The sequence below is a fragment of the Pseudomonas sp. FG98 genome (genome assembly GCF_057808595.1).
On the sequence record NZ_JBMDIJ010000001.1, the window covers coordinates 1 to 56914 of the forward strand.

Annotated in this window: 51 protein-coding genes and 1 pseudogene; 21 read left to right on the forward strand and 31 right to left on the reverse strand. The window is 64.3% G+C overall.

Going from position 1 to position 56914, the window contains the following annotated elements; translation table 11 throughout:
* Window positions 1-77, forward strand: a pseudogene (locus tag ACODSK_RS00005) (hydrolase); the annotation flags it as partial.
* Between the two features lie 72 nt (window positions 78-149).
* Here ACODSK_RS00005 and ACODSK_RS00010 read toward each other — a convergent pair.
* Genes ACODSK_RS00010 through ACODSK_RS00025 form a run of 4 tightly spaced genes read right to left on the reverse strand, consistent with a single transcriptional unit; the run spans window position 150 to window position 5844 of the window.
* Window positions 150-905: a DUF6708 domain-containing protein gene (locus ACODSK_RS00010; protein WP_489012951.1), complete on the reverse strand. Its 756-nt coding sequence runs from the start codon at window positions 903-905 to the stop codon at window positions 150-152.
* A gap of 37 nt (window positions 906-942) precedes the next feature.
* Complete coding sequence (locus ACODSK_RS00015; RefSeq protein ID WP_489012952.1) at window positions 943-1698, reverse strand: DUF6708 domain-containing protein; 756 nt, start codon at window positions 1696-1698, stop codon at window positions 943-945.
* Window positions 1685-4870, reverse strand: coding sequence for a T6SS effector BTH_I2691 family protein (locus ACODSK_RS00020; RefSeq protein ID WP_489012953.1), 3186 nt, complete (start codon window positions 4868-4870; stop codon window positions 1685-1687). The genes ACODSK_RS00015 and ACODSK_RS00020 overlap by 14 nt, the downstream gene beginning before the upstream one ends.
* A complete protein-coding gene (locus ACODSK_RS00025; RefSeq protein ID WP_489012954.1) occupies window positions 4867-5844 on the reverse strand; it encodes a hypothetical protein in 978 nt (325 codons plus the stop codon). Before ACODSK_RS00025 ends, ACODSK_RS00020 begins: the two co-directional genes overlap by 4 nt.
* Before the next feature lie 422 nt (window positions 5845-6266).
* Between ACODSK_RS00025 and ycaC the strand changes: the two genes are divergently transcribed.
* A complete protein-coding gene (ycaC, locus tag ACODSK_RS00030) occupies window positions 6267-6893 on the forward strand; it encodes an isochorismate family cysteine hydrolase YcaC (protein ID WP_489012955.1) in 627 nt (208 codons plus the stop codon).
* Window positions 6894-6943: 50 nt separating this feature from the next.
* On the opposite strand, the gene ACODSK_RS00035 is transcribed toward ycaC, so the two are convergent.
* From ACODSK_RS00035 to flgB, 13 genes are all read right to left on the reverse strand, one after another.
* Window positions 6944-7504, reverse strand: coding sequence for an ankyrin repeat domain-containing protein (locus ACODSK_RS00035; protein WP_489012956.1), 561 nt, complete (start codon window positions 7502-7504; stop codon window positions 6944-6946).
* Window positions 7505-7558: 54 nt separating this feature from the next.
* Window positions 7559-9100 (reverse strand): catalase KatB, encoded by a 1542-nt coding sequence (gene katB / locus ACODSK_RS00040; protein ID WP_489012957.1) that lies wholly within the window; start codon window positions 9098-9100, stop codon window positions 7559-7561.
* Between the two features lie 522 nt (window positions 9101-9622).
* On the reverse strand, window positions 9623-10819 hold the full coding sequence (gene flgL, locus ACODSK_RS00045) for a flagellar hook-associated protein FlgL (RefSeq protein WP_489012958.1): 1197 nt from the start codon (window positions 10817-10819) through the stop codon (window positions 9623-9625).
* A 22-nt stretch (window positions 10820-10841) separates the two neighbouring features.
* Entirely contained in the window at window positions 10842-12443 is a 1602-nt protein-coding gene (gene flgK / locus ACODSK_RS00050) for a flagellar hook-associated protein FlgK (RefSeq protein WP_489012959.1), read from the reverse strand.
* Between the two features lie 76 nt (window positions 12444-12519).
* Window positions 12520-13404 carry a flagellar assembly peptidoglycan hydrolase FlgJ gene (gene flgJ / locus ACODSK_RS00055; RefSeq protein WP_489012960.1) on the reverse strand — a complete coding sequence of 295 codons (885 nt, stop codon included), beginning with the start codon at window positions 13402-13404 and terminating at the stop codon, window positions 12520-12522.
* Window positions 13404-14507, reverse strand: coding sequence for a flagellar basal body P-ring protein FlgI (locus ACODSK_RS00060; protein ID WP_489012961.1), 1104 nt, complete (start codon window positions 14505-14507; stop codon window positions 13404-13406). The genes flgJ and ACODSK_RS00060 overlap by 1 nt, the downstream gene beginning before the upstream one ends.
* Before the next feature lie 10 nt (window positions 14508-14517).
* A complete protein-coding gene (locus ACODSK_RS00065) occupies window positions 14518-15186 on the reverse strand; it encodes a flagellar basal body L-ring protein FlgH (protein ID WP_489012962.1) in 669 nt (222 codons plus the stop codon).
* A 5-nt stretch (window positions 15187-15191) separates the two neighbouring features.
* Complete coding sequence (flgG, locus tag ACODSK_RS00070) at window positions 15192-15974, reverse strand: flagellar basal-body rod protein FlgG (RefSeq protein ID WP_489012963.1); 783 nt, start codon at window positions 15972-15974, stop codon at window positions 15192-15194.
* Between the two features lie 19 nt (window positions 15975-15993).
* Complete coding sequence (locus ACODSK_RS00075; protein ID WP_489012964.1) at window positions 15994-16749, reverse strand: flagellar basal body rod protein FlgF; 756 nt, start codon at window positions 16747-16749, stop codon at window positions 15994-15996.
* Window positions 16750-16753: 4 nt separating this feature from the next.
* Entirely contained in the window at window positions 16754-17902 is a 1149-nt protein-coding gene (gene flgE / locus ACODSK_RS00080) for a flagellar hook protein FlgE (protein ID WP_489012966.1), read from the reverse strand.
* A gap of 33 nt (window positions 17903-17935) precedes the next feature.
* The gene (locus tag ACODSK_RS00085; RefSeq protein ID WP_489012967.1) at window positions 17936-18610 is read right to left on the reverse strand and encodes a flagellar hook assembly protein FlgD; all 675 of its coding nucleotides are present in this window, start codon (window positions 18608-18610) and stop codon (window positions 17936-17938) included.
* 2 nt (window positions 18611-18612) lie between these two features.
* A complete protein-coding gene (flgC, locus tag ACODSK_RS00090; protein WP_489012968.1) occupies window positions 18613-19020 on the reverse strand; it encodes a flagellar basal body rod protein FlgC in 408 nt (135 codons plus the stop codon).
* 16 nt (window positions 19021-19036) lie between these two features.
* Window positions 19037-19447: a flagellar basal body rod protein FlgB gene (gene flgB, locus ACODSK_RS00095; protein ID WP_489012969.1), complete on the reverse strand. Its 411-nt coding sequence runs from the start codon at window positions 19445-19447 to the stop codon at window positions 19037-19039.
* 162 nt (window positions 19448-19609) lie between these two features.
* On the opposite strand from flgB, the gene flgA reads away from it, so the two are divergent.
* The 3 genes from flgA to flgN all read left to right on the forward strand — a co-directional run bounded on the left by flgA (window position 19610) and on the right by flgN (window position 21151).
* Complete coding sequence (flgA, locus tag ACODSK_RS00100; protein WP_489012970.1) at window positions 19610-20284, forward strand: flagellar basal body P-ring formation chaperone FlgA; 675 nt, start codon at window positions 19610-19612, stop codon at window positions 20282-20284.
* 87 nt (window positions 20285-20371) lie between these two features.
* Complete coding sequence (gene flgM, locus ACODSK_RS00105; protein WP_489012971.1) at window positions 20372-20668, forward strand: flagellar biosynthesis anti-sigma factor FlgM; 297 nt, start codon at window positions 20372-20374, stop codon at window positions 20666-20668.
* Between the two features lie 39 nt (window positions 20669-20707).
* Window positions 20708-21151 carry a flagellar export chaperone FlgN gene (gene flgN / locus ACODSK_RS00110; protein WP_489012972.1) on the forward strand — a complete coding sequence of 148 codons (444 nt, stop codon included), beginning with the start codon at window positions 20708-20710 and terminating at the stop codon, window positions 21149-21151.
* A 36-nt stretch (window positions 21152-21187) separates the two neighbouring features.
* Here flgN and ACODSK_RS00115 read toward each other — a convergent pair whose 3' ends face one another.
* The 12 genes from ACODSK_RS00115 to ACODSK_RS00170 all read right to left on the reverse strand — a co-directional run bounded on the left by ACODSK_RS00115 (window position 21188) and on the right by ACODSK_RS00170 (window position 31124).
* The gene (locus ACODSK_RS00115) at window positions 21188-21319 is read right to left on the reverse strand and encodes a hypothetical protein (RefSeq protein ID WP_489012973.1); all 132 of its coding nucleotides are present in this window, start codon (window positions 21317-21319) and stop codon (window positions 21188-21190) included.
* 49 nt (window positions 21320-21368) lie between these two features.
* Entirely contained in the window at window positions 21369-21947 is a 579-nt protein-coding gene (locus ACODSK_RS00120; protein WP_489012975.1) for a TerD family protein, read from the reverse strand.
* Window positions 21948-21984: 37 nt separating this feature from the next.
* Complete coding sequence (locus ACODSK_RS00125; RefSeq protein WP_489012976.1) at window positions 21985-22560, reverse strand: TerD family protein; 576 nt, start codon at window positions 22558-22560, stop codon at window positions 21985-21987.
* A gap of 28 nt (window positions 22561-22588) precedes the next feature.
* Window positions 22589-23623, reverse strand: coding sequence for a TerC/Alx family metal homeostasis membrane protein (locus ACODSK_RS00130; protein WP_489012977.1), 1035 nt, complete (start codon window positions 23621-23623; stop codon window positions 22589-22591).
* An 11-nt stretch (window positions 23624-23634) separates the two neighbouring features.
* Window positions 23635-24084, reverse strand: coding sequence for a tellurite resistance TerB family protein (locus ACODSK_RS00135; protein ID WP_489012978.1), 450 nt, complete (start codon window positions 24082-24084; stop codon window positions 23635-23637).
* A gap of 45 nt (window positions 24085-24129) precedes the next feature.
* The gene (locus ACODSK_RS00140; protein WP_489012979.1) at window positions 24130-25296 is read right to left on the reverse strand and encodes a TerD family protein; all 1167 of its coding nucleotides are present in this window, start codon (window positions 25294-25296) and stop codon (window positions 24130-24132) included.
* Complete coding sequence (locus tag ACODSK_RS00145) at window positions 25293-25886, reverse strand: TerD family protein (RefSeq protein WP_489012980.1); 594 nt, start codon at window positions 25884-25886, stop codon at window positions 25293-25295. Before ACODSK_RS00145 ends, ACODSK_RS00140 begins: the two co-directional genes overlap by 4 nt.
* A gap of 145 nt (window positions 25887-26031) precedes the next feature.
* Window positions 26032-26982 (reverse strand): HpcH/HpaI aldolase/citrate lyase family protein, encoded by a 951-nt coding sequence (locus ACODSK_RS00150; RefSeq protein ID WP_489012981.1) that lies wholly within the window; start codon window positions 26980-26982, stop codon window positions 26032-26034.
* Complete coding sequence (locus ACODSK_RS00155; RefSeq protein ID WP_489012982.1) at window positions 26979-28076, reverse strand: cysteine protease StiP family protein; 1098 nt, start codon at window positions 28074-28076, stop codon at window positions 26979-26981. The genes ACODSK_RS00150 and ACODSK_RS00155 overlap by 4 nt, the downstream gene beginning before the upstream one ends.
* The gene (locus ACODSK_RS00160; protein WP_489012983.1) at window positions 28069-28827 is read right to left on the reverse strand and encodes an HAD family hydrolase; all 759 of its coding nucleotides are present in this window, start codon (window positions 28825-28827) and stop codon (window positions 28069-28071) included. Before ACODSK_RS00160 ends, ACODSK_RS00155 begins: the two co-directional genes overlap by 8 nt.
* A complete protein-coding gene (locus ACODSK_RS00165) occupies window positions 28817-29944 on the reverse strand; it encodes a phosphoribosyltransferase domain-containing protein (protein WP_489012984.1) in 1128 nt (375 codons plus the stop codon). The genes ACODSK_RS00160 and ACODSK_RS00165 overlap by 11 nt, the downstream gene beginning before the upstream one ends.
* Before the next feature lie 298 nt (window positions 29945-30242).
* A complete protein-coding gene (locus tag ACODSK_RS00170; RefSeq protein WP_489012986.1) occupies window positions 30243-31124 on the reverse strand; it encodes a helix-turn-helix domain-containing protein in 882 nt (293 codons plus the stop codon).
* Between the two features lie 173 nt (window positions 31125-31297).
* Here ACODSK_RS00170 and pobA point away from each other — a divergent pair, with 173 nt between their 5' ends.
* The 13 genes from pobA (at window position 31298) to ACODSK_RS00235 (ending at window position 50348) form a co-directional block, all read left to right on the forward strand.
* Window positions 31298-32485: a 4-hydroxybenzoate 3-monooxygenase gene (pobA, locus tag ACODSK_RS00175; protein ID WP_489012987.1), complete on the forward strand. Its 1188-nt coding sequence runs from the start codon at window positions 31298-31300 to the stop codon at window positions 32483-32485.
* A 293-nt stretch (window positions 32486-32778) separates the two neighbouring features.
* On the forward strand, window positions 32779-34251 hold the full coding sequence (locus tag ACODSK_RS00180) for an SrfA family protein (RefSeq protein ID WP_489012989.1): 1473 nt from the start codon (window positions 32779-32781) through the stop codon (window positions 34249-34251).
* A gap of 17 nt (window positions 34252-34268) precedes the next feature.
* Window positions 34269-37349: a virulence factor SrfB gene (locus ACODSK_RS00185; RefSeq protein WP_489012991.1), complete on the forward strand. Its 3081-nt coding sequence runs from the start codon at window positions 34269-34271 to the stop codon at window positions 37347-37349.
* The gene (locus ACODSK_RS00190) at window positions 37346-40054 is read left to right on the forward strand and encodes a virulence factor SrfC family protein (RefSeq protein ID WP_489012992.1); all 2709 of its coding nucleotides are present in this window, start codon (window positions 37346-37348) and stop codon (window positions 40052-40054) included. The genes ACODSK_RS00185 and ACODSK_RS00190 overlap by 4 nt, the downstream gene beginning before the upstream one ends.
* Window positions 40054-41076, forward strand: a complete 1023-nt coding sequence (locus ACODSK_RS00195) for a hypothetical protein (RefSeq protein WP_489012993.1) — start codon at window positions 40054-40056, stop codon at window positions 41074-41076. Before ACODSK_RS00190 ends, ACODSK_RS00195 begins: the two co-directional genes overlap by 1 nt.
* Window positions 41073-43025, forward strand: coding sequence for a vWA domain-containing protein (locus tag ACODSK_RS00200; protein ID WP_489012994.1), 1953 nt, complete (start codon window positions 41073-41075; stop codon window positions 43023-43025). Before ACODSK_RS00195 ends, ACODSK_RS00200 begins: the two co-directional genes overlap by 4 nt.
* Before the next feature lie 6 nt (window positions 43026-43031).
* Window positions 43032-43727, forward strand: a complete 696-nt coding sequence (locus tag ACODSK_RS00205; protein WP_489012995.1) for an ABC transporter ATP-binding protein — start codon at window positions 43032-43034, stop codon at window positions 43725-43727.
* Complete coding sequence (locus ACODSK_RS00210) at window positions 43699-44934, forward strand: ABC transporter permease (RefSeq protein ID WP_489012996.1); 1236 nt, start codon at window positions 43699-43701, stop codon at window positions 44932-44934. Before ACODSK_RS00205 ends, ACODSK_RS00210 begins: the two co-directional genes overlap by 29 nt.
* The gene (locus ACODSK_RS00215; RefSeq protein WP_489012997.1) at window positions 44924-46474 is read left to right on the forward strand and encodes a formylglycine-generating enzyme family protein; all 1551 of its coding nucleotides are present in this window, start codon (window positions 44924-44926) and stop codon (window positions 46472-46474) included. The genes ACODSK_RS00210 and ACODSK_RS00215 overlap by 11 nt, the downstream gene beginning before the upstream one ends.
* Window positions 46475-46544: 70 nt before the next feature.
* Window positions 46545-47246 (forward strand): hypothetical protein, encoded by a 702-nt coding sequence (locus tag ACODSK_RS00220; RefSeq protein WP_489013321.1) that lies wholly within the window; start codon window positions 46545-46547, stop codon window positions 47244-47246.
* A 10-nt stretch (window positions 47247-47256) separates the two neighbouring features.
* Window positions 47257-47760, forward strand: coding sequence for a hypothetical protein (locus ACODSK_RS00225; RefSeq protein ID WP_489012998.1), 504 nt, complete (start codon window positions 47257-47259; stop codon window positions 47758-47760).
* 45 nt (window positions 47761-47805) lie between these two features.
* Window positions 47806-49059 carry a VWA domain-containing protein gene (locus ACODSK_RS00230; RefSeq protein WP_489012999.1) on the forward strand — a complete coding sequence of 418 codons (1254 nt, stop codon included), beginning with the start codon at window positions 47806-47808 and terminating at the stop codon, window positions 49057-49059.
* A 2-nt stretch (window positions 49060-49061) separates the two neighbouring features.
* Window positions 49062-50348 carry a VWA domain-containing protein gene (locus ACODSK_RS00235; RefSeq protein ID WP_489013000.1) on the forward strand — a complete coding sequence of 429 codons (1287 nt, stop codon included), beginning with the start codon at window positions 49062-49064 and terminating at the stop codon, window positions 50346-50348.
* 88 nt (window positions 50349-50436) lie between these two features.
* Here ACODSK_RS00235 and ACODSK_RS00240 read toward each other — a convergent pair whose 3' ends face one another.
* On the reverse strand, window positions 50437-51339 hold the full coding sequence (locus ACODSK_RS00240; protein WP_489013001.1) for a hypothetical protein: 903 nt from the start codon (window positions 51337-51339) through the stop codon (window positions 50437-50439).
* A 180-nt stretch (window positions 51340-51519) separates the two neighbouring features.
* Between ACODSK_RS00240 and ACODSK_RS00245 the strand changes: the two genes are divergently transcribed.
* The 3 genes from ACODSK_RS00245 to ACODSK_RS00255 all read left to right on the forward strand — a co-directional run bounded on the left by ACODSK_RS00245 (window position 51520) and on the right by ACODSK_RS00255 (window position 55581).
* Window positions 51520-52041: a sigma-70 family RNA polymerase sigma factor gene (locus ACODSK_RS00245; RefSeq protein WP_489013002.1), complete on the forward strand. Its 522-nt coding sequence runs from the start codon at window positions 51520-51522 to the stop codon at window positions 52039-52041.
* Window positions 52038-53024 (forward strand): FecR domain-containing protein, encoded by a 987-nt coding sequence (locus ACODSK_RS00250; RefSeq protein WP_489013003.1) that lies wholly within the window; start codon window positions 52038-52040, stop codon window positions 53022-53024. The genes ACODSK_RS00245 and ACODSK_RS00250 overlap by 4 nt, the downstream gene beginning before the upstream one ends.
* Before the next feature lie 88 nt (window positions 53025-53112).
* Window positions 53113-55581 carry a TonB-dependent siderophore receptor gene (locus tag ACODSK_RS00255; protein WP_489013005.1) on the forward strand — a complete coding sequence of 823 codons (2469 nt, stop codon included), beginning with the start codon at window positions 53113-53115 and terminating at the stop codon, window positions 55579-55581.
* A 27-nt stretch (window positions 55582-55608) separates the two neighbouring features.
* Here the strand turns inward: ACODSK_RS00255 and tauA are convergent, their stop codons facing one another.
* Window positions 55609-56586: a taurine ABC transporter substrate-binding protein gene (tauA, locus tag ACODSK_RS00260; RefSeq protein WP_489013006.1), complete on the reverse strand. Its 978-nt coding sequence runs from the start codon at window positions 56584-56586 to the stop codon at window positions 55609-55611.
* Between the last annotated feature and the right edge of the window lie 328 nt (window positions 56587-56914).

Sequence of the window (56914 nt, forward strand, 5' to 3'; positions counted from 1 at the left end):
TGGGCAACCTGCTGTCGCAGCGGATTCCCAACTATCGCAACCTGATGAACAGCTATGCAGCCTTCACTGCCAAGTGATCGCTGAATGAACGAAGCCCGCTCGGTCAGAGCGGGCTTCGTCGTTTTCATGCGAGGGGGTTTACTGGTTTCTCAAGGTGCAGTCCTCGATTCCAAATCCATATCGGCTGGCCACTCCACCTTCGGCGCCAGAAGCATCGCGACGTTGGTCCACCACACAAAGTTGTGATCCCACGGCCGGCCGGGTGGAGGCAATGCGTCGGGGCCTTGCTGCATGTAGGTACAGACGTAGGCCCAGGCGTGCTCGTTGGCTCCTCCGGTGGTCAGCGTAAAGCGATCGATGACCTCGTTTGTGCCCGGTTTGACGATGGAAAGCTCCACACCACAGCGGAATGAAGTTCCAGCGCCTACCGACCAACGCTCAGCCCGGACTTGCGACCAGTCGTAGACGACGGGTATCACTCGCCAGCATTCGAAGGGGTTCCACAAGCGGCATTTGAAGTTGTAGGCGTAAATGCGTTGGCGGGCTCGATTAAATCGAAGAGGCATGTCTCGTGGAGGAGATATTTCGAATTTTATGCCAAATAGAATCGTCCATACTCCAGTAACAGACCCAAATATTACTATGGCCCACTCTTCTAAATTCAGCGCTCGCTCAGCCGACAAACTACCCCACAACGCATTGGCCAGTTGAAACCCCATCAACGGCACAAGCCAGATTACCCATCCCCTAGCAAGTGCAAACCCGCGCGGTAGTTCCAAGAAAACTTCATCCTGATGGTTCGGAGTATCGAACCCAAGCGCCGGAGCGACGACTGGCAACTCGTCAGGACCAGGCAGATCCTCCTTCCAACCACGACAAGGCGGTATGAGCTTCGGGCTTTTCATATAGAGAAAACCATCAACCTGATGACGACACCGTTATTCATCGCGCGGTCCTCGACTCCAGGTCCATATCGGCTGGCCACTCCACCTTCGGCGCCAGAAGCATCGCGACGTTGGTCCACCACACAAAGTTGTGATCCCACGGCCGGCCGGGTGGAGGCAAGGCGTCGGGGCCTTGCTGCATGTAGGTACAGACGTAGGCCCAGGCGTGCTCGTTGGCTCCTCCGGTGGTCAGCGTAAAGCGATCGATGACCTCGTTTGTGCCCGGTTTGACGATGGAAAGCTCCACACCGCAGCGGAATGAAGTTCCAGCGCCTACCGACCAACGCTCAGCCCGTACTTGCGACCAGTCGTAGGCGACCGGGACCACTTGCCAGCGTTCAAAGGGGTTCCACAAGCGGTATTTGAAGTTGTAAGCGTAGAGACGTTGACGGGCACGATTGAAACGAAGCGGCATGTCTCGAGGAGGGGAAACATCGTTTCTCCAAGCGAAAGGTATTGCCCAAATCCCAGCGAGAAGTAAGAAAACGAATATGATCCAGTCTTCAATCGTCAAAGTGTATTCGGCTGACAACTGACTCCACACCAAATCCGCCAGCAAAATGCTTATGAAGGGGACGAACCAGATCACCACCCCCCTTACAAGCGCCGACGCACGCGGTAACTCCAGAAAAACCTCATCCTGATGATTTGGCGTATCGAACCCGAGGTCCGGAGCTACGGCTGGATTTTCTTCAGGACCAGGAAGATCTTCCTTCCAGCCAAAACAAGGCGGCATGAGCTTAGGACTTTTCATGAAAAGCCTCTCTCCGCACTCCACCAATTTTGTCTTCCCTCACAATCAACCGAGCAACGCCCGCTTCGTCGCCCTTGTCGGGCCAATAGGACACTTCAAGCTGAAGAGCATGAACCTCAAGGTATCCAAAGAAGCTAATGCTGCCCTCGATCTCAAGCGATCCAGACTCAGCCTTGTGCCGAATAATCGGAGCCGTAGTTTCAGGGAGATATCCTGGGCTCTTCCACGACGCAGGCGGGGGTAACGGCCCATTCGTGCCATCGCTACGACCGCTTGCAATGATTTCTCCCGACGCCTGGCGTGCTCGGTACACCTGCAATGTCCACTCATATCGCGATGTGTCAAAAACATAGCCTGGCAGAACAATGCGGTAGTTCAGGAAGAGTCCGGCAGGAACCGCATCGCCAATCGGGATACCGCCCGCCCCATCAGCACTCACATTGATCGCAGCGTCTGCGGTAACCCCTAACAGAGCGGCATTCAAAACACCAATAGCCGTATCCATGTCCTCAAACGTGGTCCAACGACGATACTTTTCCGGCACGCCCCAGCGGGAGTGACGGGCCCAGAATTCCAAAGGGTCTGACTCCAGCTTTTTCGCGCGGACATACAGGCCATACGCGACAAGACCTAAGACCACAGCGACCCCGAGAGTGAAGAGCGCCACAGTTGCTGAAGCAAACGAGCCGACAGCTCCAGCAGCTGCGGAAAGTGTCGCACTGAGACTTGCGCGCCTGTAATTGGTACTGGCCGCCTGATCACCAGCCTTCCCCGTACGAGTGGCCGCCAACCCGAACTGCACAGCCTCCACCGCAGTTGCCAACGACACAATCGCACTGCCGTACTGCATGATCCGAAACCCCACCCCAACCTCCTGCACCCCACCTGCTGCTCGAGCCATCGCAATGGTCCAGTTGGGACGCGCAATCTGGATGGCACCACCAATGGTCTCCACCCCCGCCCCGATCACCCCGACCGACGCCGACATCACCGCCGCCACCGCCTCGTCATGGCCATCGCCCAGGGTCTTGCGCATGTTTTCGTGGCTTGTGAGCAGGGCTTTCACCTGGAAATACAGGCTGCCCATGGCCAACCCGGCCGGGAATTTCCCGGATCCGGTGCCCTTGCCGACTTTATGCAGGCCGCGTATGCCATCCCTGACCAACAGCCGGGCAGATTCGGCATTGATGTGACGGCTATAGTGAGCCATCGCATCCTTGAGGCCCGTCGGGTCGATACGGACATAGCGCATGACATCCTCGATACCTTCACCCACCCGGGTCCCCAGCTTGTCGAGGCGGGCCTGCAAGTTATCCGCGCTCTCCAGCGTCCAGACCTTGATTTCGATGAGCTTCGAGTGAGCGCTCGCCAGCGCCGGGGTGAACTGCCCTTTCAGCAGCATCGCCCGCACCTTGCGTGCAGCCGGCTTGCGGAATCGTTCGTCGAGCTGCGCAAGCACGCGCTCGGTCCCCTCGTACAGCACCTCGTTGAGCAATGTGAGGTATTCGCCAACCTTGAGCGAAATGGTGAGCTGGGTGACCTGCACACCGCTGTAGCGCAACAGCGCCTGCTGGTGCAGACGGCCTATCAACGCTCTGGCAGGCGCCGATAACCGGTCTCCCAGGGCGTAGCTGGCGGTAGCGCCGGCCGCGAGCAGATCACCGATGGCAGCCTGGATCGGCGCCGTCATCAGTTCCTTGCCTTTCTCGGTGGTGATGAGGGTCTTGATGGCGTGATAGCTCCGGGTCTTCTCACCCTCGGTCAGGTCTTCACCCAGTTGCTCAAGCCAATCCTTGTCCATGCCGGTGATGGCCTTGTAGTAAAGGCTGGGCAGGCGTTCCAGTTCTCTCTTCCAGAACTCCTCCGTATGGCGGTCGGTCACTCCACCTGCCTGGCACGAGCGGGTCATGAGAATCAGGGCCATCACCGACTCATTGGAGGTAACGCTGTAGTCGTGGAGACCCGCCAGTCGAAAGGCAGCACCTTCGTGATGGCTCACATACGGCTCGGCGACTTCCTCGATCAGCCGTTGCCAGGCGGCGAGCGTCTGCCGGTATTCGGCCTCGAAGGTCGCCCGGGCTTTTTCGTCGTAGCGATCCGCAAGCCGCTCGCGGGCATCGTTCTGTTCCTTGGCGATGCTGCGTTGCTTTTGCTCTTCAAGATCCAGATACGGTAGGGGCGTTCTGACGCCGAGGACACTGTCGTTCCACTTGTTACGGTTATTGACCTCAGCCTCCCCCTCCTCGGCCCCCCGCTCTTCCGCTCGTTTCAGTTGCACCTCACGAATCCCAAGCAATGCCTCGGAAGTCAGAAGCTCGAAACTGCGCTGCGGCTCCGCACGCCATTCCTGCATCGCCTGATAGCGCAACAGACGCTGGGCATTCAGCTCCTGGACCACACCGATGGGATCGGGCAGGACCAGGGCCAGCACGCCCTTGGGCAATTGGTAATCCTTGGTCACGGTGCGCACATGCGCGGCCAGGGCACGCAGCCGGTGATTGCGCGGGTAGAAGCCGTGCACGCTGCGGAAATCGTCGGCAATGGGCTGGGCATATTCAAGGACCTGGTGCATCTGCAGGTCGGTTTCGGTCATGGCGATGCCGACGCTGGCGGGGTCGTCGCGGGCGGTCTTGAGGTCGAGCTTGTAGAAGCGGTCGTGAAGGTTCATGCCATCGACCACGCCACCGCGCTGATAGGCGTGCAGTACCGCTTCGGGCCAAGGGTCGTTGGCAATGGCCAGCCAGGCGGTGGAGTACCTGTGGGTGTTGATATTGAGAAAAGCGGCAGGAATGTCGTGGTCATGCCGGATGCAGCGTTTGCTCAGCGGCACCGGCTCTTCGCGCGGGATCTGAAACGCCGGGAACTGACGCAACGCGCCTTCGGGACTGACCTCATAGGCCTGCCAGTACTTGCCGTCGAGCAGCACATAGAGAAAACCGCGGCGCAGGATGCGCGGCTGGTCGAGCACCATGCGCACGGCCTTGACCTCGGAGTCGCGAGACACCGGTAGCGCCTGGGTGTGCCAAGGCTCAGGAGCATAGGCGGCGCGCAGCGGCAGGATGGGCAGCCCCCAGCGCTGGCAGGTCCCGCAGCGTTCGAGGGGAACCGGGTCTGCCGCATCCATGGTTGTGTCCATGTTCAGGGCGAAATTGAAGTTGGTGTCGAAATTCATGAGTAATCCTCCGCTCGGGGCAGCTCGGTAAAGATGCGTTTCCAGAAGGTGTCGCTACAGGTCAGGAAGTGCTCATGCAGGTCGATGGCGCCTTTGCATGCCTGGGCGATGAACTGCTGGATCTCCGGGTGTTGTGGCAGGTCCGGATGCAGGAAGACCTGGTGCAGGCTGAGGGAGATGAGGTCGCGACTGTTTTTGAGCCCGAGGCTGCGGGCATCGCGGATCAGGCGAAAACCGTGCACGCCAGCCTGGGGCGGCAGAACGGAATTACCCTTCCAGCCCCACGGGGCAAATATCGGAGGATTGCGCACCATATGGCGCCAGGCGCCGAGGAACCGTCGGATCACCGGCGCCAGTTGCTGGGTCTCGCGGACCAGTTGGGGAAGTTCCGAATCAGGGAAGTAGTTGGTGCTGCGTATCTGGTTGTAGCCCTCCTCCCAACTGACCGGGAAAAGCCATACGCGGATCGGCCCCAGCAAATCGCCTGCCTGGGGCCCCATCGCGCCGACCAGCAACTCCAACCGCAGGGGCTCGAACCACGGCGAAGGCCAGCCGTCTTCGGAAGCGATGGTCTCGCAGCGGGTCGCGATATGGCGGGCGATGACTTCCAGCGGCTGCTCACTGCCCAGCCAGCCGCAGATATAGCGCCGGTTGTAGCCAAGGTCCCATTCGGCGTATTTGGCGCTGAGCTCAAAGTAGTGCGGCGACACCTCCTCGCCCGGCGCGGCCAGCTGGATCAGCGCAGGGCAAATCCCGGGGGTGTGGCTGAGGTCTGGTCGTAGTACGCGCGTCACAGCGCTGGCGCCCAACGACTCGATCAGCGAAGGCACGCTGAGTGGATGATCCAGCGCACAGTCGGCCTGGCCGTCCACCAGCAGGTAGATGTAGTCATCCGGTGAGCGGTACTGCCCGGCAAAGTTGGTGACGCTTACTCTGGTATCGGGACCGGGTTGGACGGAATGGGCACTGACCATGGGGATTTCCTGGGGAAGAAGTTCCGCGCAGATCCTGAATGTCGGTCAGCGGTTGGGGATATAGGAAAAATCCCAAGCGAAGGGGTGAAACGGCTGAGCGTTGGTTTAGGGGGATGATGGAGTTGCTGCAGGTCGAGAGCAGCATTGCCGCTGCCGGCCTTATCGCTGGCAAGCCAGCTCCCACAGGGACCGTGTCGAGCACAGAAACTGTGGCTAGCCCGGAGCTCTGTGGGAGTCGGCTTGCCGACGATGAGGCCAGCAGTCACATAGATATCTCCCACAGGGTTCACGATCATATTGTCCACTTGTGTAGGACAGTCATACCGTTTCCACCCGATTTATCCCTTTTCGAGAAACCCCTAATCTGGCCACACCTAGCGGCAACCACCCAAACAAACTTCTCGAACAAAAGGATCTTCGCCATGACCAACGCCACCTACAACCGCCTGAACAAAGACGACGCCGTAGTCCTGCTGGTCGACCACCAGACCGGTCTGATTTCCCTGGTGCAGGACTTCTCGCCGAACGAGTTCAAGAACAACGTGCTGGCGCTGGCCGATCTGGCCAAGTTCTTCGACCTGCCGACCATCCTCACCACCAGCTTCGAGCAAGGTCCCAACGGCCCGCTGGTTCCCGAGCTGAAAGAGATGTTCCCGGACGCCCCCTACATCCCGCGTCCAGGCCAGATCAACGCCTGGGACAACGAAGACTTCGTCAAGGCGATCAAGGCCACTGGCCGCAAGCAGTTGATCATCGCCGGTGTGGTGACCGATGTGTGCATAGCCTTCCCGACCCTGTCGGCGCTGGCGGAAGGCTTTGATGTGTTCGTGGTGACCGATGCGTCCGGTACCTTCAACGAGACCGTGCAGCAGGCGGCGTGGAACCGCATGACCCAGGCCGGCGCGCAGATGATGAACTGGTTCTCGGTAGCCTGTGAGCTGCACCGCGACTGGCGCAACGATATCGAAGGGCTGGGCAACCTGCTGTCGCAGCGGATTCCCAACTATCGCAACCTGATGAACAGCTATGCAGCGTTCACTGCCAAGTAAATGAAAAAGGGCCTGCTCTGGTGAGCAGGCCCTTTTTTGTTGTAGCGCTATCAATGTCCTGTTCCAGTACCGTTGAGCTCACCGCGTTTCAAGCTCAACGCGCTATTACCGAGGGCATCTTCAACCTTCAAATCCGCTCCGCGGGCCACCAGGGCATCCAGCAACTCCTGACGCTGGAACAGCGCCGCATACATTGCCGCAGTCTGTCCGCTCGCATTGCGCTGATCGGGGCTGCACCGGGCATCAAGCAGCCGCCTGGCTATGCGCACCTCCCCCTTGAAGATCGCGCCCATCAATGCCGTGTTGCCGCGCTGATCCTGGGCGCAAGGATCGGCCCCTGCCGCCAACAGCAACTCCACCACGTCACGCTGCCCGTGATAGGCAGCGAGAATCAGCCCGGTGTAGCCCTTCTCGTCGCGCACGTTGAGGTCGTAGCCGGCCTGGATGAAGTCTTCGAGCATGGCCTGGTCACCCCGGCGTGCCGCATCGAAGAAATATCCACGCAGGAGTGCTGCGGTGTCGCGACCCGGCTCCGGCGCTGACAGCTGGCTGTCGGCTTGGGCCGTGGCGAGCAGCAAGCCGAATACGGCCGCAACCATCCATCTACCCATGATGTTCACCTCCAAAAACGGAAAGGCGGGCCGCAGGCCCGCCCGTGTTGCTCGTCAGTCCTGCAGCTTCGCCGCCAAGGCCTGGACGCGCTTCAGGTCGGCCTTGGCCACCTTGGCCAAGCCGGAGCCGTAGTCCGCATCCGCCTTGTAGAAGAACGACAACATGATGTAGCGGCTCTCCTCGTCCGCGGTCGCCAGGGCCTGGCCGAGGCTGTTGATCAGGTCGGTCTGATCCTTCTTGCTGTACGAGCGGAACAGCTCGCCGGTCTGCTTGAAGTTCTGCTCGCGCTGGATCTTCGCCTGCTGGGTGGTGCCGCTGAGCGGCGTCTGCGAGTAGCGCGCGCTGGCCTGCTCGTCACGGGGTTGCAGGCGGCTCGGCTGGTAGTTGACGCCGCTGCTGGTGTGGCCGTTGTTCGCCGCGCCGTCCTGGTTGACGGTATTCACCTCGTTGCGCGGACGGTTCACCGGCAGGCCCAGGCCATTGACGCCGATCCGGTACATCTGGGTGTCGGCGTAGGCGAACAGCCGGCCCTGGAGCAGACGATCCTCGGAAGGCTCGATGCCCGGCACCAGGTTCGATGGCGCCATGGCCACCTGCTCGGTTTCCTGGAAGAAGTTGTCGACGTTACGGTCCAGGACCATCTGGCCGATCTTGCGCTCCGGCACATCGGGCCAGATCTTGGTGGCGTCCAGCGGGTCGAAGTCGAAGGTGGCCAGTTGTTCAGGCTTGAGCACCTGGATGTACAGGTCCCATTTCGGGAAGTCGCCCTTGTTGATCGCCGTGACCAGGTCGTGGGTCATGTGGCTGTAGTCGCGGCCCTGGAGCTGCTCGACCTGTTTCGGGTCGAGGTTCTTCTGCCCTTGCAGGCTCTTCCAGTGGAACTTCACGTAGTGCACCTCGCCCCTGGCGTTGACCAGCTTGTAGGCGTGCACGCTGTTGCCGTCCATCTCGCGGTAGCTGGCCGGGGTACCCTCGTTGGAATACAGCAAGGTCAGGGTGCGCGTGGCTTCCGGGACATGGGAGAAGAAGTCGAAGCGGCGCGCGTCGTCATCCAGGTTGGTGCGCGGGTCGGGCTTGAAGGCGTGGACCATGTCCGGGAACTTGATGGCATCGCGAATGAAGAAAGTCGGGAAGTTGTTGCCGACCAGGTCCCAGTTGCCATCGGCGGTATAGAACTTGGTGGCGAAGCCCCGTGGATCGCGCAGGGTTTCCGGCGAATGATTGCCGTGCACCACGGACGAGAAACGCACGAACACCGGGGTCTTCTCGCCGGGGCGGAACACCTTGGCCATGCTCAGCTCGCTGATGTCGGCACTGGCAGTGAACTGGCCATGGACGCCAGTGCCCCGGGCGTGCACCACGCGCTCGGGAATGCGTTCACGGTCGAAGCGCTGCAGCTTTTGCAGCAGTTGCACGTCCTGCAGCAGCACAGAGCCGTTGGGCCCTGCGGTCTGCGAGTTCTGGTTGTCCCCCACCGGCGCACCGTTGTCACGGGTCAGCGTGGCGGCCTGCACCGACAGCGAGAGCAGGCTGGCAGCAAGCGTTGCCGCCACGAGCAGGCGACCGGGTTTAAAGAGGTTCAGTGAATGGCTCATCTATGGACTCCTTATGGCTCTATCAGGCGTTAGCGCGACGAGAATAAGGAGCCTGCGGAAAGCCCTCTAAATTGAACCTGCAGATGCAACCGATAAGTTTTTTTCATCAATGCCCCAAACCCCTGCCCCTGTTGGCCGACACAGGGCAGATCGTTGAGGAATCAGTGGTTTGACGGCCGGGAATGAGCAAAAGCGCGATATTTCAAGACATTACGGTGCGACAAGGATTTCCGTGATGGCCAGTCCCTGGATGCATGGATATCTACACATCCTGGATTGAGTTTCGGTGTCAGGGCCAACGCAGTCCTGGTGGGAGCCCGCCCAGCCTTTCAGGCTGCGCTGTCGCGCAAGTGAAGAAAGGGCCAGCTCTGGTGAGCAGGCCCTTTTTTGTTGTTGCTGATGACGCCATCGCCGGCAACGCCGGCTCCCACAGGGTCTTGTGTCGGCCACAAAAGCCGGGATCGACACATAACCCTGTGGGAGCTGGCATTGCCAGCGATGAGGCCCGTCCTGACAACATCTTTAGATGTACTCAAACAACGACATCTTCTGCACGCTGGCAAAGGTCTGCTGCGCCGCCTGCATCGATACCTGCAAGGTCACGTAGCGGGTGATCGATTCGGTGTAGTCGGCATCCACCAGCCCCGACAACCGCTCGGTGTAGCTCAGCGCCAGGTCATCGCCGATGGCGTCCAGCGTTTCAACCTGGCTCAAGCGCGCCCCCACCGAGGTCATCACGGTCAGCACGTTGTCCTGGGCATTGCTCAATTCGCGGTTGACCGTGGACAGGGTGTTGCTCAACGCCGCCTGGTCCGAGGCGTCTTCGACTGGCGTCTGCAAGGCCGTGATCAGGGTACGCAGGCTGGCGAACAGGTCCGGGTCGGCATCGGCGGCGGCGCTGACGGTGAGAGTGTCGCCGTCCGCCGGGGTGCCGTTGAGGGTCAGGCTGAGGCCATTGATTTCCAGCACGTCGCCGTCGGTGTAGGCCACCGGGTCGGCACCGTCGACGCTGTATTGCAGGCTGCCGTCATCCGCCGTGCTGAACGACAGGGTAAAGCCGCTGCCATACCCCGCCGCCGTGGTGTCGGCGATATCCGGGCCGTCGAAGGTCAGGGTGCCGCTGTTGTCCCCCGCTTCGGCGATGAAGCCGGCCGAACTGCTGACCGAGAGAAAGATGCTCGCGCCGTTGTCGCCGCTGGCCATGCTCTGGGTGGCGCTGACCTGCTGGCTGACCACATTGCTGTCGCCCTGGTAGACCAGTTCCCCCGCCGCATTCTCGGCGAAGGCCGGGGTCTGGCTCTGATAGCCGGAGAACAGGTAGCTGCCGTTGCTGTCGGTGCTGTTGGCCAGGGTCACCAGCGTGTCGTAGATGCCTTGCAGGGAGGTGGCGAGGGATTCGCGGTCGGCGTCGCTGAGGGTGCCGTTGCCCGCTTGCACCGCCAGGCTGAGAGCACTGGTGATGGCGTCGTTGATGCTGTCCAGGGTGCTGGATTCCTGGGACAGCGATGTGCTGATCGAGGCCCGGGCATCGGCGTATTGCTCGTTGGCCGCCAGGGCCTGGCGCACGTTGACCGCCTGGGACGCCGCGAGGGAGTCGTCGGACGGCTTGCTCACCCGGGTGCCGCTGGAAACTTCCAGCGCCGCATCCTGGTACTCGCTCTGGCGATCGAGCATGGAGCTGAGGTTCTGGTTGTAGATGGTCGCACTGCTCAGGCGCATGTCGGGTTCTCCGCGGCGGGCATCATTGGATATCGAGCAGGGTGTCGAGCACCGTCAGGCCGACTTCGACGATCTTGGCGCAGGACTGGTAGTACTGCTGGTAGACGATCAGGTTGGCCGCCTCTTCGTCGAGGTTCACCCCCGATTCCGATTGCTGCAGGGTGGTCAGTTGCTCGGTCAGCCCCGACTGGGTGGCGAGTTGCGCGGCCACCCGCGTGGCAGTGCTGCCGACATCGCTGACCAGCGAGGCATAGGACTGGCTGAGGGTCGAGCCACCGGCGATCTTGTCGGTCTGCAGGGCCAGCATCGACAGGGCATTGCTGTTGTCGCTGCTGCCACTGCTGGTGCCGGCGGCGATCTGCTCGCCGTCGTCGATCAGCACGCTGAAGCTGGCGGCGGCATTGCGCGTGGGCTGGACCAGGAAGCTGTCGCCATCGTTGGCCGTGCCGCTGACAGTCAGCTCCATGCCGGCGAAGCTCAGCACGCCGTTGTCGTAGGTGGCACTGACGCTGGCGCCGGTGTCGTTGCGGGTAACGCTGAAACCGTCGGTGCTGGAATAGCTGACGGTGTAGTCGCTGCTGGTCAGGGCACTGACATCGTCGCTGAAGGTGGCGCTCAGGGTGGCATCGCCGGTGTTGCCGGTATTGCCGTAGACCACCGGGTCGTCCACCGAGAAAAAGTCGGTGCCGGTGTCGCCGTTGAGGTCGATGCCCTGGGCCTGGAGGCTGTTGAACGCCTGGGACAGCGATACCGCCATCAGCCCGAGCTGGTTCTGGGTTTCGCTGAGGGTGGTGTTGCGAAAGTCCAGCAGGCCACCAAGGGAGCCGCCGTCCAGGGTGCTGTCGGACAGCGCCACGCTGTTGCCCGCGGCATCCACGTAGCTGACCGCCACCTGGCTCGGGTCGCTGGCCGAGGGGCCGGTTGCGAGATCGAAGCTGTTGTTGCCGGCCACCAGGGCCATGCCGTTGCCCAGGGAGATGGTGTAGCTGCCATTGCTCTGCTCGCTGACATCCACCGCCACCAGTTCGCTGAGCTGGCTGACCAGCAGGTCGCGCTGGTCGAGCAGGTCATTGGAGGCTCCGCCGAGCGACGAAGACAGGCTGATCTGGCCATTGAGCTTGGCGATCTGCGAGGTCAGGTCGTTGATCTGGCTGACCTGGCTGTCGATCTGATTGTTCACGTCATCGGACATCGCCGAGAGGTAGCTGCCCAACTGGTTGAACTGGCTGGCCAGGGTCTCGGCGGCGCCGACCACTTCTTCCCGGGCGGCGGTGTCGCTGGCGTCCGAGGTCAGGGTCTGGATCGACGAAAAGAAGCTTTGCAGCAGGGTGTCCAGGCTGGCATCGCTGTCCGCCAGCAGGCTGTCGATCTGGTCGACTTCGGTCTGGTAGGTGGACAGCGCGCTTTCGGCGCTGATCGAGCTGTTGAGCTGGGTGGTGACGAACTGGTTGTACTGGCGATCGACGCTGGACACCGTCACGCCATTGCCCGCAGTGGCCTGGCTGAAGGTCGCGACCTGGCGGGTGTAGCCGTCGGTGTAGGCGTTGCTGGTGTTGCTGCTGCTGGTGGTCAGGGCGATCTGTGCCGCCGTGAGGCCGCTGACGCCAATGGAGATGATGCTCATCGATAAGCTCCTGGGCTGCATGTTGCGCAACATCGGCTCCGCGCCAGGCCATCTTGAGGACCGGCGCGGATTTGTTTCAGCGTGGCTGCGGCGGCAGCGGGCCGATGGTGGCCATGACCGCGATCAGCTTGTCCGCATAACCGGGATCGGTGGCGTAGCCGCCCTGCTGCAAGGCCACCGCCGCCTGGGCGCTGTCGACCGCGGTACGGGCGCCGGCGTAGCCGGGGCGGCTGCGGATCAGCCGGGCGTAGTCGTCGAAGGCGGCTTCGGCATCGGGGTAGACGCGGAAGCTTTCTTCCTGGCGCTGCGCTTCGCCGTCGACGTATTCGGTGGTCATGACGCGGGTGCTTTCGCCCTGCCAGCGACCGCCGGCCTTGATGCCGAACAGGTTGTGGCTGTCACCGCCATCGGCAGTGGTGATGCGCCGCCGTCCCCAGTCGGTTTCCAGGGCGGCCTGGGCCAGGATCAGTTCGGCGGGCACGCCGCTGCTGCGCTCGGCGCGGCGCGCGGGGTCGGCCAGGCGGCTGACGAAGTCCTCGACATGCTCGGCGCGCTCGCGCTCTTCGCCGCCAACCACATGACGCTTCCACGATTCATAGGCCGGGGTCTGCCGGGCCAGGCTGGCGAACGGCGACTCCTGGGACTGCAGCGGGCTGGCCACTGCGTGCCCGGCCAGGCCCCGGGTCAGGTGCTCGGCCAGGCCCATGCCGCGTCCGGCCAGGGCCTGGGCCCATTGCTGGTCGAGCAGTTCGGTGTAGAGCTGGGTTTGCGAGTCGCTGGACATCTCCGACTTGGGAATCGCCTCGCGCATGCTCTTGAGCATGCTTTGCAGAAACAGCGCCTCGAACTGCCGCGCCGCTTCCTTGAGCCCCGCCTCACCCTCGCGCCCGGCCTGGCTGCGCAGGCGCTGCAGGCCCTGCACATCGAGGGCGAAGCCGGCCGCGCCATTGCCCAGGCTCATCAGATGATCTCCAGTTCGGCGCGCAGGGCACCGGCGGCCTTGAGCGCCTGGAGAATCACCATCAGGTCCTGGGGCGTGGCGCCGAGGGCGTTGAGGCCCTTGACCACGTCCATCAGGTTGGCGCTGCTTTCGACGATATGCAGCGAGCGCGCCTGGGTTTCGATGGTGATGTTGCTGTTGGCCGTGGTCGCCGTCTGCCCGCCGCTGAAGGCACCGGGCTGGCTGACGCTGTTGGTGGTCTCGATGGTCACCGACAGGTCGCCGTGGGCCACCGCCGCGCGGAACAGTTTCACCGAGCCATTGAGCACCACCGAGCCGGTGCGCGAATCGAGAATGACCTTGGGTCGCGCCTGCATCGGCAGCACTTCGAGGCTGTCGACCCGGGCCATGAAGTTGACTCGCTCGTTGGCCGACAGCGGCCCCTGGATCTGGATCAAACCGCCATCCACCGCCGAGGCGACGGTGTTGCGCATCTCACTGTTGATGGCGAATACCACCCGCTGCGCGGTGGCCGGATCGGGCTCGCGCAGTTGCAGTTCGAGCAGGCCGCGCTGGGCGCCCAGCTCCAGCGGCACGCTGTGTTCCACCACCGCGCCGCGGCTGATGCGTCCGCCGGCCAACTGGTTGATCTGCACGCTGCTGCCGTTGGCCGACGCCCCCGCGCCCCCCACCAGCAGGTTGCCCTGGGCCATGGCGTAGACATCGCCATCGGCACCCTTCAGCGGCGTCATCAGCAGGGTGCCGCCGCGCAGGCTGCGGGCGTTGCCGATGGACGAGACAACCACGTCGATATGCTGCCCGGGCCGGGTCAGCGGCGGCAGGTCGGCGGTGACGATGACCGCGGCGATGTTGCGCATCTGCATGTTGGCGTTGGCCGGCAGGGTCACGCCGAGCTGCGACAGCATGTTGGTCAGGCCCTGTTCGGTGAACGGGCTCTGGGTGGTCTGGTCGCCGGTGCCGTCGAGGCCGACCACCAGGCCGTAGCCCACCAGGTTGTTGCTGCGGATCCCGGCGAAGTCGGCGATATCGCGGATCTGTTCGGCCTGGGCCAGGGGCCCCAGGAGCAAGGCGCAGGTGCCCAGCAGAAGACGCAGGAAGGACATGGTTCTCTCGCTAGAACGGCGACAGGTTGAGCAGCACGCGATGCAGCCAGCCCATCCGTTGCGCCTCGTTGATATAGCCCTCGCCGACGTACTCGATGCGCGCCAGGGACACCTGGGTCGAGAGCACGGTGTTGTCGCCGGTGATGGTGCGCGGGTTGACCACTCCGGAGAAGCGGATGAACTCGGTGCCCTGGTTGATCGCGATCTGCTTGTCGCCGCGTACCCGCAGGTTGCCGTTGGGCAGCACTTCCATGACCGTCACCGAGATGGTCCCGGTAAAGGAGTTGTTGGCCCGCGAGCCGCCGCTGCCGGCGAACTCGTGATCGGTGGAAGCGTTGAGGCCGTAGTTGCCCACCTGGGAGTCGCGGTTGGAGCTGGTGGAGAACGCCAGACCCATGCTGCCGCTGCGGTCGGCGTTGGACGACGAGGTCTTGCTGGCGCTGACCTGCTCGTTGAGCTGGACGATCAGGGTGTCGCCGACCATGCGCGGGCGGCGGTCCTCGAAAAGCGGCTGCGAGGCGCGTCGCCCCTGGTAGATCGAGCCGTTGGCCAGGCGCGGCGGCGGCATCGGCATGTCCATGGACTCGTCGGGCACCACCGGCTGGCGCGCCAGTTGCTCGCAACCCGCCAACGCCAGCAGCAGCGCCAGGCCGGCGAACGGGGAAAGGAACCGGGTCATGGCACTCAAAGCTGGGACAGGCGTTGCAGCATTTCGTCGGAGGTCTCCACCGACTTGCTGTTGATTTCGTAGGCGCGCTGGGTCTGGATCATGCCGACCATTTCCTCCACCACGTTGACGTTGGAGGTTTCCACATAGCCCTGGCTGAGGGTGCCGCCGCCGTTCAGGCCGGGGGTGGTTTCGGTCGGCGCACCCGAGGCGTCGGTTTCCTGGTAGAGGTTCTGGCCGATGCTCTGCAGGCCGGCGTTGTTGATGAACAGCGCCAGGTTGAGCTGGCCGACCTGGGTCGAGGTCGCGGTGCCCGGCTGGGTCACCGAGACGATGCCGTCGGAGCTGATGGTGATCGAGGTGGCGTTGGCCGGAATGGTGATCCCCGCCGTCAGCTTGTAGCCGTTGGAACTGACCATCTCGCCGTTGGCATCCAGTTGGAAACTGCCGTCGCGGGTGTAGGCGGTGGTGCCGTCGGGCATGTCCACTTCGAAGAAGCCGAGGCCATTGATGGCCAGGTCCTTGGAGCTGCTGGTCTGCTCCAGGTTGCCCTGGGTGTGCAGGCGCTCGGTGGCCACCTGGCGCACCCCGGTACCCACTTGCAGGCCCGAGGGCAGATGGGTGTCGGTGCTGCTCTGGGCGCCCGGCTGGCGCACGTTCTGGTAGACGAGGTCCTCGAATACCGCACGCGAGCGCTTGAAGCCGTTGGTGCTGACGTTGGCCAGGTTGTTGGCAATCACGTCGAGCTGTTCCTGCTGGGCTTCGAGGCCGGTCTTGGCCGTCCACAGTGATCTGATCATCGATAAGGCTCTTTAGGTCTCAGCCCTGCAGGGCAAGCAGTTCGTTGGCGGTCTTGGCGTTTTCGTCGGCGGAGCTGATCGCCTTCATCTGCATTTCGTAGCGCCGGGCGTTGTCGATCATCGCCACCATGGCCCCGGTCGGGCTGACGTTGCTGCCCTCCAGCGAGCCGGGGCTGATCCGCAGGCTGTCGTCGGCCGCCAGTTGCTGGCGCACGCCGTTGGCATCCGCCGGCTGACGGAACAGGCCGTCGGCACCCGCTTCGAGGCTGCCCGGCTCGGCGGATACCAGCTTGAGCTTGCCCACCGGGCTCAGGCCGCGCGGCTCCATGCCCAGCTCGCGAACGCTGATGGTGCCGTCGCTGCCGATGCTGACTTCACTGCCCAGCGGCACGCTCATCGGGCCGCCATCGCCGATCACCGGCAGGCCCGCGACGGTCACCGCGCCTTCGCTGTCCACCTGCAAATCGCCGCGCCGGGTATAGGCTTCCTGGCCGTCGCTGCCCTGCACTGCGAGCATGGTGTTGGGGCCCATGGCCACGTCGAGGTTGCGGTCGGTGTGGGTGATCGGGCCTTCGGTCCAGTCCACACCGCTGCCGGTGGCGCTGACCGAAACCCGGGTCGGCAGGCCCTCGCCGGCCACCGGCGCAGCCTGCATCTGCACCAGCTGCGCGCGAAAGCCCGGGGTGACCACGTTGGCCAGGTTGTTGGCCACCACCGCCTGCTGTTCCAGCGCCTGGTTGGCCCCGCTCATGGCGGTGAAGAGCATCCGGTCCATTGCATCAGGATCCGATGTTCACGGCTTGTTGCAGGACTTCGCTTTGCGCGGTGACCGACTTGGCGTTGGCCTGGAAGTTGCGCTGGGCGACGATCAGGTTGACCAGCTCGGAGGTCAGGTCGACGTTGGAGTCCTCGGTGGTGCCGCTGAGGATCGAGCCCAGCGAGCCGCTGCTGGCCACGCCAAGCAGGGCCTGGCCGGACGAGCTGGTGGCCAGCCAGGTGTTGTTGCCGTTGGACTTCAGACCGTTCTCGTTGGCGAAGGTGGCCAGCTGGATCTGCGCGATGTTCTGGGTCTGGTCGTTGGAGTAGGTGGCGATCACCGAGCCGGTGTCATCGATTGTGAAGCTGACCAGGCTGCCCGAGGTGTAGCCGTTCTGCTCGATGCTCGACACCGCCGAGTCGTTGCCGAACTGGGTGGTGCCGGTCAGGTCCAGCTCGATGGACATCGCCGCCGCGCCGTTGGCCGGGTCGTAGGTGTAGGTGCCGGTGGCGCCGCTGGTGATCAGGCCGCTGGAGCTGAAGCTCACGCTCTGGCTTTCGGCGAGCAGGTTGCCGTCGATGGCGGTGTGGACTTCCCAGGTGTTTTCCGCGGTCTTGGCGAAGTACAGGGTCGAGGTGTGGCTGATGCCCAGCGAGTCGTAGACCGTGGCGGTGGTGGAATAGGAGTAGGTCGAGGCGTCGCTGGCATCGAAGGTGTCGGTGATGATGTCGTCGCTGGCGTCGAGGTTCAGCTCGGCGTCCAGCTCGGTGCTGGCGCTGGCCTGCATGCCGGTGGTGGGGATCTGGATCACGCCGTTGGTCCCGAGTAACTGGTCGCCTGCCGAGTTCACCAGGTAGCCCTCGGTGGTCAGGGTCAGTTGGCCGTTGCGCGAGTAGACGGTCTGGGTGCCGTCGGTGAAGGTGAAGAAGCCTTCGCCGTTGATCGCCAGGTCGAGGCTGTTGTCGGTGGTGGTCAGGCTGCCGGAGCCGAAGTTCTGCACCACGCCGGAGACCGTGGTCCCGAGGCCGACATCGGCGCCGGAGTAGACATCGGCGAACTGCACCGTCGAGCTCTTGAAGCCCACGGTCTGCGAGTTGGAGATGTTGTTGCTGACCACGTTGAGGTCGGTGGAAGCGGCGGACAGGCCGCTCAGCGCTTGGGAAAAGGCCATGATGTTTCTCCTGATGAGCGAGCGAGGACGGGTTCAGAGCACCAGCTTGACGTCGCTGAGGGCGACGTTGTCGTTGACCCCGCCGAGGTCGAGGGCCAGCTGGCTGCTGCTGTCGGTGGTCACGCCGGTGACCAGGGCATATTTCAGGGCGGTGGCAGTCACCGCCGTGGAATCGCTGCTGGCGCTGACGCTGAAGCTGTAGCTGCCGTCGGCGGCGGTGGAGCCGTCGTCCTGCACGCCATCCCAGTGCAGGGCCTGGGTGCCGGCACTCATGTCGCCCATGTCGAGGGTGGCGACCACGTTGCCGCTGCTGTCCTTGATGGTGACGGTGACGTCCTCTGCATCGCTGCCCAGGGTCACGCCGAAGGTGGTGGCAGTGCCGTCGGCGACCTGGATGCTGTTGCCTTCGATCAGCACACCGTTGCCGACCAGGGCCGAGGCTTGCAGGGTTTCAGCGGCGCTGATCTGGCTGGAGATGCCTTCGAGGGTGGTGGTCACGTTCTCGATGCTGCTGATGGTGCTGATCTGCGCCAGCTGGGTGACCATCTCGCTGTTGTCCAGCGGGTCGGTCGGGTCCTGGTTCTGCAGTTGCGTGGTCAGCAGGGTGAGGAACTCGTCCTGCAATGCCGCAGCGCTGGAACTGGAGCTTTCGCTGGTGTCGCTGCTGTTCATGGTCGAAAGGACCGAACTGGAAATGGTGCTGGTCATGCTTATGCCTCGCCGAGGGTCAGGGTCTTGAGCATCAGCTCTTTGCTGGCGGCCATGACTTCGACGTTGGCCTGGTAGGAGCGCGAGGCGGAAATCATGTTGACCATCTCGCCCACCGGCTCGACGTTGGGCATGCTCACGTAGCCCGAGGCGTCGGCCAGGGGATCGCCGGGGCGGTACTCCTGGCGCAGCGGCGACTCGTCCTCGGTCACCCCGCTGACCCGTACTCCGCCCAGGTCGCTACCGTCCTGGTACTGGGTTTCGAACACCACCTGGCGTGCGCGATAGGCCTCGCTGTCCGGGCCGCTGGTGGTGTCGGCGTTGGCCAGGTTGCTGGCGGTCACGTTCATGCGCTGGGACTGGGCGCTGAGCGCGGAGCCGGCGATCTCGAAAATGCTGAACATCGACATGCGGGATTCCCCAGGGTTATTCGGACTGCATCGCGGTCTTCAGCGATTGCAGGCGGTTGGTCAGGAAGGTCAGGCTGGCCTGGTAGCGCACGCTGTTGTCGGCGAACTGGGCACGCTCGCGGTCCATGTCGACGGTGTTGCCGTCGAGGCTGGGCTGGTCCGGTACGCGGTACAGCAGTTCGCGAGACGAGCCGGCGCTGCTGGCGGCACGCAGGTGGCGGTCCGAGGTCACGGCCAGGGACATGCCGCGGCTGAAGCGCTCTTCGTTCAGCGAGCTGGCCAGTTCGGCGGCGAAATCGAAGTCCCGCGCGCGAAACTCCGGCGTGTCGGCGTTGGCGATATTGTTCGCCAGCACCTGCTGGCGCTCGGCGCGCAGGCTCATGGCGTCCTGCTGGAAACGCAGCTCGTTGTCGAGTTTGTCGATCATGCCGGCGGCTCCCTGCATCAGTTGACGACCAGCAGGTTAGAGGCGAGTGGTCATCGGCAAAGGCCGGAACAAACCGCAATTTGCCGAGCAATTCGAGCTATGCCCATGCGCCGGGCTACCTAGAATGCTGCCTCTGGAACCCTTGGCGAGGAGTCGCGCGAGATGAAGGGAGAATTGCTGGCGGCCTTGCTTTTCCTGCTTCAGGCCGGGGCCGTGCATGGCCAGGACGACGCCTTGCACGAACGCGTGCGGGCGCTGGTGGAGCCACGTCTGCCGGCCGGAAGCCGGCTGACCGGCCTCGATCTCGGCCAGCCGGCGGCACGCATTCGCGCCTGTGCCGATCCGCGGCCCTACCTGGTGCATCCGCGTCAGTTGCCGGTCGGCCGGGTAGCGCTGGGAGTGAACTGCGGCACCGACGAAGCGGTGCTCGGCTATGTCCAGGCGCGGGTCGGGGCAAGTGGTACCTACGTGGTGAGCGCGCGCAGGATCGCTGCGGGTGAAACCATCAATGCCGACATGCTGATCAACCGCCGCGGCGCCCTTGAAGACCTGCCCAAGGGCAGCGCCCTGCGTAGCGAGCAACTGGTTGGCCGGCAGGCGGCCCGTGGTGTGGAAGCCGGTGCCGTGCTGGCGCTCAAGGCAGTGCGCGAGCGCTGGCTGGTGGAGCGCAACGCCCGCGTCTCGCTCAAGGCCCAGGGCAACGGTTTCAGCCTGAGCCGCGACGGCAAGGCCCTGGACAACGGCAGCCTGGGCAACACCGTGCGCTTCCTCAGCAGTGACGGGCGCATGTTCGATGCCCAGGTGGTCGGCAAGAACCAGCTGCAATTGCGTTACTGATTTTTTTCAACGAATCGCGATGGTTGGCAAAAGGTCGCCCTCGCCGCTGCCGATAGTGTTGTATCCACAGCCAATGAAGCCTCCATCGTGAAGATCATAAGCACCCCGCCCACCAGCCTTCTGCCCTCGACCGACGGCAGCCTGGCCGGCGCCGCCACGGCGTCGATCGCCACCCAGGACCCGGACCTGCTGCAGGACGAGGCCATCGAACTGTCCCAGGTCGCCAGCCTGACGCAGCCGGACGATGCCGCGACGGTCGACCTGGAAAAGGTCGCCGCCCTGCGCCAGGCCATTGGCGACGGCAGTTTCCAGATCGATCCGGAAAGCATCTACACCAGCCTGCTGGCCGATGCCCGGGAAATGCTCGGCAGCGCGCCAACATGAGCGCTGGCCCGGGCGGTACATGCTGACAGTGGAGTTTTCATGAGTCTGGACAGACACCTGGACCTGCAACGCCAGGCCGTGGAGCAGTTGCTGCAACTGCTGGAACAGGAACGCCAGGCCCTGGCCCAGGCACGGGTCGACGCCGAGCGCCTGCGCGAGCTGGTGGCCGGCAAGCAGGCGGCGTTACTACGCCTGGAGCAGTTGGAGGCGACACGCCTGGGCGCGCAGTTGAAGCTCGGTTATGGCCCCGGCCGCGAAGGCGCCCTGCGCGCGGCACGCGAGGCCAACTGCCTGGCGGGCTGGCGGCGCGTGCGGCAACTGGCGTTGCGCGCGCGGGCACTCAACCGGGCCAATGGCCAGGCGCTGGGTGTGCGGATGAAAGCCAACCAGCAGATTCTGGACTTTCTCGACCGCCTCACCGCCGATCGCCTGTACGGGCCCAATGGGCGACCGCTGCCCAGCCTTCAGGGAAACAGCGTATAGCCGGCACGCTGGCTACCCGCCTGGAACTCGACCAGTTCAGACGTAGCGCTTGCTACCGCTGGCCTCCAGCGGTTCGCCCTTGAACACATGCGGGCCATCCATGCTCAGTTCCACCGCGGCGCCCTGCCTCGCGGCGAAGTCCAGCGTGGTGTTTTCATGCCCGGGCAAAAAAATCCGGTGCCGCGGACCGGCACCGGATTCCGTGTAACGCGCAGCCTTAGCCGATGCTCACACCGTGGGCTTCAGCCAGTGGCTTGAGGCCGCCGGCAAAGCCCTGGCCGATGGCCTTGAACTTGAACTCGTCGTTGTGACGGTACAGCTCGCCAAAGATCATCGCGGTTTCGGTGGAGGCGTCTTCGGACAGGTCGTAACGGGCGATTTCCTTGCCGTCCGCCTTGTTCAGCACACGGATGTAGGCGTTGGACACCTGGCCGAACGACTGCTTGCGCCCCTCGGCGTCGTGGATGGTGACGGCGAAGACCAGCTTCCTCACGTCGGCGCCCAGGCCGGTCAGCTTGACGTTGACTTGCTCGTCATCGCCCTCGCCCTGGCCGGAACGGTTGTCGCCCAGGTGCTCGATCGAGCCATCGGCGGACTTCTTGTTGTTGTAGAAGATGAAGCTGGCGTCGTTGAGCACCTTGCCGCTTTCACCGGTGACGAAGACCGAGGCATCGAGGTCGAACTCGGTGCCGTCGGTGACCCGCGGGTCCCAGCCCAGGCCGACGATGATTTCGGAAAGGCCCGGGGCCTCTTTGGACAGGGAGACGTTGCCGCCCTTGGAGAGAGAAACTGCCATTTGTGTGATTCCTTGAGGTTTGAGGAGTGGGCGTGGATCAGAAGTTCATGCCATAGCCATTGGCCAGGGCGCGCAGGCCACCGGCATAGCCCTGGCCAACGGCGCGGAACTTCCACTCGCCGTTGTTGCGGTACAGCTCGGCGAAGATCATCGCGGTCTCGGTCGAGGCGTCTTCGGCCAGGTCGTAGCGCACCACTTCGGCGCCAGTCACTTCGTTGACGATGCGGATGAAGGCGTTGCCGACCTGGCCGAAGTTCTGCCTGCGCGCCTCGGCGTCGTGGATGGTCACGGTGAAGGCGATCCTGTCGACATCGGCCGGTACGCGGCTGAGGTCGACCTTGACCACTTCGTCGTCGCCAGCGCCGGCGCCAGTGCGGTTGTCACCGGTGTGCTCGACGGAGCCATCGGCACTTTTCAGCTGGTTGTAGAAGATAAAGTCGGCTTCGCCACGGACCCTGCCGTTGGCGCCCAGCAGAAAGGCGCTGGCGTCCAGGTCGAACTCGGTGCCATGGGTGGCGCGCGGGTCCCAGCCCAGGCCAACCAGGATCCTGGTCAGGCTCGGGTCGGTTTTCGACAGGGACAGGTTGCCGCCTTTTTGAAGAGTCAGTGCCATGAGTGCAGCTCCTTGTGATTGCTACTGATTACCGATTTTCAGCCGACGCCTCTTCCTTCTCCGGGAAGACGACGCTGGCGAGGATGCCCACCACCAGAACGACCATGACGATGAGCAGGCTGGTGTTCGGGTCGATGCCGATACCGTGATGGAACAGGTGGTCGGTTGCGTTGAGCGCCAGCTTGCCGGCGATGAAGAACAGCAGGACGATGACGGCCTTTTCCAGGTGCACCAGGTAGCGCTTGAGCGCTTCGAGGACGAAGTACAGGGTGCGCAGGCCGAGGATGGCGAACAGCATGGCCGAGTAGACGATCAGCGGTTCGCGGCTGACGGCGATGACCGCCGGTACCGAGTCGAAGGCGAACAGCACGTCCGAGACTTCCACCACCACCAGGCAGAGGAACAGCGGCGTGGCGAACAGGCCGCCCTTGGCAGCCAGGCTGAGGCCCTGGTTTTCCGGTTTCTGCACTTCAACTTCGAGGACCTGGCGGCGGACGAAGAAGTTGTGGCCATGGAGTTTCGGCCAGACCGGGAAGAGCTTTTTGGCGAAGCGGTAGGCGATATGCTTTGAGTAGTCCTCTTCTTCCTCGTCATCGCCGCCGCTGCGCAGCATCATGACGGCGGTCCAGGCCACGATCACAGCGAAGACGATCTCGACCCAGGGGCCGAAGGCCAGCAGGCCGGTACCGATCGCCACGAACACGCCGCGGAACACGATAGCGCCGATGATGCCCCAGTACAGCACGCGGTGACGCAGGCCGTCCGGCACCTTGAACCAGGCGAAGATCGCCATGAAGACGAACAGGTTGTCGACGCTCAGGACCTTTTCCAGGGCGTAGCCGGTGACGAACAGGCTGGCCACGTCCGGGCCGTGCTGGACGTACAGGAAGCCGGCGAAGGCCAGGGAGATGGCGACCCAGAACACCGACCAGATCGAAGCGCCGGCCAGGCTGATCGGCTTGTCGCCGCGGTGGGTGACCATGTCCAGCAGCAGCGCGCCCAGCGCGATGCCGACAAAGACCGCCATGGTCAGCGGTGGGAATCCAAGTTGGGTTGCTTCCACGATTCAGTTCCTCAGAGTTCGAAGTCAGCCGGGTTCAGCCCCAGCTCCAGGCAGATCAGGCGGGCTACCGACTTTTCCTTCGCGGCGAAATCGCCATCGGACGCACCGACCGCGCACACCACCCGCACCAGCAGGCGCGCTTCGCCATCCTTGCCCTTGATCTTGCTGATCGCCTTCAGGGCTTCTGCCTGGCCGATCTGGAAATCGAACTCGAACTTGCCGCAGGCGTCGTTGAACACCTTGATCACGTCATCCAGGTTGAAGACCTTCAATTCCGCCGAGCTATTGATGAAGCCGGCCATCTTCATCCTCTCCTCGGACTTGATCTCGCCATCGGCGGCGGAGATCAGCGCGCATCCATTGGCCAGCGCCTCCATGAAAGTCCGGTTCTTGAATTTGCCGACCTCGGTCGTCAAGGTTTCACGGGCTTTCACCGCGTTGGTTTTCAGCCACTCGAGCATGTGTTTCCCCTCTATGGGCGGGGCCACGGCCGCGCCCGGTCATCGTTACTTGGAGCCGGCTTTCCAGCGCATGCCCCAGCCATAGGCCTGGTCCAGTTGCTGATGGCCGTTGTGGAAGTCGACCCGACGCGAGACTTTCGCGGCGCCGCCGATGTTTTCCAGCAGCGCGATCGCACACATGCCCTGACGACCACCTTCCTCGTTCATCCGCACTTCGATGTCCGGTTGTCCGGGGACGAAAATCGTCACCACGCCATCGGTGGCCGCCCAGTTGGGGGCACCGTCGTAGATGTAGGCGAAGATGAGGATGCGTTTGATCTCGCTCCACTGCCGTCCGTTGATGTGCAGCCACTCGCCGCCGGCCACCGAGCCGGTACGGTCGTCACCCATCAGCTGGATGTAGGGTTCCTGGTTCAGGTCGCCGAAGGACCGGCCCAGCGCCTGGACCACGCCCTTGTAGCCGTCCTGCAGTTCGAACAGGCAGCCGAGATCGAGGTCGATGGCGTTGCGCTTGCCGAACAGCCCGCCGAACATTCCGCTGCTACCGCTGCTGCCCTGGTTCCAGTTCAGGTTGACGCGGATCTCGCCAAAGCCGGCCGCGCTCTTCTCCAGGCTGATGCTGGAGCGGGTCTTGTCGAGGGTGACCTTGCTCAGGCTGATGGTTGACTGCGGCGCCGGAGCGGGCGCTGGGACCGAACTCGGCGCTGGTGCCGCGATATCGACGCCGAAGTGCCTGGCCAGAGGCTCCAGGCCACCGGCGAAGCCCTGGCCGACGCAGCGGAATTTCCAGGCGCCCTGGCGCAGGTAGAACTCGCCGAGGATCAGTGCGGTTTCGTTCATGCCTCGAGTGGCAATCTGCGCCTCGATGCCGCCGGTGACAGAAAGGGCCAAGGTCGACACGCGGTCGAAGGTGGCCTTGTTCTCATGGATGGTTGCGGTCAGGGCGATCTTTTCCACTGCGGGATCGACGCGGCCCAGGTCCAGGGTGAACCCGACGCGCCCTGCGGTGCTGCTCGACAACTGCACGGCACCGCCGAGAATGTCGGTCTGGCTGTAGAAGCACATGTCGCCATCGCCGCGCACCTTGCCGGAGCTGGCGAGGGCGAAGGCGGAGATGTCCAGGTCGGCACCCGGAATCGGGCTGTAGCTGATATCCACCCGCAGTTGGCCAGTCGCTACCGGAGCGTTGCCGCCCGGGGTCAGCATGGTCACGGGCGCACCGCCTGGATGGCCAGGCTGACCAGGTCGTTGGCGGTGCTGCCGTTGGTGGCCTGGCCGATGGCCTTGAAGTCCCAGTCGCTGCCGCGACGGCTCAGGCTGGCCATGACCACACCGGTGTGGCTGCCTTTCTCGGCCAGGTTGAAGCGGGCCAGCTCCTGGTTTTTAGAATCATCGAGAATGCGGCAGTAGGCGTTTTCGACCTGGTCGAACTTCTGTCCGCGGAAGCTGTTGACGGTGAACACCAGGTGCTGGACCAACGCCGGCACGCGTTGCAGGTCGACCTCGATGGTTTCGTCGTCACCCTCACCTTCGCCGGTCAGGTTGTCACCAAAATGCTTGATGGAGCCCTCGCGGGACTGCAATTGGCGGAACCACACCAGGTCCACTGGCTCGAAGCTGCCGTCGAGGAGGATGCAGGACGCATCCAGATCGATCGCATCGTTGCCGCCACCGAACATCCTGGACATGAAACCGCTTGATTTCACCGGGTCCCAGCCCAGTCCGAGGCTGACTGAGGTGAGGCCGCTGCCTGCGGTCTTTTCCAGCGAGATGCTCTGGTTCTTGCTCAGGGTGAGTGCCATTTTTACGCTCCTTGTGGGTCGTCGAACAGGAAGCCGGGGGTTGCGTGCCTGCCGACTTGCCTGCCTTGTGGAACCGCGCGCGGGATCGCCGCCACGCGGGATGAAAATGTCGCCAGTGCGGGTCTTGTGCAGCCATCAGCAGTGCTCATCCGTGCACCTCGGCCAGGCGCACGTTGTGCTCGGCGTTGCTGGGGTCGGTGGGCTTCACCCCATGCCACTTGGCCCGTTCGAGAATGCCCAGCGCCCATTTGTAGTGGGTCGCCGGTTCGTGCATGGCGTCGTTGTGGCGGAACACGGCGGGGGCGACGTCGTTGACGATCAGCCGGGCGCTGTTCAGGTCATCCAGGTTGACCCGCAGCGCTTCGTGGATCAGGCCGATCTGGCTCGGGTGGATGGCGGTCTTGCCCACCAGGCCATGGGCGATGTCCAGTTCCAGCTCCTCGCACAGCAGGTGCGGCGTCGCCAGTTGCTCGAACACGGGTGCGGCCAGGGCAAAGCCCTGGGAGCCCATGACCCCGGCGAGCATCGCAATCACATAGCTCATAGGCGTGCTGTACAGGGTGGTCGCCGGGTTGCGGCGCAATCCGAGGCAGCCCATCAGGTCGTTGCCGCCGATGCGCAGGGCGAGGATGCGCCGGTCGAGGCTGGCCTTCAGCGCCTGGCCCAGTTCGACCATGGCGCCCGGGTCGTAGACCTCGGCGGTTTCCAGGGTGGGCATCAGGTACAACTGAGGATTGCCGACCGCACGCTCCCAGGCGCCCAGGGAGTCGAGGGTCAGCTTGGGCACCACGAAACCATCGACATGTTTCATCAGCGCCCAGTCGTTGAGCCGCGCAGCCATGTGCGCATTGCGTGGCCGCACGAACAGCAGTGGGCCCTGGTCGCAGCGCCCACCCAGACGATCGATCGCGGTCAGCAAACCGCCCAGGTTGTCCAACGCCTGGTCGACATCGATAGCCGCCACCGCGTCTTCGAGGCATACGACCAGCGAACGCAATTCGGGGATTTTCTGGCCGAGGACGATCTCCAGGATGTCGTCCCGGGTCGCCGGCATGTACAGGGTCGCCCCCAGGGCAAACGGAGAAATGACCTTCATGCCCTGGCGCTCCGGATGAGGGTGGCCGCGCGGTACGGCCCCAGCGCCGCGCCAACTTCCTCCACCGCCACGCCGGCACGCTCGGTGAGGTGCAGCAGCAGGCGCACGTCGCTGTCGTTTCGGTCGCGCACCAGCACGTGGTCGGGCACGCGGCGCAACACGGCGCGGGTCGCTTCGGCGATACCCGGTTTGATGCGGTTCGGGTTGTCGATACCGAAGCGGGCCGCCAGTTCAGCCACCACGGCATCGGCGGCGGTCTGCAAGTCTCGTTTCTGCGCGGTGCTCCAGGGGCTGGCCGGCGCGATGTCGGCGAGTGTCGCGCGGGCGCTTTCGATGTGTTCGATGAAGTCGCGGGTCACGTCGTGCTCGCGCAGATGGTCATACACCACGCAGCCATGCAGGCCGCCGTCGGCTGGCCAGATCGAGCGCGACACCAGCCCGGAAACGGTGGCACCGAGGATCCCCGAGGGAATCACCCAGTCCTCGGCGGAGGCTGCCAGCCAGGCCCGCCCGCAAGGATCGGCGAGCACCACCAGGCGCGGTTCCGCGGCGAAGCGCGGATCGTCCTGCAAGGTCCGCCGCAGCTCGCCGGAGATGGCGCCCTTGCCGGTCCAGCCGTCGACGAACACGATGTTGGCGGCGCCGTGCCGCTCGATGATCGCGTCGAGCGCCACGCGGTCGATGCCTCGATCACGGATGATGCTGACGCCATAGTGATGCGCCTGCCGTCCCGCTTCGACCAGCGCCCGGCGCAGCAAGACGCCGAAGGGCAATCCGGCCCGGACGAAGGACACCAGGGCGATGTCCGGTCCGTGACATTCGCGGTCCAGGGCGGCAGCCAGGGCCGCGACATCGGCGGCCATGCGCGCGCCATTCTGCGACAGCGCGCGGGCATACAGGGCCTTGTGCGTGTCGCTCGGCGCATGCTCCTGGCTGATCATCTCGGAGTAGTGCTTTTGCCGGGTCTGGATCAGGCGTTCCTTTTCCGCGATGCCGGTGACCTCGATCTGCACGGGACGCAGGAGGAACTGCACGTCATCGTTGGCATAGCTGCCGCTGCCGACCTCGCTCGCGACATTCAGCCAGCTAGTCATCGAGCAACTCCTTCACGCGCTGCGCCAGCTGGCTGCGCGCGGGCGTTGCCCACAGATGGCAGAGGTCCATGAAGCCGAGGTCGGTGAGACTGTCGCCGAAGCCCAGCACCGGGCGCTCGCCATTCATCTCACGGTCGCGGCGCAGCCATTCCTCCACGGCCAGGCGCTTGGTCAGCCCCTCGGGCAGGAACGCCAGGTTGTTGCCATTGCCGTGGACATGCATGCCGTCCAGCAGGCCACGGGCACGCACCTCGGCGAGGACCTCGGTCAGCACCGCGTCGGTGGATTCGTTGTGCTTGGTGACCACGTAATGCCGCAGCCCCTCTTCCTCCACCACCCAGCCACGCAGGGAGTAGCCGAGCGCCGCGCCGATGCCCAAAGTGGTCTCGCTCAACGCTGGCAGGCGCCGGTGAAAGTCTCCAAGCACGCGGCTCATGCGGGCGTGCCAGGCGGGATCGAGGGCGCCGTCGGCAGCGAGCATCACGCCACCGTGGGAGCAGATGGCACCGTGGACGAAGGGAATCCGCACGCGGCTGTAGGCTTCGACACTGCGGGCAGTCACCGGCACTACGTCGGCCGTGCCCAGCAGCCAGTCGACCAGTGCCTGCTGGGTCGGACTCATGTAGCCGTTGGGCTGTCCGTTGACATCCAGCGTCGCCGGGATGCGCGACGTGTCCGCCGGCATTTTCCGGGCGGTCTGGAACAGGGTGTCGTCCAGATCGACGAATACCAGGGGACGGTTACTCGCCATCGACGATGATCTCCGCACCCAGCACCTCCACCAGTTCGCGAGGCAGGGCCTGGGCGGGGGTTTCGCTGCAGATCAGCACGCGGTCGAACTGGCCGGGCCTGACGTTGTAGAGGAAGTTGGGAATGCCCAGCCCGTAGTTGTCGGAGAACGACAAGGCATGGTCGATGGAGTGGCCGAGGGCAATGGGCGAGCGCGTGGTGGCGCTGAAGTGCACGTCCGCGCCGGCCCGCTCCAGCCGTTCGGCGAGGAGGAAGGGGCGCCAGACGAACTCGCCGGTACCGAGCACGATGATCTTCTCGCCCGGCCTGACCTGAAGGTCCGCCGCCAGCGTGTCGTCCACCCGCCGGGTAGCCAGGCGGCCCCAGTCGTTGCTGGCGAGCAACGGCCACTCGCCAATGGACACGGCACCGACATCGGGCATGTCGGGAAGGGGCGCAGCCAGGTCCTCGTCGAAGCGATAGGCACCGCGCAGCAACGATACCGCCGTGGCCGTGTCGCCGAGGCGCTTGCACACCGCATCGGCGGACCAGTCGGTGAGGACACAGGTCACCACTCGTTCGAGCTGGCTGAGGCCAGCCTCGACCAGGGCGCAATGCAGGTTGATGAAGGTCTTGCCGGTGGAGGCTTCGTCGTCGACCAGCACCAGCGAGCGCGCCTGCAGCATCTGCTCGCGCAGCTCGGGGTCGACCGGCAGGTGCAGCAGGTGGGAACTGGCGTGGCTGTGCTCTTCTTCGAAGCGGGCGAACAGCGGGCAGCCCAGCGGGTGACGGGTGCTGACCAGGTACAGGCTGTCCGGGCGGGTGGCGCTGTAGGCACGATGCACACCGGCGCCGAGGCCGACGGCGGTCTCGGCCATGCCGATCACCAGCACCGGGCCGGGCAGGTCGGCGGGGATCCCGGCAGCCAGGCGTTCAAAGCTGGCGGCCATCACCGAAGGCCGTACCGGGATGTGCCGTCCCAGTACCTTCGAGACGAAGAGAAACGCGCGCTTGGGGTTGCGCCGTTCGGCGAAACCGAACAGCTCGGACGGTGCCACCACGGCATCGTCGACTGTGACCTCCAGCAATCCACGCTGGAGTCGGGCGCGCAGCGACGCGGGTACTGCTGTGCTTTCCATTGACCGTTTCCTGTTCCGGCGCGGGCGTGAATGTCTTGCCGGAGAGGTGGCGCAAGGCCGCCCTCAAGCGAGGTGATGTGGAACCAGCTCATGGCGGCGACAGGTGACAGATCGCCATCACCGGACCGTGGATTTCCGGGCTGTCCCACAAGCGGCGGGCATTCTACTTACGGGCTAAGGAAGGGAAATTTGGAAATGGCAACAAAGCAATTCACCGCCGCCAATGCAGCCGGAAAGCGCTGATGCGGCCTTGAATTTGCTGGGCGAAACGCAGGTTGGGGTGAGCCCGGGAGGAGTGCTACAAGTCGTTACCGGGGTTGCGACGAAAGCCGTTCGGCGACTGTCCGCTCAAGCGTCGGAAGAACCGGGAAAAGTAGGCGGGATCGGCAAAGCCGAGGTTGTCCGAGACCTGGGCCACGGTCATGTTGGTGTAGACAAGGTTGCGTCGCGCCTCCAGCAGCAGGCGCTGGTGGATGATCTGCAGGGCGGTCTGCCCGGCCAGCTGGCGGCAGAGGTTGTTCAGGTGCACGGCGGACATGCCCAGGCGGTGGGCGAAGGTTTCCACCGTGAGGTGCTCGCGGTAGTGCTTTTCCACCAGCTTGATGAAGCCGCCGAGGAATTGCCGGTTGCGCTCATCGCGACCGCTCGCCGTCCGACTCTGCTGGCGCGTGCGGGTGATCCACACCATCAGCACATTGACCAGCGAGCCCAGCACCAGGTCGCGGGAGGCAGCGCTGCCTTCGTATTCCTTCAGCAGGGTCGCGAACAGGGTGTCGACGAGCGCACGGTCCTCGCCCAGCGCATAACACCCGGTCGATGCCAGCACCGCCAGCGGCGCGCCGAGTTGCGCCTCCAGTTGCGCCACCAGCGGCGCGCCCAGGCTCAGCACGTAGCCCTCGATATCTTCGGAAAACTGGAAGCCGTGCACGCACAACGGTGGAGTGACCTGGATCGAGGGCTCGACGATCCTGCTGCGCCGCCCTTCCACTTCCACCGTCGCCTGGCCGTGTTGCACATAGAGCAACTGGAACAGGTCGGCATGCCGGTGCGGCTTGATCTCCCAGTGGTACAGGCTGCTGCGCTTGGGGATGGACTCGCAATGCAGCAGGTCCGGGGTCGGCCAGGCGTGGCTTTCGCCGTAGAGCTTGAAGACGGGGACGGCTGAAGGATTTGTTTTCATCGAGTCATTGGCTCCCACAGGGCCCGCGTCGCCCATAAAAAGGTGATCGATAATCGGACAGATTTTGCAAAAGTACAATTCACCGGCGACAAATCACCTTCATTTCCAAGCCATACCAGCAAAAAATACAGGAGCGCGCAGACCTAAAAACGTCCAGATACGAGACAAGAACAATGAAGACTCAGGTTGCCATTATCGGCGCAGGTCCGTCCGGCCTGCTGCTCGGCCAACTGCTGCACAAGGCCGGCATCGACAACATCATCATCGAACGCCAGACCCCGGACTACGTGCTCGGCCGCATCCGCGCCGGCGTGCTGGAACAGGGCACCGTCGACATGCTCCGCGAAGCCGGGGTGAGCGAACGCATGGACGCCGAAGGCCTGGTCCACGAAGGCGTGGAGCTGGTGTTCGATGGCAAGCGGGTGCCGATCCACCTGACCGAACTGACCGGCGGCAAGAGCGTGATGGTCTACGGCCAGACCGAAGTCACCCGCGACCTGATGGACGCCCGCAGCGCCAATGGCGCGCCGATCATCTACGCCGCCAGCGACGTGCAACTGCACGAGGTCGAGGGCGAGCGCCCCTATGTCACCTTCGAGAAAGACGGCGAGCGCCAGCGCATCGACTGCGACTACATCGCCGGCTGCGACGGTTACCACGGCGTGTCGCGCAAGACCATTCCCGAAGGCGTGCTGACCGAGTACGAGCGGGTCTACCCGTTCGGCTGGCTCGGCCTGCTGTCCGATACCCCGCCGGTCAACGAAGAACTGATCTACGCCCAGCACGAGCGCGGCTTCTCCCTGTGCAGCCAGCGCTCGCTGACCCGCAGCCGCTACTATCTGCAAGTGCCGCTGAGCGACAAGGTCGAGGACTGGAGCGATGCGCGTTTCTGGGAGGAGCTGAAGTCACGCCTGCCGGAAGACGTGGCCGCGCGCCTGGTCACCGGCCCTTCGCTGGAGAAGAGCATCGCGCCGCTGCGCAGTTTCGTGGTCGAGCCGATGCAGTACGGCAAGCTGTTCCTGGTCGGCGACGCCGCCCATATCGTCCCGCCCACCGGCGCCAAGGGCCTGAACCTGGCGGCCTCGGACGTCTGCTACCTGTACCGCATCCTGGTCAAGGTCTACCGCGAAGGCCGCACCGACCTGCTGGAGAAATACTCCGAGCTGGCCCTGCGCCGGGTGTGGAAAGGCGAGCGCTTCAGCTGGTTCATGACCAACCTGCTGCACGACTTCGACGGCCACAAGGACGCCTGGGACCGCAAGATGCAGGAGGCCGACCGCGAGTATTTCCTCAACTCCCATGCCGGGCTGGTGAACATTGCCGAGAACTATGTCGGGCTGCCTTACGAAGAGGTTTGCTAACGCCTGGTTTACGGCAAAAAGGGGCCGACTCTGCATCGGCCCCTTGCAATACCGCACAACCTGGCAACTTCGTCGGCGCGCCGAGCAATTTCGGGGTGACGGTGCGCTAAAGCCTGTACTAGAAGCACTGCGGCCGCTCATTCGCAACCACGGCTTTTTGACGTCAATTCGAACGAATTGGTCTGTCACGAATTGACGCAGAAATCATTTTGCCATTAGTGTTGCTCGGTTTTTCGGTATTGAAATCAGGATACCGGATGGAATCGGATTAAAGACTAAGTAGGTCTTCAAGGATGCATGGAGTATTGCTACGTAGCGGGAGAAGTGAAGACTTCACCGCATTGGGCGAGACTGGCCAACCCGTCTATCGTGCGGCGTTGCAGATTCGCGAGGCGATTCGACGCAAGTATCCGGAGTACCCGGAACTGGTCGAGCACCTGGCCATTCCCCAGAGTGACGAACGAGGCAGCACCCTCGATTGGTACAGCGAACGCCCAGGCGACGTTATCCCGTGGGCCAGCGCCACCGAGGAAGAGCGGGCACCCGCCCGTGCCCAGCTGGAAGTGCTCAAGACCCGCATCAACGACCTGAGCAACACCCTGCTCGGCGTGGATGCCCAGGGTCAGCCGCTGGCCGGGTCGCGCAACAACGCCCAGGGCGACACTACGGTATTCGGCAAACTGCTGACCTGCGTGATTCCGTTCCCCGATGAAAACTTCGTCTACCTGGTCGACGGCCGCCCGGTCCTGACCTTCTGGGGCTTCATCCATGCCGGTGCCGAGCGCGCCCGCGAGCCGCTGCACTGCCTGTATCCGAAGGTGGCCAAGGCCGCTGAAGCGGTCACGCCGGCACCTGTCGCGCCCGCAGCACCCGTTCCGCCAGTCGCCCCGCTGGCACCGCCACCTGCTCCCGTCGTAGCGACCACCCCATGGTGGCGGCGCTGGTGGTGGCTGCTTCCCCTGCTTCTACTGTTGCTCCTGTTGTTGCTGTTCGGCCTGCGCAGTTGCGCGCCAGCTGTGATTCCGCCCGTCGACGACGGGAATGGCCAGACCCGCGGCAACATCGACCCGAACAAGAACGGCGACACGCTGCACCTGCCAGACCAGACCGACACTGGCCCGGGCACTCACGGCAGCGGCACCGGCAACGGCTCCGCAGACACCGGCAGCGTTGGCTCCCCGCAGGACGGGCAAGTGCTGCCCGGCCCCGATTCGGGCCAGGCAACCAACGACACACCGCCCGACCAGAAAGAGCCGGACAACACCAACACGCCCCAGCCACCGGAACCCGAGCCAGCTCCCGCTCCCGAACCACAGCCGGAGCCGGAGCCGGAGCCACAACCCACCCCGGCACCGCCGAAGCTGCCGGACGACCGGCAGCCGACGGCCAACGCGCAGAACCTGCTGAGCATTCCGCCGGACGCGGCCAACGGCAAGGCCGACTTCCTCAACGGCGACTGGGCAGGCGCCGGCATCCAGGAAGTGGGCACCGGCAAGCCGCTGCGCCTGAAGTACGACTTCAAGGATGGCCAGGGCCAGGCCACGGTCCGTCGCTCCGACGGCGTGAGCTGCCAGGCGCCGGTTTCCGCCGCGATGAACCAGGGGCAGTTGTCGATCAACAGCGCGGGCCAGGCCGTCTGTGCCGATGGCAGCAGCTATGAACTCCCGCAGGTGAACTGCAAGCCGGGTGCGACCAGCGCTGCGGACTGCTCCGGCAACTACGGTGCCGAAGCCTTCCCGATGCTGATGAAACAAGCCGGTCAATAACACGAGAAGCGCAGACGATGTTGCCCGAAATCACCCAGTTCGAAGAAACGGTCACGCTGGTCAGCGATACCGGCATTCAATTCATGGATTTCGCCCTGCGTCTCGGACCGGATGGCGAGCAGGCCGGCAAGTTCGTGCAGTTGAACAACGGCATGGTGCCGACGCGCCTGCTGTGGTCGCGCGAGTACAAGGACTTCTATGAGCCGGAGCCGGACAAGGTGGTCCAGGTGGAATTCGACACCACCGACGACAACCATTTCCGCGTGCCGATGGAAGACAGCCTCAAGCTGTTCGACGGCATCTGGCTGCCACTGCCGTTCCTGCGCTTCATGCCGCCCAATCGCTTCGACGAAGGCCCGAACAACTGGGCGCGGATGCGCCTGGTCAAGCTGCCGCAGCCCGACGTGGACGGCAACACCCACCGTCTGACCCTGGCCTTCGACAGCCGCGTCATGCCGACCGTCGCCGGCTCCGCCTACCTGGCGCCGAACGAGGACGACGTGCGCTCCGGAGTGGCCTTCAAGCTGGCCACCAGCGCCCGTGAGTACGGCTGGTTCCTGACCCATGTGTGGATCCGCGAGTGGATCGCCGAACTGTACGTCGAGGCCCGCGCCGAGTGGACCCGCGAGCGGCGCGACCGCGACCTGCAGGGCAACCGCCACATCGCCCACTACCTCAACGTGCTGAGCCTGCTGCGCCGCCCGGTCCCGGCCGAGCAGAGCACCGAGAAGCCCAAGGTCGAGATCCCCGAGCTCAAGGTCATCGCCAACGAAACCCATGGCGTGACCAAGCCGATCCCGGTGGACCTGATACTGGACGTCGGCAACTCGCGTACCTGCGGCATTCTCATCGAGGACCACGGCCAGTCCGGCTCGGGCCTGAAGAATAACTACGTACTGGAACTGCGCGACCTGAGCGAGCCGGAAAAGGTCTACGACACCGCCTTCGAAAGCCGCGTCGAATTCACCCAGGCCTATTTCGGCAAGGATCACTGCTCGGTCAAGAGCGGCCGTCACAACGCCTTCCAGTGGCCGACCATCGCTCGCGTCGGCACCGAGGCCGGGCGCCTGGCCGGCCGTCGCCGCGGCACCGAGGGCTCGACCGGGCTGTCCAGCCCGAAACGCTACCTGTGGGACGAGAAGCCCTACGGCCACGGCTGGCGCTTCAACACCGCCTACGTCAAGTCCGACAAGGAGCCGCTGGCCACCGCCGCGCCGTTCTCGCACCTGATCAACGAGCTCGGCCAGGCCCTGTACCTGCCGCCGAAGAACGACATGCCGGTGTTCACCCCGCGTTACTCGCGCAGCAACCTGATGACCTTCATGCTCGCCGAGGTGGTCACCCAGGCGCTGACCCAGATCAACAGCCCGGCCCAGCGCTCGCGCCAGGGCCACGCCCGGGTGCCGCGCCAGCTCAACAGCATCACCCTGACCGTGCCGCCAGGCATGCCGCAGGCCGAGCGCAGCATCCTCAGCAATCGCCTGTACGAAGCCGTCGGCCTGGTGTGGAAGAGCCTCGGCTGGCACACCGGCGAGAGCAATCCCTTCAAGGACAAGAGCGTGCTGCCGCGCACGCCGCTGCCGAGCATCCGCGTGGAGTGGGACGAAGCCAGCTGCGGCCAGCTGGTGTATCTGTACAACGAGATCAACGAGAACTTCGACGGACACCCGGAAGAGTTCTTCGCCGCCCTGGCCCGCCCGGATCGCCAGGAGCGCGACCAGATCACCCTGGCCACCATCGATATCGGCGGCGGCACCACCGACCTGGTGATCACCGACTACCGCTTCGACCGCGGCAGCAACGGCGGCACCGGCGGCCATGGGTACATCATCCCCAGCCAGCGTTTTCGCGATGGTTTCAAGGTGGCCGGCGACGACATCGTCCTCGACGTGATCCAGGAGTTCATCCTGCCGACGTTCCGCAACGCCCTCAGCGACGCCGGAGTGAGCGCGCCGGACGCCCTGATGTCGCGCCTGTGCGGCACCGGCGATGCCACCGCACCGGAGCGGATCCTGCGCCAGCAACTCAACCTGCAGATCTTCGTGCCGCTGGGCCTGGCCCTGCTCAAGGCCTACGAACAGTACGATCCAGCGCAGCCCCAGCAGCCCGTGACCCAGACCTGGCGCGAGGTGCTCGGCGACGACGCGGTCAACGACGGCGTGCTGGACTTCGTCCACGCAGCGGTACGTCGCGAAGTCGGCCAGGACGGCACCCTCGACCTGTTGCAGACCGTCATCACCTTCGACCTGGCAAAGGTCCACAACACCTTCATCGGCGGCCAGATCAACATCACCCGGGCCCTGACCGAGCTGTGCGAGGTGATCGCCCACTATCCCTGCGACATGCTCCTGCTCACCGGCCGACCATCGCGCCTGCCGGGCATCCAGGCCTTCATTCGCAAGTGCATCCCGCTGCCGTCCGGACGCATTCTGCCGCTGCAGAACTACCGTACCGGCGGCTGGTACCCGTTCCACCGCAACGGCCTGATCGACGATCCGAAGAGCACCGCCTCGGTGGGCGCGATGATCTGCCTGCTGTGCTCCAAGCACAGCGTGCCGAATTTCTACTTCCGCACCGTCGAGCTCAAGCCCTACTCGATCATCAAGCACTTCGGCCCGATCGACAAAGCGGGCACCATCGCGCACCAGAACGTGGTCTACCACGACCTCAAGTCGTCCAAGGGCCGCATCGAACTGCCCATCGTCGGCGAAGGCGAGCAACGCGGCACGCCGTGGCTGGAAATGCGCGGCGACATGCACCTGGGCTACCGCCAGCTATCCGCCGAGCGCTGGTCGGCCTCGCCGCTTTACACCCTGCGCTTCACCCCGCGCGGCAGTGCCAGCTTCTCCACCGCCCAGGGCAAGAACGGCGAAACCCCGGTGGTGCGCATTCGCCTGGAAGTCGAGGAGCCGTCGGACCTGCTGCTGGAGCAGGGCCTGATCAGCGACAAGCTGGTGATCTGCGACCTGCAAACGAACATCCAGGACGCCGATTTCGATTACGACAGGGATCTGGAGCTCTCACTCAACACCATGCCAACCGGAAGCCTGAGTGACAGCGACTATTGGCTCGACAGCGGGAACGTCAAAGGAAAATGAGCGACCTTACGCCAAAGCAACAGCAGTTGATGAATGCCTGGGGCGCCATTTACAAGGGCGCCGGCGAGGCAATGGAATGGATCGAACAGGTACGCGGCAATGCCGCCAGCGTCGAGGCCGAGGCCGATGACCTGAGCCTGCGGCTGCGCAAGGCGCGCAACCAGGCCAGGAGCCTCCAGCACGCGGCGTCGACCCCCATGGGCGTCGGTTTCTTCGGCTTGTCCCAGGCCGGCAAGTCGTACCTGATCTCGTCGCTCGCGGCCAACAGCGCCGGGATTCTGGAGAGCGACTTCGGTGGCCGCACCCTGAACTTCCTTGAGCACGTCAACCCCACTGGCAGCGGCGCGGAGGCGACCGGTGTGGTCACCCGCTTCAGCCGTCGTTCGCAGCCGGCACCGGATGCCAACTACCCGATCGAGCTGAAGATGCTCCGGGAAATCGAACTGGCCAAGATCCTCGGCAACACCTGGTTCGAAGACTTCAACCACGACAAGACCGATTACAAGATCACCCCGCAGCGCATCGACGCGCTGCTGCGCGAGTTCGAAGGCCAGGAAGCCGAACTGCCTCAGCCCGGGGTCGACGGCGATGACGTGGTCAGCCTGTGGGAATACCTCTCGGGCAACTTCACCAGGCCGCTCGCCCTGCTCGACGACCTCTACTGGCCGCGGGTCATCAAGCTCGCGCCGCGCTTGAGCACGCGGCAACGCGCCAGGCTCCTGTCCCCGCTATGGGGCGAGCAGGCGTTGCTGACCGAGCTCTACGAAGTGCTGGCCGGTACCCTGCAGAAGCTTGGACATCCCGAGAAGGTGTACGCCCCGTTGACCGCGTTTTTCCAGGACACGGAAGATGCGCGATACAACATCATGGCGGTGACGATCCTCAATCGGCTCGGAACCCGTCGTGATGTGCCGATCAATGTCCTGCCGTCGACAGAGGGCAAGGTCCAGTCCGCCGTCGGCATCACGGTTGCCCAACTGGCCGCCTTGACCGTGGAAATGACGTTCCGCCTGGTCAACCCGCCCAATGACGAGGTGGTGAACCAGGTCGACCTGCTGGACTTCCCGGGCTATCGCGCGCGGTACACCTTCGAAAACATCCGCCAGGCGTCAAACGGGCAAAGCCCGGATGAAGTCAGCCCGGTCTGGAACCTGCTCGTGCGCGGCAAGGTGGCATACCTGTTCGAGCGCTACAGCGACGCCCAGGAAATGAATGCCCTGGTGATCTGCACCAGCGCCAAGGGCCAGAGCGAGGTGGTCAGTGTCGCCCCGGTACTGAGCAAGTGGATCGGGAAAACCCAGGGCCATACGCCGAAGGAGCGCGCGGCGCGGGTGCCAGGATTGATCTGGGCAATCACCATGATGGACATCTGGATCGACGAATCGCTGAAAAAGCCGAGCCGTCCGCAACGCATCGAGTCGTGCGAAAACCTGATGAAAATGACCATCGTGGAGCGCTTTGGCACCGAGGACTGGATGCTGGACTGGTCCGGCCAGCCGTTCAACAACACCTACCTGGTGCGCAAGCCACGCCATAGCCGGGCGTTCATCGACTTCGACGACAACGGCGACGAAGTCAGCGTCTCCGAGCACTGCGGCGAGAGTCTTGAACTGCTCACTGCCGAGTTCAAGGTGTACAAGGACATCGTGCGCCATGTGAAAGAGCCCGAAGCTTCCTTCGCGGCAGTGATGGGAATGAATGACGGCGGCATCAGCCGCTTCGCCTCCAGCTTCACGCCGTTCGCCGATATCGGTTTCAAGCTTTCGCGCATCGAGGAACAGCTGCACGATTGCCGCACCGGCCTGCTCGAAAAAGGCCTCTACGCCTGGCGCGAAGAGGACTTCGAGGCGCTGCTGGCGCGCAAGATGCAGAAGATCAAGTTCCTCCTCAGGCCAATGGGGGCCGACCCCGACGTCATCAGCGAAGTGATTCTCGCCCTGCAATTGCCCACCGAGCAGTTGCGCGAGCTGTACCTGAGCGGTGTGTACAACGTCGACGATGACGAGGAAGAGACCGGCGAGGCCGAGCCGGCGTTCACCGCGCCGGCCAACAAGGCACCGGCGATCGACTTCGACTTCGACGATTTCCACGACGACGCACCGGCGCCCGCTTCGGCACCCGCGGCCAAGCCGCTGGCCACGCGGCTGAACGCCGAGCAGCGCTTTGCCCGTGCGGCGCTGAAGGCGTGGATCAAGCACATGCGCGAGATCAGCAACCAACCCCAGCGCCTGGTCAGCCTGCGCATGACCCGCGAGCTGATGGACGGCCTGGTCGAAGAACTGGTCAGCGCCGCCCGGCGCCCGGCCCTGCTCGAACAACTGGACGCGGCGGTGACCCGGCGCATCATCGGCGGTGCTCGCCGCGACCAGCTGGTGCAGCGCCAGGTGCTGGAGGTGCAACTGGTGATGCGCGATTTCCTGTCGTGGTTCGGTCTGCTGGGCAAACCGCTCGAACAGCGGCCACCACGCATGCAGGGCAACAAGGGCCCGGTGTTCGACTTCTACGGCAAGGTTGCCGTGGGCGATCTGCCGGACTTGCCGGAGGAGCCTTCGCATCAGGAGCAGCGCTTCCATATGGACTGGCTGTCCAGCCTGGCATGGCTGATCAAGGAGAACGCCAAGAGCGGCTCCGATCCGGAAATCACCACCGAGCAGCGGCGCCAGCTGGCCGTCCTGCTCAACACTTTTGAAGCGAGTCGAGCGTAATGGGTATCAGAGTTGATGTGCTGCCGTTGGACGTGAACACGCCAGGCCATGGCGTGCTGCGGATCACCGGCTGGGAAGGCTCCAGCGAGGGCCTGCAATGTTCCCTGCAAAGCAGCCAGACCCAGAAGTTCCTCCACGAGGGCGGGCAGTGGAACGATGTCGCCCACTGGTTCCGCCTGGACGGCATGAATGCTGCCGAGGGCGGCGCGATCGAGACCCGTATCGGTCCGAACCTGATCAACCCGCTGTTGCAGGCCAGCGGCACGGCGAACTTCCGTATCGAGGTCAGCCAGCCGGCTACCGGCCAGTCCGAAGTGCACATCGTCCGCCTCAATCCGACGCTGGTCGCCTCGGCAGACCTCGGCCCGGACATGCCCGCCCCTCCTGAACCCAAGCCCGAGCCGAAGCCTGAGCCCGAGCCGGAGGTCGAAGCACCGGCGCCCGTCCCGCCAGCCGAGCCCGAGCCCGAACCGGTGATCACCGCCGAGCGTTCCGTACCGCCGCCGCTGCCGCCAGCCCGCTCCGGCAACCGCTGGCTACTGCCGCTACTGCTCCTGGTGCTGCTGGCCGTGATCGCTGCCGGCGCCTGGTGGTTCAACAAGCAGGACCAGCCCCCCGTGGTCGAAGAGCCCGTACCGGCACCCGCCCCGACGCCAACCTCGGAGCCCACCGCGGCCCTGCCCTGCACCCTGGAAAGCATGCAAAGCCAGCCGGAACTCGCCTTCGTCCAGGCCTGCATCCAGAACAAGCCGGACAGCACCACCTTGCTCGAAGTGATCAAGCAGGCCAAGGCCAACAACCACTGCGGCGTGGCCCAGCGGCTGTACGCCAACCGTGCGCAGGCCGGCGACATCGTGATCGCCAGCGCCTATGCCCACGAGTACGACCCCAAGTACCACCAGGCCAGCGAGTGCTTCAAGGCTCCGGACAACGCCACCGCAGCGTACTGGTACGAGACCATTCTCGGCTTCGATGAAAACAACGCCGAGGCCAAGGCACGCTTCGAGGAGCTCAAGCCATGAACCTGCGCGGTCTTGGTACCGCCCTCCTGGCCCTGAGCCTGAGCCCGGTTCTGCAGGCGGCGGACAAACCGCTGCTGCAGGACGGCAAGAAGACCCTGTTCCAGCGCGTCCTGACCACTCCGGACTGCAAGCTCAGCAACGCTGCGGGTGCCGCACCCGGTGCCGCGCAGCCGGCTTTCAGCCGTTTCTACGTCTACGAGCGCTCCGCGGTGGATAGCCGCGAGTGGCTACGAGTCGGCCCCGACACCCAGGGCAAGAGCATCGGCTGGCTGCCGGGCGACTGCACGGTCGAGTGGAAGATGCAACTGACCCTGGCCTTCACCAACCCGGCCAACCGCGACCGCCTGCTGTTCTTCAAGGAGCGCAAGCAACTGGAAGGCGTCCTCGACGCCCCGGATCCGGTAAGCCAGGTGGCCCCGATCCGCGCCCAGTTGAAGAACGGCAAGGAAGCACCGGGGGTACTGGCCCAGGAACCAGAGTACTTCGTCGACCTGCAGAAGAACTTCTACCTGCTCCCCGTGCTGAGCGGCGAAGAAGTGATGACCGAGGAAGGCTTCCGCACGCGCATCCTCAACGTCGCCTCGGTGAGCAAGGCCGATGCCGCCAGCCAGGCGACCCAGGCAGCGGGCCAGGCCAGCGCCAAGACGCAGATGAAGGCGTTCAGCGCCGCCGTGGTGTTCGTCATCGACTCGACCATCTCCATGGACCCGTACATCGAGCGCACCCGCGAGGCGATCAAGCGGGTATATGAGCAGGTCGAGAAGGAAAACCTCGGCAACCAGGTCAAGTTCGGCCTGGTCGCCTTCCGCTCCAACACCAAGGCGGTGCCGGGGCTGGAGTACGTCAGCAAGATGTACGCCGACCCCAACACGGTGAAGGACGGCGCCGATTTCCTGGCCAAAATGGCCGACCTCAAGCAAGCCAAGGTTTCCAGCAGCGCCTTCGACGAGGATGCCTATGCCGGTGTGATGCATGCCATCGACAAGGTCGACTGGAGCCAGTTCGGTGCACGCTACGTAGTGCTCATCACCGATGCCGGGGCCATCGACGGCGGCGACAAGCTGTCCAGCACCGGCCTGGGTGCCGAACAGGTGAAGATCGAGGCGAGCAATCCCGGCGTCGCCCTCTATACCTTGCACCTGAAGACCCCGAGCGGGGCGAAGAACCACAGCAGCGCCGAAGCCCAGTACCGCGTACTGTCGAACTTCCCCGGCACCAACACCTCGCTGTACTACCCGGTCGACGCCGGTGACGTGAATGCCTTCGGTCAGAAGGTCGACAGCCTGGCCAGCGCGATCACCCAGCAGGTGCGATCCGCCTACATGGGCGAAGACGCCATCGGCAGCGCAACCAATGCCAAGGCCAATCCAGCCGAGCAGAAGATGCTCGAGGACGCCGCGCTGATCGGCCACGCCATGCAGCTGGCCTACCTCGGCAAGACCACTGGTACCCAGGCACCACCGGTGTTCCAGGCATGGATCAGCGACCGTGACCTGATCAAGCAGAACGTGCCGACCACCGACGTCCGCGTGCTGCTGACCAAGGCCCAGCTGAGCGATTTGAGCGATGTGCTCAAGCAAGTTCTGGACGCCGCGAACGAGGGCATGATCTCGCCCGCCGAGATGTTCACCCGCCTGCGTTCGGTGGCCGCGACCATGGGTGCCGACCCGAACCAGCTGAAACAGGGCTCTACCACCCGCGTGGCTGACCTGGGCGTGCTCGGCGAATACCTGGAGGACCTGCCGTACCACAGCGAAGTGCTCAACCTGGATGAGGAAACCTGGAAAGGCTGGGACGGCCTGGCCCAGGAGAAATTCATCCGCAACCTGAGCACCAAGCTGCGCCACTACCAGCGTTACAACGCCGATGTCGACCGCTGGGTGGCCCTGGCCCCGGGCGCCGACAGCCGCGACAACGTCTACCCCGTGCCACTGGAAATGATGCCCTGACCGCTCATGCTCGATATCAAGGGATTGAGAGTGGTCCGGGGACATGGCCCCCAGGCGCACGCGGTGCGCCTGGACACGCTGCAACTGCAACCGGGCCAGATCCTGGCGATCACCGGCGAGAGTGGCTGCGGCAAGAGCACCCTGCTCGAAGCCATCGGCCTGCTGCTCAAGCCTGAGCGCCTGGAGCACTACCGCCTCGGCGCCAGCCAGGAAGACGTCGCCCGGCTGCTCGCCAGCGACCAGCAACCCGCCCTCGCCGCCCTGCGTGCGCGGGAGCTGGGGTTCGTCCTGCAAAGCGGCGGTCTGCTGCCATTTCTCAAGGTTCGCGACAACATCCTGCTGCCGCGCCGCCTGCTTGGCCTGGCGCCGCACAGCACGGCCGTGGACAAGGCGGTGGCCGCCCTCGGACTCGAACCGCTGCTGGACAAACTGCCCCAGGCGCTGTCCATCGGCGAGCGCCAGCGGGTCGCCTGCGTTCGCGCCATCGCCCACGAACCGCCGGTGTTGCTGGCCGACGAACCAACCGCGGCGCTGGACCCGAACAACGCCAGGCGCCTGTTCGAGCTGTTGCTGCACCTGGTCGAGGAGTTGGGCCTGAGCGCCCTGCTGGTGTCCCACGATTGGGCCTTGGTGCAGCACTTCGGCCTGCCACGCCTGGGCGCGGTGAACGCCGATGGGGAGACGCGCTTTGAACCCGTTTAAGCGTCTCGCCCTGCTCGCCCGGCTGTCCCTCGCCGACCTCTGGCACGACCGCAACGTGTCGTTGTGCATGGCCGCGTCCCTGGTCGCGGTGATCGCGCCGTTGCTGTTGCTGTTCGGCCTCAAGCACGGGGTGGTCAGCCAATTGCAGGATGAACTGCTCAGCGACCCGCGCAACCTCGAAGTGAAAATGCTCAGCAGCGGTCACTACGCCGAAGACTGGCTGCAACGCCTGCGGGCACTGCCGGAAACCGGCTTCGCCATCGGCCAGACCCGCTCGCTGAACACCCAGGCCGACCTGCTTGGTAGCCATGGGCGCTTCGCCGACAACGTCGAGGTGATTCCAACCGAAGCCGGCGACCCGCTGCTGGCCACCGAGCTGAGCGCACTGCAAGGCGATCAGGTGATTCTCAGTGAGCGCGCCGCGCAGCGCCTGGAGGTCAAGGCCGGCGACAGCATTCGCCTGCGGGTGACGCGCCGCCTTAACGAAGTCAACGAACGCGGCGAGCGACTGCTCCAGGTGCGGGCGGTCCTCGACAACGTGCGCTTCGCCCGCCCGGCGGCCTTCGTCAGCCCCGGGCTGCTGCTGGAACTGGAACATTATCGCGACGGCTACCTGGTGCCCGAACTCGGGGCGGGCAGCGGTCAGCCGCTGGACGGCGTCAAGGTCGGCTACGCCCGCGCCCGGGTCTATGCCCGCGACATCGACAGCGTTGCGCCCCTGGAACAGTGGCTCAACGACCAGCGCATCGAAACCGCCAGCCGCTTGGCCGAGATCGACAACGTCAAGGCCATCAACCATGTGCTCGGCCTGATCTTCGGCGTGATCGCCGGCGCCGCCCTGATCGGTTGCATCGCCTCGCTGGTAGGGGCCTTCCTCGCCAATATCGACCGCAAGCGCCGCCACCTCGCGGTACTGCGTCTGCTCGGCTTCACCAGCCCGGCGGTGGCTGCCTACGTGGTCCTGCAGGCCCTGGTGCTAAGCCTGACCGGCTACCTCGGCGGCCTCACCTGCTACTACTTCGGCAGCCTGCTGTTCGACCAGTTGCTCGGCAGCAGCGCGGCCACCGGCACCTTCATTTGTCACATCACTGTCTGGCATGGCCTGGTGGCCCTGCTTCTGGCGTTCCTCGTCGCCGGACTGGTCGCCCTGATCGGCGCCCTGCGGGCGATTCGGATACAACCTGCGGAGAGTCTGCGTGAACTCTAGAACCTACGCTCGCCTGGCCCTCGCGCCATTGACCCTGGGTTGCCTGCTGAATGCGACGGCGGCGACCTGGGACGAGAAATTCTATAACCCGATGGCCGACGCCGACGACGTGGTCCTGCCCATGCCCTGCGACGGCGCGATGGTGTTCCGCAAGGTGCAGATCCCCGTAGCCGGCCCCCTGGACGACTACCCGATCAACATCGGCCAGGACAGTGCCGAATACGGCTATGTCGAGCAGACCCGGCCAACCTTCATCGCCGGCAGCTTCACCAGCGGCAAGGGCGAGAAATCCCGCTACTTCCTGATGGCCAAGTACGAGATGAGCCAGTTGCAGTACCGTGCCCTGATGGACGAAACCTGCCCGACACCGTCGAACAAGCAGCGCCTGCCGATTGTCTCGGTGAGCTGGCTGGATGCCCTGCAGGCCTCCGACAAGTACAACCGCTGGCTGCGCGCCAATGCCGCCGACAAGCTGCCCAAGGAAGACGGCGCGCTGGGCTTCCTGCGCCTGCCGACTGAAGTCGAATGGGAGTTCGCTGCCCGTGGCGGCTTGCAGGTCAGCAGCGCCGAGTTTCGCGACAACCGCTACCCGATGCCCGACGGCCTGAACGCCTACGAGTGGTTCGCCGGCTCGCAATCGGCCAACGGCCAATTGCAGCTGGGCGGCCTGCTCAAGCCTAATCCGCTGGGCCTGCATGACATGCTCGGCAACGCCAGCGAAATGATGTTCGAGCCCTTCCGCCTCAACAAGCTCGACCGCCAGCACGGACAAGCCGGTGGCTTCGTCGTGCGTGGCGGCAGCTACCTGACCGCCGAGGGCGAGCTGCGTACCGCCCTGCGCCAGGAAGAACCGTACTACGACGCCAACGGCGCGGTCAGCAAGAAGACCAATGGCCTGCGCCTGGCCCTGGTGTCGCCGACCCTGACCTCGCGCGAGCGGGTGAAAACCATCGAGAAGAGCTGGAGCACCCTGGGTGCCGACCAGCCGGCTGCCGGGTCCAAGGAAAAAGGCACGGTCAAGGCCCTCGAAGAGCTGGCCTCCAGCGTCGACGACGCCGCGCTCAAGGGGCAATTGAAAACCGTCGAGAACCAGCTGCGCGCCAGCAACCAGCAACAGCAGGAAGCCCGCGACCAGGCGATCCGCGCCAGCCTCAACCTGGGTGCCTTCCTCTGCACCAAGATGCTCGACGATGGCCAGTACCTCGACTTCCTGCAGAAGAACTACAGCGCCAACTGCAAGGCCGGTGAAGAAGACCCGACCTGCGGGATGCGCAAGACCAAGCTCGACGAACAAAACGACCGCCTGCACAAGCTCAGCCGCTACTACGCCAGCTCGCTGGTGGACTCCGGGTCGCTGTACGGCCAGACCCTGATCGAAGCCCAGGTACCGGTGCTCGAAGGCGTGCTGACCGCCAACAAGAATCTCAAGGAACTGACGCCTTACCTGCGTAGCCATTGGGCCAACCAGCAGGCATTCCTCAAGACCCAGAAAATCGACACCGAGGCCTGGCTGAACCGCTGCAAGGCCGTCGCCCACTGACTCCAGCCCACAAGGAAGCGCAACCGTGAACTTCAACAAACCCGCCCGTTTCAGCTCGTGGATCAGCTTGATGCTGGTCGCCGCCCTGGCCGTCACCGGGTGCGCCAGCACCGGCAGTTCCATGCTCGGTAACACGTCCGGCTCCAGCGGCACCGCCGACCCACGACTGACCGAAGGCAAGGACGCCAAGTTCTTCAGTACCTCGGGCTACCAGGCCTGCGCCGTAGCCGCCGGTGCCGGCGTCCTCGCCTGCGTGCTGTCCAACTCCGGCAACAAGGCCACCTGCGCCGTGGTTGCCGGCGTCGCCGCCTGTGGCGTGGCGATGGGCGCCAACTACTACCTTGACCAGCGTCGCGCGCAGTACTCGAACACCACCGAGCGCCTGAACGCGATGACCGGCGAAGTGCAGCAGAAGAACGCCCAGCTTGCCGAGCGCAGCAGCACCCTGGAGCGCGTGATCGCCGACGACAAGCAGCAGATCGCCGACATCCAGAAGAACATCAAGGCCAAGAGCCTGGACAAGGCCAAGGCCCAGAAGGACCTCGCCAACATCGACGAGAACCTGGTGCTGATGCAGCGCGACCTGAAGACCATGCAGACCAACGTCACCGAATACCAGAAGGTCGCCCAGGCAGAACGCGCTTCCGGCGCCAAAGCCGCCGATGTGGAGAAGGTCGAGGCGGAAATCAGCAAGATGAATACCAAGGTGGCCTCGCTGCAGAAAGAGGTCGACGGCCTCTACAGCCAGCGCTCGGCCATTACCCTGGGCTAAGGAGCGGACCATGACGCTTCGTGTTCTTTTTGCCACCGCGCTCCTGGCCAGCCTTGGAGGCTGTGCCACCACGGCCTCGCAGTGCAACGCCTCGAACAGTGAAACCAGCCTGATCGGCAAACTCAATTGCGACTACGGCGGCGGCTATGCCGAGGGCGTGCGCAACAGCGAGCAGGACCTGCAGGCCGCGCGCGAGCAGAACCGCCAGTTCAACCAGGTGTATGACGAGTTGCGCGCCATGCAGGCCAACACCCGCCAGGACCTGGCCAGCCAGCAACGCCAGCAGGCCAGCCTGGAGAAATCGCTGAACGGCCTGCTGGCCACGCTCAAGGCTCGCCACGGCAACAAGCAGGACGTGCAGCGGCAGATCGCCGGGCTGGAGCAGCAGCTCAAGGCTGCACAGGCCACGCCGGCGAAGAATGCCAGCAGCGCCGAGCTGGAAGCCCGCAAGCAGGAACTCAAGAGCCTGCAGCAACAGGTCAGTCGCTTGCAGCTGAGCCTGGGTTACGAGTAAGCCCCCACGGCAGCTTCGGCTGCCGACCTTTTCCAGGACACCGACATGCAGCGGGTTATCCGTGATCCCCGTCCCTTGCAGGACGACCCAGCGCTGCTGGAGCAGGCCACGGCGTTGATCGCCCGGCATTTTCCGCCCAGCGTGGCGCAACTGTTCGCAATTCCCCGCAGTGGTCAGGACGGCACACGCGAGTGGTGGACCGAGCTGCAAGGGCAGCCACAGCGCTACTACGACCTGAGTGCGGAGCAGCAGGCCGCCCTGCTCGATGTCCATGCACAACGCCAGGATGCCTTGCAGCAACTGGTCAACGAACTGCGCGGGCGTGGCCAGGCGCAGGACGCCGCGCTGCTGCAGCGGCTGGTTGCTCCGCCGAAACTGGATGATCTCTACAGCGTCAACGGTCAGCCGCTGGTCATCCGCTGGAGCGAACCACCACCCGCACCGCTGCCCGCCCCCGCGGTCGCGCCTGCGCCAGTGATCCCGCCGCGGCGCTGGATCTGGCTGCCGTGGTTCCTGCTGCCCTTGCTCGGCCTGCTGTTGCTGGCGCTGGCCCTTTGGCTGGCCTGGCCCTGGTTGCTGCGCTGGTTCGAGCCCGGCGCTCCGTTGCCCGAGCCGCCTGTCGTGAGCGAGCAACAGGCGTGCAAGCGGCCACCGCAGGAACTGCCACCGGAATTCACCGTGGTGCTCGACACCTCCGGTTCGATGCAGTTGAGCGTGGAAGCCAACTACCAGGACGAACAATGGTTCTTCCGCAATATCGACAATCCGCTCATGGACCCGCAGCGCAAGGCCCTGGTCATGCGCGAGCCGGTGCGCATGGAGGTGGCCAAGCAGAGCCTGACGCGCTTGATCGACAACCTGGACGCGGCCATCGACATGCGCATCGTCACCTTCGATGGCTGTCGCGCACCGATCGATCATGGCCTGTTCCCCCTCGCCCAGCGCCCAGCGCTGATCGAGGGCATCCGCAGGCTGCAGCCGGACGACGGCACGGCCCTGGCCGCCAGTCTGGAAGTGGCCGCCAGCAAGATGAACGGGCGTGATCGCGATGGAGTGATCCTGATGTTCGTCGATGGCCCGGATGGCTGCGACCGCAACGTCTGCGCGGTCGCCCGGCAGATAGCCCAGGAACAACCGCGACTGAAGGTGAACCTGGTGAACATCAGCCATAGCAGCGATGCCAACTGTGTCGCCGAAACCACCGGAGGCCGTGTCTACAACGGCGAGAACGCTGCCGAGGTCGCGAAGGCGCTGGAGCAGGCAAGCCGGGAAGTCACCAACAACTGCAACCAGGAATAACGATGCAACGGGTTCTCCGCGACACCCTCGCCAGCAAGGACGCCGCCGCTGCCCTCGAACAGCGCGTGGCGCTGATCCGCCAGCACTTTCCGCCGAGCATCGCGCACCTCTACGCCATTCCCCGACAAGGCCGGGACGGCGTGCTGGAATGGTGGACCGAACTGGAAGGCCAGCCGCATCTTTACGCGACGCTGGGCAAGGATCAGCAGGCGGCGCTGCTCAAGCGCTATGAAGAGCGCCAGGCAGCGGTCGGCCAGTTGGCAGCGGAGCTGCAACAGCGTGGCAAGCCCGACGCCGCCAGTGCGCTGCAGAAGCTGATCGGCGCACCGGACCTGGCCAACCTGTACAGCGTCAACGGCGAGCCGCTGGTGGTGCGCTGGGGGCAACCGGAGCCGGTTATCGCTGCACCACCGCCGCCCCCTCCGCCACCACCACCGCCTGTGGCGAAACCGGTCAAACCTGCCCCGGCACCGACGCCACGGACAGCACCTGTGGCGACCGTCGTCGAACGTCGTCGCTGGCGCCTGTGGCCATGGCTGCTGCTCGGACTGCTGCTCGCCATGCTCTATTGGCTGTGGCTGAGCTGGCCGTTGTCGTGGCCGCGCTGGCAGTCCGACACGAGCGCCATCTGCACACCGGACAAAGCCTTCCAGCCGTCGCAGTTCACCGTGATCCTCGATACCTCGGGGTCGATGAACGAGCGCCTGCGGGTCAAGCGCGAGGACGACCCGTGGTATTACGGCGTGATGGCAAAGATCCCGATCGTCGAATCCTTCGTGCCGGCCGGGCCAGGCAAGCGCACCACTCGCATGGACGTGGCCAAGAGCTCGCTGACTTCGGTCATCAATAACCTCGACGAGAACGTGGCAATGCGCCTGGTGACGTTCAACGGCTGCCGCACGCCAGTCGACCATGGCGTGTTCGGGCTCCACAAGCGCGGCGAACTGGTCGAGCGCATCGGCAAGATTAACGCCGGCGGTGGCACCGCATTGGGTGTCAGCCTGCAAGCAGCGGCTCAGGAGATGGACGGGGCGTACCGCGACGGTGTGATCGTGATGTTCGTGGATGGCCGCGACGGTTGCGGGACCGATATCTGCGAGGTCTCGGAGAACATCGCCCGGAGCAAGCCGCGTCTGCGCATCAATATCGTCAATATCAGTGCCAGAACCGGATCCAACTGTGCGGCGGAAAACACCGGTGGCCGGGTCTACACCGCCGATGACGCTGCCGCCGTGGCGGCAGCGCTGCAGGAGGCGACCCAGGAAGTCTCCCAGGACAAGGGCTGCTGACCCCGCATGGAGCGGCCTGATCGCCACTGCGGCGCAAGCCGTTGGGCGACAGGCCGGCAGGACGCCGGACGAAAGCCTGCGCCTGGGCTCACTCGCCGCCCTCGATCAGGTGCCCGCTGCGCTTGCCGTGCAGCGCCATGTAACGGGCCAGTTGGCCGATCCGCTGGTCCAGCGCCTGCAACAGGCGCTGGCGGGTCTCGGTGACTTCCTTCTGGTTGAAAAACCCCGGCTCCTCCAGGTAGATGCCGAACAGCCGGTTGATCTCCTGGGGGCCGTTGATCACGTAGTTGCGCTCGGCATTATGGTTGTACAGAGCGACCATCTTCCCGGTGCGACTGTCCGCCGGATGCATGAACACCATGCTGACCTTCTGGCCTGCACGCAGGCTGAGCGATGAGTCATGCACCTTGAAGCATGACTCCTTGCCATCCTCGTCGTCGCGGATCCAGAACTCGTGCTCCTGCACGCTGGTGGAACTGATCTGCATCGACGACGAGCCGCCACTGATCGAGCCATAGCCATTGCGCATGTAACCACCGCCACCACTGTGATGATGGCTGGCGTGCAGTTCGTTATGGTTGCGCTTCTGGGTATCGAGGACCTCGCCGGTGACCATGAAGAAGGCGAACTGCCGTTCGAAGTGGTGGAAGGGCTCTTCGATGAAATTGATATCGCCGGGCTCTAGGGTGATGTCATACATGGTGCGGATCATCTCGGCGCGGGCCGCCTTGTCACGCTTGGCCTGCTCACGCAAGGCCGCGCGGCGGACCTTGGCATCGTCGATGGCCTTGAGTGCCTGGGCCTTGAGTACCGGGGTCTTTTCCTGGGCGTAGGCAGTGGCCTTTTCACTTGCCTCCTTGAGCATCGGTGCCGCCTTCTGCCCGGCCTCCACCGCCAGCTCCCGCGCCTTTTCCAGCGCCTGGGCAGCCTTGGCCGCCAGGTCCGGGTTGGCGTCGATGGCCTTTTTCTTCAAGTCATCCCAAAGACTCATGCTCGCAGCTCCTTCCTCGATGAACGGCCCGGCATAAGCACATGCCGGAAAGTGCTGGCAATTTAACCTGCGGGGGCGATGTCTTGAAGCGCGTGAAGCGAAATGACATCACCCGCCTATTGCAATGGTCGGGGCAAAACGAAAAGAATGAGAACAATTAACATTCGCGCACCCATATCGATGCCCCAGCCCGAGCTTTCCTCCCAGCAAGCCTTCCAGCGTCTGTATGCCGAACATCACCCATGGCTGATGGGCTGGCTGCTGCGTCGCCTGCGCTGCCACGCCGATGCCGCCGACCTGACCCACGACACCTTCCTGCGCACCCTGACGTCCCCGCACCTGGTGCGTATCGAGGAGCCGCGGACCTTTCTCTGCGTGATCGCCAAGCGGGTGCTCTACACCTTCTGGCGCCGCAACGAACTGGAACGCGCCTATCTGGAGGCCCTCGCCAGCCTGCCGGAACAAGTCATCCCGTCCGAGGAAGAATTCGCCCTGCTGCGTGAAGCGGTACTGGCGGTGGATCAACTGCTCGGCGGACTGCCGGGCAAGGTGCGCCATGCCTTTCTGCTCAATCGCCTGGAAGGCCTGACCCACCCGCAGATCGCCGCGCAAATGGGTGTGTCGCTGGCCACCGTGGAACGCTGGATCCGTCGCGCCCTGACCCACTGCTACCTGGCCGGTTTCGAGGCCCCTCACGGATGAGCCGGCAGATTCCCGCAACGATCAAGGCCGCCATCGATTGGATGGTGCTGCTCGACTCCGGCCTGGCCCAGCCCGAGCAGCGCCAGGCCTTCGAGCGCTGGCTGGCGGCGGATGCCGATCATCGCCTGGCCTGGCAGTCACTGCATCGGGCAGTCGAGCCGGCGCTGCAACCCTTGCTCCAGGCCGAGCAAAGCAGCCCCGGCAGTGGCCGGGCGGCCATCAGCGCGCTGCGCTCCACGGGGCTGTCGCTGGAACGACGCAAGCTGTTGCGCGGGGGCACCGCACTGGCGCTGCTGGCCGGGCTGCCCGGTCTGTTCGCGGTACAGCAGCGCATGCCGCTGAGCGGCCTGCTGGCCGATCTGCACAGCGCCACTGCCGAGCGCAAACGCCTTACCCTGGCCGACGGCAGCCTGCTGGTGCTGAACGCGCGCAGCAGCGTCGATGTGCAGTTCAGCGCCCATCGCCGCCTGCTGCGCTTGCGCGAGGGTGAGCTGAGTCTCACGGTTGCCGCCGATGCCACGCGCCCGTTCGAGGTGATCACCGGGCAAGGCCGGATCACCGCGCTGGAGAGCCGTTTCACCGTGCGCCAGCAGGCACGGCAGACCCTGGTCGGGGTGCAGCAGCAGAGGGTGCAGGTGCACAACCTGCACGGGCAGGAAGCGCTGGTCGAGAGCGGCAACAGCCTGCGCTTCGACAGCGAAGACCTGTTTCCGCTGGGCCCGGGGCAAGCCCGCGCCGACGCCTGGCTGGAGGGACTGGTCGATGTACGCAACGAACCCTTGGGCGCCGTGATCGATAGCCTGCGCCCCTATCGCTACGGCCTGTTGCGGATTTCCGAGGCCGCCGCACGGCTGCGGGTGTTCGGCGTGTTCCCGCTCGACGATACCCAACGCGCCCTGGAGACACTGGCCCAGACCTTGCCGATCGAGGTCCGCAGCTATGGTCCGGTGACCCTGGTCGATCTCCGCCAGGATCACGCCTGAACATTCTTTTCGCCTGAAGTGAGGGGATTCCCCGTCTCGTTTGACCTGAGAGGAAACCCCTGACGCTTTCAGCGAGGAAAATCCCCCGATGCGCCCTGCCCCGTTGCCATCCGCCCGGCTTGTCCTGGCGGCTTCCCTGACCCTGAACCTCGGCCTGCCACTGGCCCTGCCAAGCCCGGCTTTCGCCGCGCAGACCCTGCAACGCTACGATATCGCCGCCGCGCCACTGGACCAGGTACTGCGCCAGATCGCCCGGCAAAGCGGGCAAAGCATCGTCGCCGATCCGGCCCTGCTCGATGGCCGTCAGGCCCATGCCGTACGTGGTGAGTTCAGCGTGCAACAGGCTGTGCAGCAAGCGCTGGCCGGCAGCGGCCTGCAACTGCGGGTGACCGCCAACGGCACCTTGACCCTGGAGCCGGCGGCGGCGGATGGCACCCTGCAACTGGGGGCGACCACCATTACCGGTAGCAGTCTGGGTGAGGTCACCGAGCATTCCGAGTCGTACACCACCGGCGCCATGGCGTCCGCGACCAAGCTGGCCCTGTCGCCGCGGGAAACCCCGCAATCGGTCAGCGTGGTCACTCGCCAGCGCATGGACGACCAGGCCATGACCACCCTCAGCGACGTGGTCAAGCACACCCCCGGCCTGACCCTGACCCAATGGGGCGCCGAGCGTCCGCGCTTCAACTCCCGCGGGTTTTCCCTGGAAAACCTGATGTACGACGGCGTCCCGGTAGCCTACGAAGAAGCGGCGTTATCCACAGGCTCGCTGGCGATGTACGACCGCGTCGAGGTGGTCCGCGGCGCCACCGGCCTGATGGAAGGCGCAGGCTTGCCGGGAGGCTCGATCAACCTGGTGCGCAAGCGTCCCACCGTGGCACCGCAGGTCATGCTCAAAGGCGGCCTCGGCAGTTGGGACAACCGTCTGTTCGAGCTGGACGCCAGCTCCGCGCTCAATGAACAGGGTTCGCTGCGTGGCCGGACCGTACTGAGCTACCAGAAGAAGAACTCGTTCATCGACGACCTGAGCAATGAACGCACCCTGCTCTACGGCATCGTCGAGGCCGACCTGAACGACGCCACCACCCTGGCCGTGGGTGTGTCCTACAGCAACGAAAACAATCCCGGCGCCGACTGGAACGGCATCGGCACCGCCGCGGACGGCAGTTTCCTGCCGGTATCGCGTTCGACCCGCATGAGCCCGAGCTGGTCGTACTGGAACAAGGAAAGCACCACCGTCTTCGCCGACCTCGAACACCGCTTCGCCAACGACTGGAAAGCTCGCGCCGCGGCAACCAGCATCAGCAGCGAAATGAACATGGAAGGCACCTTCATCAGCCAGAGCAGCGTCGACGCCAGCGGGCGTCCGAGCATGACCCTGCGCGGCGGTGCCTACGACTACGACCGCGACCAATACAGCCTGGATGGTTATGTCAGCGGTCCGTTCAGCCTGGGCGGACGCACCCACTCGGCGGTGTTCGGCGCCAGCCGCCGGGTCAGCGACTGGGACAACATCGGTGGCCCGTTCAAGACCCGCGACAGCTACGATCTCGATGCCCTCGACCTGGTCACCTTCGACCCGACCAACTGGGATCCGAAGAGCATGGCCAAGCCGGCAATCACCGCCTACGGCGCAGTGTCCAGCCAGCAGCGCGTCGAGCAGAGCGGACTCTATGGCACCGTCCGCCTGAGCCTGAGCGACCCGCTGACGCTGATCGCCGGCGCGCGCCTGGACTGGTACAAGATGGACAAGGTGTTCTACGACGGCGACTACCCCTACGGGCAGGCGGACTTCAGCGTCACCGGCGAGTTCACCCCCTATGTCGGCGTGGTCTATGACCTCGATGAGCACTACTCGGTGTACGCCAGCTGGACGCGGATCTTCCAGCCACAGAGCGAGCAGACCGCCGCCGGTGGCGTGCTCGAACCCATCCAGGGCACCAACTACGAAATCGGCCTGAAGGGCGAGCACTTCGACGGTCGCCTCAACAGCAGCCTGGCGATTTTCCAGGTCGACCTGGAGAATCTGCCGGAGTCCCTGACGCAGAGCGCGTGCAGCGATCCGTTCGCCAGTTGCTATGCCTCGGCGGGGGAGATCCGCAGTCGCGGCATCGAGGTGGAACTGAGCGGTGCGCTGACAGCGGATTGGCAGGTCTCGGCGGGGTACACCTACAACCATGCCGAGCGGATCAAGGAGTCCGACTACAGCCCGATCAGCGCATTTTCGAAGGGCAAGCGCTACGGGACCAACCTGCCGGAAAACCTGTTCAAGCTCTACACCCGCTATCGCCTGCCCGGCGAGCTGGACCGCTGGCAGGTCGGCGGCGGGATGCGCACCCAGAGCAGGATCTACAGCCCCTGGGGTGTGGAGCAAGGTGGCTACACCGTGTTCGACCTGAACGGCAGCTACGCGGTAACCCGCCACCTGGATCTGGACTTCAACCTCAACAACGTGTTCGACAAGCACTACTACTCGACCATCACCGGGCCCACCGAAGGCAACTTCATCGGCGAGCCGCGCAACTTCATGGTGACGGCGCGCTACAGCCTGTTCTAGAAAGCAGCTCCCACCCAGGGCACGTCGTTATTGCTGAACAAACTTCGCGCTGACAAAGGGCGTGTAGTCCGGCAGAACCGTTTCCACCTTGCCCTGCTCCTTGAGGAACTTCGCGGTCTCGGCGATGGCGGCCGGGGTCTGGCTTTGCAGCAGACCGGCCTGTGCCTGGGCGTCGGGGAAGGCCGAGCCGGCGAGCAGCTCCGGCACATCGGCCGGGTTGGAACCGGTCAGGCGGGCGATCTTCTGCACCGGCTCCGAGTCGGCCGTCCAACTGGCTTTGTGCGCGGTGTAGTCGGCGAAGGATTGCAGGGTCACCTTGGCGAACTTCGCCACCACATCCGGGTGCTTCTCGGCGAAGTCCTTGCGCGCCACCCAGACCTCGAAGGTCGGCGCGCCCCAGCCGCCGACTTCGGCGGCGTCGGTGAGGGTCTTGCCGGTCTTGCGGATTTCCCCCAGCGCCGGCGACCAGACGAAGGCGCCATCGATATCCCCACGCTTCCACGCCGCGGCGATTTCCGCCGGCTGCAGGTTCACCACCTTGACCTGACGGGTGTCCAGGCCCCAGTGCTTGAGGGCACCGAGCAGGCTGTAGTGGGAGGTGGACACGAAAGGCGTGGCGATGGTCTTGCCGACCAGGTCCCGGGGGCTGTCGATACCGCTGCCATTGCGCACCACCAGCGCTTCGGCGGCGTTGATCTGCGCCGAGACGATAAAGGCCACGATCGGCAATTTGCGCGAGGCGGCAGCGGCCAGCGGGCTGGAGCCGAGGTTGCCGATCTGTACGTCACCGGAGGCGATCGCAGTGACCACTTCCGGGCCGCTGTTGAAGCGGCGCCAGTCGATCTTTTCCCCGATCGCCTGCTCGTAGGCACCATCGGCCTGGGGCACTTTGCTCGGGTCGATGCCGGTCTGGTAGCCGACGGTCAAGCCGGCGGCATGGCTGACCAGGGTCAGGCCGGAGAAGGCCAGGGCAGTGAATAATTTGAGCGGGCGGGAGACGTTCATGCTGGCCGGATCCTGTGCGGGAAAGGCCATAAATCTAAATGATCTAAAAATCAATCATAAAAGACTGTTTTGGAATGAGCTTATGTGCCAGAAGGTTTGTGAAAATTTTGTTGGTTATGTCAAAAAAATCTTAAAAAAACACAAATAATTCTTTTTAGATTTATCAAATTGTAATTATCCTTCGACCCCAGTCAGGCGCATTAGACCAAAGTCTTGAAACGACTAGTTACGATTGACTCGACGGTCACCCTTTGGTGCTAATCGCCCATCGACAACGAGCCGGACGCCAAGATCCAGCCGTTAACGAACCACAAGAATTAGAAACGAG

Excerpts from the sequence above, each read along its gene's own strand:
- ACODSK_RS00200 (WP_489012994.1), top strand. The coding sequence starts at position 41,073 with ATGAACCTGCGCGGTCTTGGTACCGCCCTCCTGGCCCTGAGCCTGAGC.
- flgE (WP_489012966.1), bottom strand. The coding sequence starts at position 17,902 with ATGGCCTTTTCCCAAGCGCTGAGCGGCCTGTCCGCCGCTTCCACCGAC.
- ACODSK_RS00250 (WP_489013003.1), top strand. The coding sequence starts at position 52,038 with ATGAGCCGGCAGATTCCCGCAACGATCAAGGCCGCCATCGATTGGATG.
- ACODSK_RS00075 (WP_489012964.1), bottom strand. The coding sequence starts at position 16,749 with ATGGACCGGATGCTCTTCACCGCCATGAGCGGGGCCAACCAGGCGCTG.
- ACODSK_RS00065 (WP_489012962.1), bottom strand. The coding sequence starts at position 15,186 with ATGACCCGGTTCCTTTCCCCGTTCGCCGGCCTGGCGCTGCTGCTGGCG.
- ACODSK_RS00190 (WP_489012992.1), top strand. The coding sequence starts at position 37,346 with ATGAGCGACCTTACGCCAAAGCAACAGCAGTTGATGAATGCCTGGGGC.
- flgG (WP_489012963.1), bottom strand. The coding sequence starts at position 15,974 with ATGATCAGATCACTGTGGACGGCCAAGACCGGCCTCGAAGCCCAGCAG.
- ACODSK_RS00195 (WP_489012993.1), top strand. The coding sequence starts at position 40,054 with ATGGGTATCAGAGTTGATGTGCTGCCGTTGGACGTGAACACGCCAGGC.
- flgL (WP_489012958.1), bottom strand. The coding sequence starts at position 10,819 with ATGCGCCTGAGCAGTGCGACCATCTACAACCAGAACCTCAGCTCCATG.
- pobA (WP_489012987.1), top strand. The coding sequence starts at position 31,298 with ATGAAGACTCAGGTTGCCATTATCGGCGCAGGTCCGTCCGGCCTGCTG.
- ACODSK_RS00170 (WP_489012986.1), bottom strand. The coding sequence starts at position 31,124 with ATGAAAACAAATCCTTCAGCCGTCCCCGTCTTCAAGCTCTACGGCGAA.
- ACODSK_RS00230 (WP_489012999.1), top strand. The coding sequence starts at position 47,806 with ATGCAGCGGGTTATCCGTGATCCCCGTCCCTTGCAGGACGACCCAGCG.
- ACODSK_RS00085 (WP_489012967.1), bottom strand. The coding sequence starts at position 18,610 with ATGACCAGCACCATTTCCAGTTCGGTCCTTTCGACCATGAACAGCAGC.
- ACODSK_RS00020 (WP_489012953.1), bottom strand. The coding sequence starts at position 4,870 with ATGAATTTCGACACCAACTTCAATTTCGCCCTGAACATGGACACAACC.
- ycaC (WP_489012955.1), top strand. The coding sequence starts at position 6,267 with ATGACCAACGCCACCTACAACCGCCTGAACAAAGACGACGCCGTAGTC.
- ACODSK_RS00255 (WP_489013005.1), top strand. The coding sequence starts at position 53,113 with ATGCGCCCTGCCCCGTTGCCATCCGCCCGGCTTGTCCTGGCGGCTTCC.
- ACODSK_RS00240 (WP_489013001.1), bottom strand. The coding sequence starts at position 51,339 with ATGAGTCTTTGGGATGACTTGAAGAAAAAGGCCATCGACGCCAACCCG.
- ACODSK_RS00150 (WP_489012981.1), bottom strand. The coding sequence starts at position 26,982 with ATGAAGGTCATTTCTCCGTTTGCCCTGGGGGCGACCCTGTACATGCCG.
- flgJ (WP_489012960.1), bottom strand. The coding sequence starts at position 13,404 with ATGAGCCTGGGCAATGGCGCGGCCGGCTTCGCCCTCGATGTGCAGGGC.
- flgA (WP_489012970.1), top strand. The coding sequence starts at position 19,610 with ATGAAGGGAGAATTGCTGGCGGCCTTGCTTTTCCTGCTTCAGGCCGGG.
- ACODSK_RS00015 (WP_489012952.1), bottom strand. The coding sequence starts at position 1,698 with ATGAAAAGTCCTAAGCTCATGCCGCCTTGTTTTGGCTGGAAGGAAGAT.
- ACODSK_RS00180 (WP_489012989.1), top strand. The coding sequence starts at position 32,779 with ATGCATGGAGTATTGCTACGTAGCGGGAGAAGTGAAGACTTCACCGCA.
- katB (WP_489012957.1), bottom strand. The coding sequence starts at position 9,100 with ATGAGCCATTCACTGAACCTCTTTAAACCCGGTCGCCTGCTCGTGGCG.
- ACODSK_RS00155 (WP_489012982.1), bottom strand. The coding sequence starts at position 28,076 with ATGACTAGCTGGCTGAATGTCGCGAGCGAGGTCGGCAGCGGCAGCTAT.
- flgC (WP_489012968.1), bottom strand. The coding sequence starts at position 19,020 with ATGTCGATGTTCAGCATTTTCGAGATCGCCGGCTCCGCGCTCAGCGCC.
- ACODSK_RS00205 (WP_489012995.1), top strand. The coding sequence starts at position 43,032 with ATGCTCGATATCAAGGGATTGAGAGTGGTCCGGGGACATGGCCCCCAG.
- ACODSK_RS00125 (WP_489012976.1), bottom strand. The coding sequence starts at position 22,560 with ATGGCACTGACTCTTCAAAAAGGCGGCAACCTGTCCCTGTCGAAAACC.
- ACODSK_RS00135 (WP_489012978.1), bottom strand. The coding sequence starts at position 24,084 with ATGCTCGAGTGGCTGAAAACCAACGCGGTGAAAGCCCGTGAAACCTTG.
- ACODSK_RS00120 (WP_489012975.1), bottom strand. The coding sequence starts at position 21,947 with ATGGCAGTTTCTCTCTCCAAGGGCGGCAACGTCTCCCTGTCCAAAGAG.
- ACODSK_RS00025 (WP_489012954.1), bottom strand. The coding sequence starts at position 5,844 with ATGGTCAGTGCCCATTCCGTCCAACCCGGTCCCGATACCAGAGTAAGC.
- ACODSK_RS00210 (WP_489012996.1), top strand. The coding sequence starts at position 43,699 with ATGGGGAGACGCGCTTTGAACCCGTTTAAGCGTCTCGCCCTGCTCGCC.
- ACODSK_RS00235 (WP_489013000.1), top strand. The coding sequence starts at position 49,062 with ATGCAACGGGTTCTCCGCGACACCCTCGCCAGCAAGGACGCCGCCGCT.
- ACODSK_RS00165 (WP_489012984.1), bottom strand. The coding sequence starts at position 29,944 with ATGGAAAGCACAGCAGTACCCGCGTCGCTGCGCGCCCGACTCCAGCGT.
- ACODSK_RS00145 (WP_489012980.1), bottom strand. The coding sequence starts at position 25,886 with ATGGCACTCACCCTGAGCAAGAACCAGAGCATCTCGCTGGAAAAGACC.
- tauA (WP_489013006.1), bottom strand. The coding sequence starts at position 56,586 with ATGAACGTCTCCCGCCCGCTCAAATTATTCACTGCCCTGGCCTTCTCC.
- ACODSK_RS00010 (WP_489012951.1), bottom strand. The coding sequence starts at position 905 with ATGAAAAGCCCGAAGCTCATACCGCCTTGTCGTGGTTGGAAGGAGGAT.
- ACODSK_RS00060 (WP_489012961.1), bottom strand. The coding sequence starts at position 14,507 with ATGTCCTTCCTGCGTCTTCTGCTGGGCACCTGCGCCTTGCTCCTGGGG.
- ACODSK_RS00225 (WP_489012998.1), top strand. The coding sequence starts at position 47,257 with ATGACGCTTCGTGTTCTTTTTGCCACCGCGCTCCTGGCCAGCCTTGGA.
- flgB (WP_489012969.1), bottom strand. The coding sequence starts at position 19,447 with ATGATCGACAAACTCGACAACGAGCTGCGTTTCCAGCAGGACGCCATG.
- ACODSK_RS00220 (WP_489013321.1), top strand. The coding sequence starts at position 46,545 with ATGCTGGTCGCCGCCCTGGCCGTCACCGGGTGCGCCAGCACCGGCAGT.
- flgN (WP_489012972.1), top strand. The coding sequence starts at position 20,708 with ATGAGTCTGGACAGACACCTGGACCTGCAACGCCAGGCCGTGGAGCAG.
- flgK (WP_489012959.1), bottom strand. The coding sequence starts at position 12,443 with ATGAGCATCATCTCCATTGGCGTCAGCGGCCTCACGGCGGCACAGATC.
- ACODSK_RS00035 (WP_489012956.1), bottom strand. The coding sequence starts at position 7,504 with ATGGGTAGATGGATGGTTGCGGCCGTATTCGGCTTGCTGCTCGCCACG.
- ACODSK_RS00245 (WP_489013002.1), top strand. The coding sequence starts at position 51,520 with ATGCCCCAGCCCGAGCTTTCCTCCCAGCAAGCCTTCCAGCGTCTGTAT.
- ACODSK_RS00160 (WP_489012983.1), bottom strand. The coding sequence starts at position 28,827 with ATGGCGAGTAACCGTCCCCTGGTATTCGTCGATCTGGACGACACCCTG.
- ACODSK_RS00185 (WP_489012991.1), top strand. The coding sequence starts at position 34,269 with ATGTTGCCCGAAATCACCCAGTTCGAAGAAACGGTCACGCTGGTCAGC.